This is a genomic window from Ruegeria sp. D3 (assembly GCF_056534465.1).
Map to the genome: position 1 here is coordinate 110,177 of NZ_JBQFPK010000011.1, position 48,270 is coordinate 158,446.

At 55.6% G+C, this 48,270-nt stretch carries 46 protein-coding genes (1 of these 46 running past the window's edge); 22 read left to right on the top strand and 24 right to left on the bottom strand.

What is annotated here, in order from left to right:
• On the bottom strand, window positions 1-35 hold the beginning of the coding sequence (locus ACR0DX_RS16545; protein WP_170356147.1) for a LacI family DNA-binding transcriptional regulator. It extends 991 nt beyond the left edge of the window; 35 of the gene's 1,026 nt are visible here — the first part of the coding sequence; it begins with the start codon at window positions 33-35; the stop codon falls past the left edge of the window.
• 138 nt (window positions 36-173) lie between these two features.
• Here ACR0DX_RS16545 and ACR0DX_RS16550 point away from each other — a divergent pair, with 138 nt between their 5' ends.
• The 11 genes from ACR0DX_RS16550 to ACR0DX_RS16600 all read left to right on the top strand — a co-directional run bounded on the left by ACR0DX_RS16550 (window position 174) and on the right by ACR0DX_RS16600 (window position 8,890).
• Window positions 174-359 (top strand): hypothetical protein, encoded by a 186-nt coding sequence (locus ACR0DX_RS16550; protein WP_170356148.1) that lies wholly within the window; start codon window positions 174-176, stop codon window positions 357-359.
• Window positions 360-383: 24 nt separating this feature from the next.
• Complete coding sequence (locus ACR0DX_RS16555; RefSeq protein ID WP_170356149.1) at window positions 384-1,529, top strand: TRAP transporter substrate-binding protein; 1,146 nt, start codon at window positions 384-386, stop codon at window positions 1,527-1,529.
• 112 nt (window positions 1,530-1,641) lie between these two features.
• Window positions 1,642-2,154, top strand: a complete 513-nt coding sequence (locus tag ACR0DX_RS16560) for a TRAP transporter small permease (RefSeq protein WP_170356150.1) — start codon at window positions 1,642-1,644, stop codon at window positions 2,152-2,154.
• Between the two features lie 11 nt (window positions 2,155-2,165).
• Window positions 2,166-3,494 (top strand): TRAP transporter large permease, encoded by a 1,329-nt coding sequence (locus ACR0DX_RS16565; RefSeq protein WP_170356151.1) that lies wholly within the window; start codon window positions 2,166-2,168, stop codon window positions 3,492-3,494.
• Between the two features lie 12 nt (window positions 3,495-3,506).
• Complete coding sequence (gene hisD / locus ACR0DX_RS16570; RefSeq protein ID WP_170356152.1) at window positions 3,507-4,814, top strand: histidinol dehydrogenase; 1,308 nt, start codon at window positions 3,507-3,509, stop codon at window positions 4,812-4,814.
• Entirely contained in the window at window positions 4,807-5,568 is a 762-nt protein-coding gene (locus tag ACR0DX_RS16575) for an SDR family oxidoreductase (RefSeq protein ID WP_170356205.1), read from the top strand. Before hisD ends, ACR0DX_RS16575 begins: the two co-directional genes overlap by 8 nt.
• Window positions 5,565-6,545 carry an alcohol dehydrogenase catalytic domain-containing protein gene (locus tag ACR0DX_RS16580; protein WP_170356153.1) on the top strand — a complete coding sequence of 327 codons (981 nt, stop codon included), beginning with the start codon at window positions 5,565-5,567 and terminating at the stop codon, window positions 6,543-6,545. The genes ACR0DX_RS16575 and ACR0DX_RS16580 overlap by 4 nt, the downstream gene beginning before the upstream one ends.
• A 22-nt stretch (window positions 6,546-6,567) precedes the next feature.
• Window positions 6,568-6,978 (top strand): universal stress protein, encoded by a 411-nt coding sequence (locus ACR0DX_RS16585; protein ID WP_170356154.1) that lies wholly within the window; start codon window positions 6,568-6,570, stop codon window positions 6,976-6,978.
• 48 nt (window positions 6,979-7,026) lie between these two features.
• Window positions 7,027-7,533 (top strand): sulfopyruvate decarboxylase subunit alpha, encoded by a 507-nt coding sequence (gene comD, locus ACR0DX_RS16590; protein WP_170356155.1) that lies wholly within the window; start codon window positions 7,027-7,029, stop codon window positions 7,531-7,533.
• Window positions 7,530-8,084 carry a sulfopyruvate decarboxylase subunit beta gene (gene comE / locus ACR0DX_RS16595; RefSeq protein WP_170356156.1) on the top strand — a complete coding sequence of 185 codons (555 nt, stop codon included), beginning with the start codon at window positions 7,530-7,532 and terminating at the stop codon, window positions 8,082-8,084. Before comD ends, comE begins: the two co-directional genes overlap by 4 nt.
• A 248-nt stretch (window positions 8,085-8,332) precedes the next feature.
• On the top strand, window positions 8,333-8,890 hold the full coding sequence (locus tag ACR0DX_RS16600) for a TetR/AcrR family transcriptional regulator (protein WP_170356157.1): 558 nt from the start codon (window positions 8,333-8,335) through the stop codon (window positions 8,888-8,890).
• 15 nt (window positions 8,891-8,905) lie between these two features.
• Here the strand turns inward: ACR0DX_RS16600 and ACR0DX_RS16605 are convergent, their stop codons facing one another.
• From ACR0DX_RS16605 to ACR0DX_RS16625, 5 genes are all read right to left on the bottom strand, one after another.
• Window positions 8,906-10,021 (bottom strand): ABC transporter permease, encoded by a 1,116-nt coding sequence (locus ACR0DX_RS16605; RefSeq protein ID WP_480846771.1) that lies wholly within the window; start codon window positions 10,019-10,021, stop codon window positions 8,906-8,908.
• A complete protein-coding gene (locus tag ACR0DX_RS16610) occupies window positions 10,021-11,124 on the bottom strand; it encodes an ABC transporter permease (RefSeq protein ID WP_170356159.1) in 1,104 nt (367 codons plus the stop codon). Before ACR0DX_RS16610 ends, ACR0DX_RS16605 begins: the two co-directional genes overlap by 1 nt.
• A gap of 87 nt (window positions 11,125-11,211) precedes the next feature.
• The gene (locus tag ACR0DX_RS16615; RefSeq protein WP_170356160.1) at window positions 11,212-12,189 is read right to left on the bottom strand and encodes an efflux RND transporter periplasmic adaptor subunit; all 978 of its coding nucleotides are present in this window, start codon (window positions 12,187-12,189) and stop codon (window positions 11,212-11,214) included.
• Window positions 12,190-12,239: 50 nt separating this feature from the next.
• Complete coding sequence (locus ACR0DX_RS16620) at window positions 12,240-15,359, bottom strand: efflux RND transporter permease subunit (protein WP_170724709.1); 3,120 nt, start codon at window positions 15,357-15,359, stop codon at window positions 12,240-12,242.
• 4 nt (window positions 15,360-15,363) lie between these two features.
• Window positions 15,364-16,473 (bottom strand): efflux RND transporter periplasmic adaptor subunit, encoded by a 1,110-nt coding sequence (locus tag ACR0DX_RS16625; RefSeq protein WP_170527453.1) that lies wholly within the window; start codon window positions 16,471-16,473, stop codon window positions 15,364-15,366.
• Between the two features lie 535 nt (window positions 16,474-17,008).
• Between ACR0DX_RS16625 and ACR0DX_RS16630 the strand changes: the two genes are divergently transcribed.
• Together ACR0DX_RS16630 and ACR0DX_RS16635 are read left to right on the top strand one after the other, a co-directional pair.
• A complete protein-coding gene (locus ACR0DX_RS16630; protein ID WP_480846775.1) occupies window positions 17,009-17,743 on the top strand; it encodes an MbnP family protein in 735 nt (244 codons plus the stop codon).
• A gap of 126 nt (window positions 17,744-17,869) precedes the next feature.
• Complete coding sequence (locus ACR0DX_RS16635; protein WP_480846777.1) at window positions 17,870-18,316, top strand: hypothetical protein; 447 nt, start codon at window positions 17,870-17,872, stop codon at window positions 18,314-18,316.
• A gap of 20 nt (window positions 18,317-18,336) precedes the next feature.
• Here the strand turns inward: ACR0DX_RS16635 and ACR0DX_RS16640 are convergent, their stop codons facing one another.
• Genes ACR0DX_RS16640 through ACR0DX_RS16650 form a run of 3 tightly spaced genes read right to left on the bottom strand, consistent with a single transcriptional unit; the run spans window position 18,337 to window position 22,072 of the window.
• The gene (locus ACR0DX_RS16640) at window positions 18,337-19,089 is read right to left on the bottom strand and encodes an outer membrane protein (protein ID WP_480846779.1); all 753 of its coding nucleotides are present in this window, start codon (window positions 19,087-19,089) and stop codon (window positions 18,337-18,339) included.
• Between the two features lie 38 nt (window positions 19,090-19,127).
• A complete protein-coding gene (locus ACR0DX_RS16645) occupies window positions 19,128-20,372 on the bottom strand; it encodes a DUF3179 domain-containing (seleno)protein (protein WP_480846781.1) in 1,245 nt (414 codons plus the stop codon).
• Between the two features lie 32 nt (window positions 20,373-20,404).
• A complete protein-coding gene (locus tag ACR0DX_RS16650; RefSeq protein WP_170356167.1) occupies window positions 20,405-22,072 on the bottom strand; it encodes a sulfatase-like hydrolase/transferase in 1,668 nt (555 codons plus the stop codon).
• 302 nt (window positions 22,073-22,374) lie between these two features.
• Between ACR0DX_RS16650 and ACR0DX_RS16655 the strand changes: the two genes are divergently transcribed.
• Window positions 22,375-22,569, top strand: coding sequence for a hypothetical protein (locus tag ACR0DX_RS16655; protein WP_170356168.1), 195 nt, complete (start codon window positions 22,375-22,377; stop codon window positions 22,567-22,569).
• A 121-nt stretch (window positions 22,570-22,690) separates the two neighbouring features.
• On the opposite strand, the gene ACR0DX_RS16660 is transcribed toward ACR0DX_RS16655, so the two are convergent.
• From ACR0DX_RS16660 to ACR0DX_RS16685, 6 genes are all read right to left on the bottom strand, one after another.
• Window positions 22,691-23,824, bottom strand: coding sequence for an oligopeptide/dipeptide ABC transporter ATP-binding protein (locus ACR0DX_RS16660; protein ID WP_170356169.1), 1,134 nt, complete (start codon window positions 23,822-23,824; stop codon window positions 22,691-22,693).
• Window positions 23,821-24,831, bottom strand: a complete 1,011-nt coding sequence (locus tag ACR0DX_RS16665; protein ID WP_480846784.1) for an ABC transporter ATP-binding protein — start codon at window positions 24,829-24,831, stop codon at window positions 23,821-23,823. Before ACR0DX_RS16665 ends, ACR0DX_RS16660 begins: the two co-directional genes overlap by 4 nt.
• Before the next feature lies 1 nt (window position 24,832).
• The gene (locus tag ACR0DX_RS16670) at window positions 24,833-25,975 is read right to left on the bottom strand and encodes an ABC transporter permease (protein ID WP_170356170.1); all 1,143 of its coding nucleotides are present in this window, start codon (window positions 25,973-25,975) and stop codon (window positions 24,833-24,835) included.
• 3 nt (window positions 25,976-25,978) lie between these two features.
• On the bottom strand, window positions 25,979-26,971 hold the full coding sequence (locus ACR0DX_RS16675; protein ID WP_348539074.1) for an ABC transporter permease: 993 nt from the start codon (window positions 26,969-26,971) through the stop codon (window positions 25,979-25,981).
• Window positions 26,972-27,062: 91 nt separating this feature from the next.
• Window positions 27,063-29,117, bottom strand: coding sequence for an ABC transporter substrate-binding protein (locus tag ACR0DX_RS16680; protein ID WP_170356171.1), 2,055 nt, complete (start codon window positions 29,115-29,117; stop codon window positions 27,063-27,065).
• Window positions 29,118-29,229: 112 nt separating this feature from the next.
• Window positions 29,230-30,111, bottom strand: a complete 882-nt coding sequence (locus tag ACR0DX_RS16685) for a LysR substrate-binding domain-containing protein (protein ID WP_170356172.1) — start codon at window positions 30,109-30,111, stop codon at window positions 29,230-29,232.
• A 271-nt stretch (window positions 30,112-30,382) separates the two neighbouring features.
• On the opposite strand from ACR0DX_RS16685, the gene ACR0DX_RS16690 reads away from it, so the two are divergent.
• The 4 genes from ACR0DX_RS16690 (at window position 30,383) to ACR0DX_RS16705 (ending at window position 34,054) form a co-directional block, all read left to right on the top strand.
• Window positions 30,383-30,709 carry a potassium channel family protein gene (locus ACR0DX_RS16690; protein WP_170356173.1) on the top strand — a complete coding sequence of 109 codons (327 nt, stop codon included), beginning with the start codon at window positions 30,383-30,385 and terminating at the stop codon, window positions 30,707-30,709.
• A gap of 180 nt (window positions 30,710-30,889) precedes the next feature.
• The gene (locus tag ACR0DX_RS16695) at window positions 30,890-31,969 is read left to right on the top strand and encodes an AI-2E family transporter (RefSeq protein WP_170356174.1); all 1,080 of its coding nucleotides are present in this window, start codon (window positions 30,890-30,892) and stop codon (window positions 31,967-31,969) included.
• The gene (locus ACR0DX_RS16700) at window positions 31,966-33,030 is read left to right on the top strand and encodes an HlyD family secretion protein (RefSeq protein ID WP_170356175.1); all 1,065 of its coding nucleotides are present in this window, start codon (window positions 31,966-31,968) and stop codon (window positions 33,028-33,030) included. The genes ACR0DX_RS16695 and ACR0DX_RS16700 overlap by 4 nt, the downstream gene beginning before the upstream one ends.
• A complete protein-coding gene (locus ACR0DX_RS16705) occupies window positions 33,020-34,054 on the top strand; it encodes a DUF2955 domain-containing protein (protein WP_170724706.1) in 1,035 nt (344 codons plus the stop codon). Before ACR0DX_RS16700 ends, ACR0DX_RS16705 begins: the two co-directional genes overlap by 11 nt.
• On the opposite strand, the gene ACR0DX_RS16710 is transcribed toward ACR0DX_RS16705, so the two are convergent.
• The 3 genes from ACR0DX_RS16710 to ACR0DX_RS16720 form a co-directional block, all read right to left on the bottom strand.
• A complete protein-coding gene (locus ACR0DX_RS16710; RefSeq protein WP_480846789.1) occupies window positions 34,041-34,898 on the bottom strand; it encodes a HupE/UreJ family protein in 858 nt (285 codons plus the stop codon). The genes ACR0DX_RS16705 and ACR0DX_RS16710 overlap by 14 nt on opposite strands.
• Before the next feature lie 140 nt (window positions 34,899-35,038).
• A complete protein-coding gene (locus ACR0DX_RS16715; RefSeq protein WP_170724705.1) occupies window positions 35,039-35,860 on the bottom strand; it encodes a peptidyl-prolyl cis-trans isomerase in 822 nt (273 codons plus the stop codon).
• A gap of 158 nt (window positions 35,861-36,018) precedes the next feature.
• Window positions 36,019-37,941, bottom strand: a complete 1,923-nt coding sequence (locus ACR0DX_RS16720; RefSeq protein WP_170356178.1) for a DUF3604 domain-containing protein — start codon at window positions 37,939-37,941, stop codon at window positions 36,019-36,021.
• 789 nt (window positions 37,942-38,730) lie between these two features.
• On the opposite strand from ACR0DX_RS16720, the gene ACR0DX_RS16725 reads away from it, so the two are divergent.
• From ACR0DX_RS16725 to ACR0DX_RS16735, 3 genes are all read left to right on the top strand, one after another.
• Window positions 38,731-39,216, top strand: a complete 486-nt coding sequence (locus ACR0DX_RS16725) for a GNAT family N-acetyltransferase (RefSeq protein ID WP_170356179.1) — start codon at window positions 38,731-38,733, stop codon at window positions 39,214-39,216.
• A gap of 331 nt (window positions 39,217-39,547) precedes the next feature.
• Window positions 39,548-40,939 carry an alpha/beta fold hydrolase gene (locus ACR0DX_RS16730; RefSeq protein ID WP_170356180.1) on the top strand — a complete coding sequence of 464 codons (1,392 nt, stop codon included), beginning with the start codon at window positions 39,548-39,550 and terminating at the stop codon, window positions 40,937-40,939.
• Window positions 40,902-41,246, top strand: coding sequence for a hypothetical protein (locus ACR0DX_RS16735; RefSeq protein WP_170356181.1), 345 nt, complete (start codon window positions 40,902-40,904; stop codon window positions 41,244-41,246). Before ACR0DX_RS16730 ends, ACR0DX_RS16735 begins: the two co-directional genes overlap by 38 nt.
• Here ACR0DX_RS16735 and ACR0DX_RS16740 read toward each other — a convergent pair.
• The 6 genes from ACR0DX_RS16740 to ACR0DX_RS16765 form a co-directional block, all read right to left on the bottom strand.
• Window positions 41,225-42,529, bottom strand: coding sequence for a DUF6538 domain-containing protein (locus ACR0DX_RS16740; protein WP_170356182.1), 1,305 nt, complete (start codon window positions 42,527-42,529; stop codon window positions 41,225-41,227). The genes ACR0DX_RS16735 and ACR0DX_RS16740 overlap by 22 nt on opposite strands.
• Window positions 42,530-42,565: 36 nt before the next feature.
• A complete protein-coding gene (locus tag ACR0DX_RS16745) occupies window positions 42,566-42,757 on the bottom strand; it encodes a hypothetical protein (protein WP_480846793.1) in 192 nt (63 codons plus the stop codon).
• The gene (locus ACR0DX_RS16750; RefSeq protein ID WP_170668168.1) at window positions 42,750-42,917 is read right to left on the bottom strand and encodes a hypothetical protein; all 168 of its coding nucleotides are present in this window, start codon (window positions 42,915-42,917) and stop codon (window positions 42,750-42,752) included. Before ACR0DX_RS16750 ends, ACR0DX_RS16745 begins: the two co-directional genes overlap by 8 nt.
• Before the next feature lie 964 nt (window positions 42,918-43,881).
• The gene (locus ACR0DX_RS16755; RefSeq protein WP_170355770.1) at window positions 43,882-44,613 is read right to left on the bottom strand and encodes an amino acid ABC transporter ATP-binding protein; all 732 of its coding nucleotides are present in this window, start codon (window positions 44,611-44,613) and stop codon (window positions 43,882-43,884) included.
• Window positions 44,610-45,470 (bottom strand): amino acid ABC transporter permease, encoded by an 861-nt coding sequence (locus ACR0DX_RS16760; protein WP_170355771.1) that lies wholly within the window; start codon window positions 45,468-45,470, stop codon window positions 44,610-44,612. The genes ACR0DX_RS16755 and ACR0DX_RS16760 overlap by 4 nt, the downstream gene beginning before the upstream one ends.
• On the bottom strand, window positions 45,471-46,295 hold the full coding sequence (locus ACR0DX_RS16765) for an ABC transporter substrate-binding protein (protein ID WP_480846796.1): 825 nt from the start codon (window positions 46,293-46,295) through the stop codon (window positions 45,471-45,473). It abuts the gene before it with no gap.
• A 292-nt stretch (window positions 46,296-46,587) separates the two neighbouring features.
• On the opposite strand from ACR0DX_RS16765, the gene ACR0DX_RS16770 reads away from it, so the two are divergent.
• Window positions 46,588-47,871: an adenylate/guanylate cyclase domain-containing protein gene (locus ACR0DX_RS16770; protein ID WP_480846798.1), complete on the top strand. Its 1,284-nt coding sequence runs from the start codon at window positions 46,588-46,590 to the stop codon at window positions 47,869-47,871.
• The last annotated feature ends 399 nt before the right edge of the window (window positions 47,872-48,270 follow it).

Here is a 48,270-nt window from a genome sequence, read left to right on the forward strand (position 1 = left end):
TCATCCAGCGTCGGGGCTGAGCGCGGTTTCGACATTTCCAAATCCGTAATTCACCTTTGTCAATGAGTGTACATCTATGGAGGTGATATGGAAAGCAGATATGTAAGCGCTTGCATTTTGTATGTAAGCGCTTACAAGTGAGGTTGAGCCGAATCCACCATGGGACCCGGAATATGTTTCTGTTTGCCTCTATCATCGTGTTCGTCATCTATTTCGCGAATGTTGCGATGGGCGCGTTTGCGAGCGGCGCATTCCTAGGAGACGTGGGCGAGATGTTGGTTCTATTCGCGGCGTCGATCCTGTTCGTTGTCGCAATTCTGAAAAAGGAGGCTGACCGCAACGCAGAACGCGACAGCTGACTTTTTTGCTTGGGAGGGCAATCAATGAACAAGGACAAACTGGAACTGGCGTCGGCCGAGCGCCGCAACTTCCTGAAACTCAGTGCCACGGGCGCATTCACTGCCGCGCTGGTCGCTGGGGCCGGTGGGGTGTTGTGGTCGACCGAAGCCGCGGCTCAGACTGCCAAGGAGGAAAGCGAGCGCGAAAAGGCAGCCGACCACGTGATGACCATCGCCACGGCCTATGTGCTGGGCGCATCGCGCAGCTATCCAATCATGCAACTGGACCTGAAGGAAAACATCCAGAACGCTACAAACGGCAAAGTCTATGTGAAACTGGCCCCCGGCGGGCAGTTGGGTGCGGGCGGATCGCTGGTTCAGAAGGTTCAGGGTGGTACAATTCAGGCCGCACAGCACTCGCTGTCGAACTTTGCACCGTTTGCCTCGACCGTTGACCTGATCAACATGCCGTATCTGTGCGGCTCGAACCAGAAGTTCACCAACCTTGTGACATCCGACACCTGGAAGAACGAAGTTCATCCCAAGGTCGAGGCGGCCGGTTTCAAGGCGCTGTTCTACGTTGTGATCGACCCGCGCGTGGTTGCGGTGCGTCAGGGTGGCAATGCGATAATTACGCCGGGCGACATGAGCGGTGTGAAATTCCGCGTTCCGGGCTCGAAGATGCTGCAGCAATATTACCGTATGGCGGGCGCGAACCCGACGCCGGTTGCTTGGGGTGAGACCCCCTCGGCCATCAAGCAGGGCGTAGCAGATGCGCTGGACCCGTCAGTGGGCGCGCTTTTCGTGTTCGGCTTCAAGGATATCCTCAGCCATGTAACCTTCACGCAGGCGGTGCCGGACAGTCAGGTCTATTCTTGCAATCTGGAATGGTTCAACTCGATGCCGCCTGACGTACAGGAAGGCATCATGTGGGGTGCGGAAATGACCGCGCATCAGAACCTGGCCAAAGTGCCCTCGGCCCGCGCCTATGCCATGGCCGAGCTGAACAAGGCGGGAGTCGAGTTCCACTCGCTCAGTTCCGATCAATTGGCCGAATGGGAAAGCGTCGGCGGCTATCAGAACGCCGAATGGGACCCCTTCAAGACCGAGCTTGCCGGGTCGATGGACGCGTTCGAAAAGCTGGTCGAGGCCGCAGGCACGCAGGGCAAATACTACGTCCACGACGCTTAACAGACAGGCGGCGGGCGCAGCGAGTGAGCCCGCGATCTTCCAAAGCAGCCGGACCTGAAGCAGGCCCGCCAAAGAAGGCTATGGCCCGGTTGCTCTTTTGCCGAGGGAACAGATGACCCTACTTCAAAACATAGACCGCAACGCCGAGCGCTGGCTGCTGCTGGTGTTCTACGTGATGCTGGTCATCACCATGGCCATCGAGGTTCTTCGGCGTGAGATTTTCGCTTTCTCGTCGATCTGGGGCGAAGAGATCGTCCGCTATTCTTTCATCTACCTTGCGTGGATCGGTGCGGCAGCAGCCGTAAAGGAACGCGCCCATATCCGCATCGACGTGATCATGCACTACCTCGGGCCGCGTCCCAAGGCGCTGCTGTATATCTTTGGCGATCTAGTGATGTTCGGCGTGGCGATCATCGCGCTCTACTGGTCGTATGAGGCGGTGCATGTTTCGGCCAAGTTCGGTTCGGTGACGGACGGGCTGCGGGTATCGAAGGTGTGGTTCCTGATGGCCGTGCCCACCGGTTTTGCGCTGATGATCTGGCGTCTGATCCAGTCACTGATGCGCGATTTAAAATGCCTGAGGGACGGCACGCCCGTCTTCGAAGGCGACAAGCTGTTTGACTGAGGGGACACGCGATGCTTTGGGGTTCTCTCAATCAAACTGTTGAACTTGGGTGGGATTTCTACCTGCCTGTGATCCTGTTCGTTGGTCTGATTGCCTTGGCTGTGCCCGTCTGGGCGGCTATCGGCACCGCCGCCATCGTAATGCTGGTCATGTCCGGTGACCTACCGCTGAGCCTTGTAGGCGAAAGCTTGTTCACCGGCATCGACGCCTTTGCTCTGACCGCCGTACCGCTGTTCATCCTAACCGGGGACGTGCTGGTGCGTACCGGGTTGTCGCGAAAGTTTCTGGACGTGGCCGAGGCGTTGACCTGTTTTGCCAAGGGTGGCTTTGGCTCGGCCACCGTTCTGGTCTGCGGCATGTTCGCTGCCATCTCGGGCTCGGACGCGGCGGGCGCTGCTGCGGTGGGCCGAATGACGATCAACCGGCTGGTCGAAAGCGGCTATCCCCGGCCCTATGCCTGCGCGCTGGTAGCCGCCGGGGCCTGTACCGGCATCCTGATCCCACCCTCGATCGCCTATATCATCATCGGTCTGGTTCTGGGCATATCCGCGTCCACGTTGTTTCTGGCCGCACTTATCCCCGGTCTGGCCATTCTGGTCTCGATCCTTGTGACCAACATCATCATGAACCGCATCTACGCCTACGAGGGTGGCGGCATGATGACCATGGGCGAGTGGCTGGCCAATCTGGGCAAGGCGCTGAAATCCGGCTGGTATGCGTTCATCGTGCCGGGGATCATCTTCTACGGCATCTTCTCGGGCCGCCTGACGCCCACCGAGGCGGGCGCGACCGCTGTTGTCGTCACCATCATCATGGGCTTCATCCTGCGCACTCTGACGTTGGCTGATTTCCCGTCGATGCTGGTCAGTTCCGCAAAAGTGAACGGGGTGATCCTGCCGATCATCGCTTTCTCCGCCCCTCTGGCCGAAGCGCTGGCGATCATGGGCGTTCCACAGGGGTTCGTGACGGCCGTGACCTCGCTGACCGATGATCCGTATCTGTTGATCCTGCTGATGATCGGTATCCTCATCGCGGCAGGCTGTGTGATGGAGACGACGCCGAATATCGTGATCCTCGCCCCGATCCTGAAACCGCTGGCGGACAATATCGGCATGAACGAGATCCAGTTCTGCATCATGATGATCACCGCCTTGGGTGTGGGCTTTATCACCCCGCCGTTGGGTCTGAACCTGTTCGTTGTTTCCGGGATAACCGGAGAGTCAATTCTAAAAATTGCGGCGCGTGCCGTGCCCTTTGTTCTGACCATGCTGATCGTGGTAATCCTGATCGCCTATGTACCGGCGGTTTCGACCACCTTGCTTCCTGAAATCTACCAATAGGACCTGCTGACCATGCCCCGTGACTATTTGAAAAAGGCAACGTTGACGGCGCAATCTCATGCGTCCGAAGTGCACGACACGGTCAAGACAATCCTGGCCGATATCGAGGCGGGCGGGGATGCCAAAGCGATGGAGTACGCGGCCAAGTTCGACAAGTTCGACGGCAATGTACTGATGACGCAGGCCGAGATTGATGCGGCCATCGCGTTGGTGCCCAAAAAGCTGAAGGCTGATATCCGCTTTGCCCATGATAATGTGCGCCGCTTTGCCGAAGCGCAGAAAGCGACCGTATCAGATGTCGAGGTCGAGATCGTGCCGGGCGTCATCGCCGGGCAAAAAGCGATCCCGGTGGACGCGGCGGGGTGTTATGTGCCGGGCGGGCGGTATAGCCATATCGCCAGCGCGATCATGACCGTGACCACGGCCAAAGTGGCGGGTTGTCGTCATATCACAGCCTGTTCGCCACCGCGCCCCGGTGAAGGCGTGGCGCCAGCCATTGTCTATGCCGCGCATATCTGTGGGGCAGACAGCATTCTGGCCATGGGCGGTGTGCAAGGCGTGGCGGCGATGACCTATGGCCTGTTCGGCCTGCCGCGCGCGAATATCCTTGTGGGCCCTGGCAATCAGTTCGTAGCCGAGGCCAAGCGCATCCTCTATGGCAAGGTCGGCATCGACATGATCGCGGGTCCCACAGACAGTCTGATCCTTGCCGACAGCAGCGCTGACGCGCATGTGGTCGCGACCGATTTGGTCAGTCAGGCCGAGCACGGATACAATTCACCCGTTTGGCTGGTGACGGATGATCGACCATTGGCCGAGAAAGTGATGCAACTGGTTCCTTCACTGATCGAAGACCTTCCGGAACTGAACCGCGAAAACGCCTCGGCCGCGTGGCGCGACTATGCCGAGGTGATCCTGTGCGCCGATCGCGAAGAAATGGCCGCCTGTTCTGACGCCTATGCGCCTGAACACCTGACTGTGCAGGCCGAGGATTTGGATTGGTGGCTGGACCGGCTGACCTGCTATGGGTCTTTGTTTCTGGGCGAAGAGACGACAGTGTCTTATGGCGACAAGGCTACTGGCACCAATCACGTCCTGCCGACGTCCGGCGCGGCCAGTTATACTGGGGGGTTGAGTGTCCACAAATACATGAAGATCGTCACGTGGCAACGCGCAACGCGCGAGGGATCGAAGCCCATCGCCATCGCGACCGCCCGCATTTCCCGGCTGGAAGGGATGGAGGGCCACGCCCGCGCGGCCGATGTGCGGTTGGCGAAGTATTTCCCCGATGAGCAATTTGACCTGTCCGCAGATGGATGACCCGCGCGCGTTGTTTGACCTGACCGGGCGGGTGGCTTGCGTCACCGGAGCAAGCTCGGGCCTGGGCCGACGGGCGGCGCAGGCTCTGGCCGCCGCTGGGGCACGGGTAGTGGGCGTCGCGCGCCGGGCCGAGGCGTTGGCAGGACTGAAAGGCGAACTTGGCGACAAGGGCGCGACTGTGACAGCGGATGTGGCCGACCGCGCGGGGCTTGGAAGGCTGGTTGAACAGATCAGCTTGGCATTCGGCGCGCCTGACATCGTCATCCATGCTGCCGGGATCAACACCCGCGAGGTGGCGGATGAAGTCACGCCCGATGGTTGGGACGCGACGCTGGCGCTGAACCTGAGCGCGCCGTTTTTCCTAAGCCAGGCATTGGTACCCGCCATGAAGGCGAAAGGCTGGGGGCGCGTTATCAACTTTGCTTCACTACAGACCACGCGGGCCTTTCCAGGGGGGATTGCTTATGGGGCCTCAAAGGCCGGGATCGGGCAATTGACCCGTGCCATGGCCGAGGCATGGTCGCCACATGGCATCACCGCCAACGCCATCGGACCGGGGTTCTTTCCGACCGAGCTGACTCAGGCCGTGTTCGACGACCCTGACCGCGCCGCGCGCAACGCCGCGCAGACCTGTATCGGACGTAATGGGCGGGTAGAGGATATCGACGGGCCGATCTTGTTCTTGTGCTCAGAAGCGTCCAGCTACGTCACCGGGCAGGTGCTGATGGTCGATGGGGGGTTTACTGCGAAATGAAAGCTCTGGTTTATGAAGGGGTTGAACACCTGGAATTCCGGGATGTTCCGGACACAGTTCCCGGACCAGAGGAACAGCTGATCCGTGTCGAAGCCGTGGGTATTTGCGGATCGGACATGCATGCCTATCTGGGACATGATGCCAGACGTCCCGCGCCGCTGATCCTGGGGCATGAGGCGGCAGGCGTGATCGTTGGAGGACCACGCGACGGGGCGCGGGTGACAGTCAACCCTCTGGTCACTTGCGGCAATTGCGCGGTCTGCGAAGCGGGGCGGGAAAACCTGTGTCAAAACCGCCAGATCATTTCAATGCCGCCACGAGAGGGCGCATTTGCCCAATTTATCTCAATGCCCGAACGCAATTTGGTCGATGTGCCAGATGATATTCCTTTGTCGCGCGCGGCTTTGGCCGAGCCGTTGGCGGTTAGTTGGCATGCCGTGCGGCTGGGGTTGGAAGCCTTGCACCCAGCGATGGAGCGTCGCGCTCTTGTTGTGGGCGGGGGGGCGATCGGACTGGCCGCAGCTTTGGCCCTGCAGGCGATGGGCGTGCAGGATGTCGTTATAGTTGAACCGAACGCGCTGCGACGGGCATATTTGCTGAATTTGCGGGCATTCGACGTAGTCTCTGAAACGTCAGAAACTTTCCCTCTGGTGATCGATGCAGTGGGGTTTGCGGCGACGCGCGCTACTGCGTCGGCGTTGACGCAACCTGGTGGGGTCATGATTCATGTCGGACTTGGCGAGGGTGCCGGAGGTTTGGATATTCGCCGCATGACCTTGCAGGAGATCACATTTATCGGCACCTATACCTATACGGCTGAGGATTTTCGCCAAACGGCTGCAGCTATTTTCGATGGACGGTTGGGTGCTTTGGACTGGGTTGAGGAGCGGCCGATGTCAGAGGGGGGGCGGGCGTTTCGGGATCTGCGTCGGGGAATGGTCGCCGCGCCGAAAATCATCCTCGCACCGGAGCACTGACCGCGCCAGAAAGAGAGGTAATATGTATCGCAAAATTCTTGTACCCATGGCTTTGGACCACGGCATATCGCCACATACGCTGGAAGTCGCGCGGGCCTTGTCAGCGGAAGGCGCCGAGATAGTCGCGCTACACGTCTATGAAATGCCGCAGGGATCGGTCAGCGCATATCTCGACAAAGATATGGTCGCCGAAGGGTTTCGCTCCGCCCGTAATTTGTTGCGTGACAAGGTTTCGGGGCTGGACGGGGTCAAGCCCGAGATCATCAAAGGGCATACGGCCCGAACCATCATCGATTTCGCCAAGGATAACGACGTTGATTGCATCGTCATCGGGTCGCACAAGCCTGGCCTAAGTGACTATTTTTTGGGATCGACCGCGTCTCGGGTCGTTCGTCATGCTGGCTGCGCGGTCCACGTGCACCGCAGGCCATAACACTTCGAACTGCGCCTTGTGCGCCAAAACAGGACTGACTGACAGGATATGAATATAGACAAGAAGATCACGGACGATCTGGTGGCCAACGATATCTCGTTCGTCACTACCGTTCCTTGCAAACAGCTGGCCGGCGTTATTGCCGAGATCGACGAACGCGAGGGTATTTATCACATCCCTTCGAACAAAGAGGACGAAGGAATGGGCCTGTGCGCGGGTGCCTGGATGGGTGGCAAACGCCCCGCGATTATCATGCAGAACACGGCGATCGGTGTGACGATCAATACACTGGCCACGCTGATCCAGTATTACAGAATGCCATTGCCCATGCTGATTTCGTACCGGGGTGAGCTGCGCGAACCGATCGCCTGTCAAGTCGAAATGGCCGTTCACACAAAGGCACTGCTGGCGCAGCTGAATATCCCGACCTATCACTTTCATCACAAGTCGGACGTAGAAGAGCTGGACGCGATCCTGAAATACACGTTCATGTGCAACAAGCCGGTCGCCATCCTGACCGACGCCAATTTTTGGGGAGGCTATGGCGACCAATGATCCGTTCTGAAATCCTGAAAGAAATCGCCCCGATTCTGCGTGATCAGCTGGTTGTCTGCAATATTGGCATCCCCAGTCAGGAACTGCATGCCATCGATGACCAGCCCTCTAATTTCTACATGCTGGGGACCATGGGGTTGGCGTCGTCCATAGGTCTTGGCCTGGCGCTGTCACAACCCAAACCGGTCATCGTGATTGACGGGGATGGGTCGGTTCTGACCAATCTGGGTACGCTGCCAACAATCGCAAACAACGTGGCCGACAACTATATTCTGCTGATCGTTGATAACGGATCATATGGTTCTACCGGCGACCAGCCTACTTACGCAGGACAGAAAACCTCTCTTGCGAAAATGGCAGAAGCGGCCGGTTGCGACAGGGTGATCGAGTGTCAGGCCGAAGACACCGGTCGGGTTGTGCAAGAGGCGTTGGAGGCGCGAAAGATGACCATCATCGTTGCCAAATGCCAAAGCGGAAACGCTAAAATGCCGCCGATTACCATGGATCCAGTCGTCATCCGGGACCGTTTCATGAAGGCAGTGCAAGCCTGACTTTGCGGTTTAGATATGTGACCTCGCACGCGCGCCGCCCCGACCAATGGGGCGGCGCTTTTGAGTCGGTTGTAGCGAAAATTTCGCGACGTTTTGTGATCACGGTCAGTTGACATTAAGTATTAATACTGTAAACATGATGCAAAACATGGGGTATGTCCTCCTGGCAGGAACGGGTTGGACAAGCGGTATCTGGCGATGGGGAAACAGTGCCGGATGTGGTTTGCAAAACCTCAGAAAGGTGAAAAATGGTAACGGCTTACACAATCTCTGGCGTCAATCCTCGCGATGTCATGACGGCCTTTGCCCAATACGGTTTCCGCAAAACTTCGATGGAAGATATCGCCCGGGCGGTCGGGTTGTCGCGGCAGTCGATTTACAAGAAGTTCGGTTCAAAAGACGCGTGCTATTCGTGGTCATTGGTCACGTATATGCAGGCGTTGTACCAAAACGTCTTTGGAATTCTGGATGAGGCAAATGGCGACCCTATCGACGTTCTGGCCACGGTTTTAACCTCGGTGGTCGGAGACTCGGTCGAGCTGGCCAAAACACGACATGGGTCAGAGCTTTTGGAAGATGCCCTGAAACTGTCGGCAGACCAGCCGGAAAACTGGCCCAAGGTCTACGTCGAAAACCTTGCCCGGTTCATGTCAGAAAATGGTTTGGCGGCGACGCCGGACAGGGCGCTCGATTTGGCGCATTTGCTGGTCACATCAACCCGAGGAGCCTTGGTTGTTTCGACTTCTCGTGACGAGTTTTCAGACGACATCCACCGCATTCTGCGGACTGTGTTCTTGGACTCGTAAGCAGCGCGCCGAGGCTCAGCTGCTGTTCGGAAATCGCCAATTGTGCAGCGCGTACGCTATGGCTGCATAACCAACAGCAAGCGCAAGCTGCAGCTTCACGATTGGTATGATCATTGAAAGCGACGCGCCCATTTGGTCGACGCGGATGATGGCGGACATAGCCGAAGTTGAGGGCACTGCCATCGCCAGCCAGCGAATTGGATCTGGCACACTTTCGATCGGCCATGAGACGCCGGTTATGAAGAACAGCGGCAATCCCTGCACGACAAGAAAGAAGATGATTCCTTCCCGGGTAGGGATCACCTGAACAAGCGCAAAACCCATTGCGGTCACGGCCATTAGAAACGGCACCGCAATGGCAAACAGCGTTATCGGGTGACCGACCTGCGGCAGCCCATAAATCACTGGCAGCAGCAACTGTGTTACCGCGACCCAGAATGTATACACAAGAATGTAGGCGGTGGGTGTTGCCACCCTCGCTATGCCCGGTCTAGCCGGTTTGCCTGCGTGCATTATTCCTATTCCGATCAGCAGCGTTTGCTGGATTATCAGGACAAACGCGGCTGGAACTGCGAAACTGGCATATCCTCCGTTCGGGTTGAACTGAGGAACCGAAGTAATCACCACCGGCGAAACAAGAGCTGCAGCCGTTCCTGCGTCAACGCCCAGAGCGGTCAGACGGCTTACACGGATTTCGGCCCCAAGACTGTTCGCAGCAGATGACACAGCCGAGGAAATCGCTCCGTAAAGAAGGAAATAACTGCCGTCTCCGAAGGCTGCGATTGGGGATTGGCGCCCGTGCAAAAGATCTTGTTCGAAATCAGGCGGTATGATCAGGACACCATAGACCTTTCGCGCGTTGAACATCTCTTGCGCGGCTGGCAGTCCGTCGGTGTGCGCGACCACTGCGACCTGATCCGAATTGTCGACACGTCGGCGCAGTTCTCGACTGGCGGTTGATCCGTCCTGGTCAATTACGACGATAGGGACATCCCGAACCACTTCGCCTGTATAGGGTTGGGGGTAGAGAAACGCATAGATCAGGATCGAAACGACCATCGTCATGCGCGCACCCTTGTCGGCAAACAGCCTGAAGATCGAGTCCAAAACAGCGTCGAGAAAGCGTTTCATTATGCAGTGCTCGCCTGTTTAGCTGGCATTTGCGCCGAGCGGGCCACCAAAAACACCAGAACTGAACCGTAAAGCAGTATCTGCCCCAGCAACCATCCAAAGGCAGGCAGAGATACTTCAATCGGCGCGCCGCGCAGTACCTGATCCGTGCGAAGTTGCAGATAGGCGGTCAGCGGCAGCAATCCACCCCAAATCCATGCAAAAGTGTTCATTGTTATGCGCGGAAAACTGATGCCGGCAAAGCCGAAGGCTGGGCCGGTCAGCACGCCGGTCAAGCCTAGCGCGCCCACGGTTTCTCCGGCGATCATCGCGAGCATCCCGCCCAGACACAGGCAAGCTAAAACAAAGCCTGCCGAGTAAGCTCCATGCAGCCAAATGTTTCCGTTGAACGGAGCATCAAATGCCCCAAAAATGATCACGTCTGCAAAGATAAGTGTCAGCAAATAGGCTAACCCGTAGGGTGCCAGTTTTCCCGCGATACCCGTGATCGACGAGCCGCCAATCCGGGTCAGCCGTGCCATGCCATTGGGGTGCTGGACGTCGCTGCCGATGGTCAGTGCAGCGCTGGCTGTTATGAAGATTTGCAATACAGTGGGCATAAGGGCGGCAAGCAGGAACTGGACATAGTCCAGAGCCGGATTGAACAGAGGACTGCGCTGAACCGGGATCGGTACGACCGCTTCAACTGCGGCCTCGGGGACAGCCCCGTTTGCGACCAGAGCCTGGGTTGCAACACCTGCCGAAAAGGTCCCCATTGCCTGCCTGCTAGCCCTTGAAACGATGCCTCCGACGGTCAGGAATTGGTTGTTATAGAAGGTAACAAGCTCGGGCCGGTTGCCTTGCAGCAAGTCGCGCCCCATTGACTGGGGTATGAAAATAACGGCGTACACCGCGCCCGAGACGAGAGCGTCCTGCGCCTCGGCCAGAGACGTCGCGCGGACAGTGACCGCAAGGTCCGCAGTGGCGTCGATCATGCGAACAGCCTGGCGCGACAGGGTTGTCCCATCCTGATCGACAACGGCTACGGGCAGGCTCGAAGGAAGCCCGGGCGCGAAGACCGCAGAAAGCAACAGCATCAGGATCAAAGGAAATGGCCCCAGCATAAATGCTAGGCGAGGTTGATGGGCAATCCGGCGCAGCTCTCGACGAAAGGAGCGCCGAAAACCGGCTGGTAGCGGACGCGACATGGCCTAGCGTGCCGCCCAATCCACCAAAGCGCTCATACCCGGCCGCAGGGCCGCATCGCGCGTGACCGGCTCAGCCCTGATCGAGAATGTGCGCAGGTCGAAATCACCCGTGGCTTTCGTGGCGCGCCAATTGGCATAGCTGCCTTCGGCATTGATGGCAGTAACGCGAGCAGGGATCACCAGATCACCCAGGGCCGGTACGCGCACATTCAGTTCCTGCCCAATTTCCAGCCCGTTCAGCAAGTCTTCACGCAGGTTGAACGTGAACCAGGCGTTATCAATATCCACTATGGATAACAAAATAGCCCCGGCCGAGAAAAGCTCGCCAGGTTCTGCAAGCCGGGCGGTGACCTGACCGCTGATAGGTGCTGCAATTTGCAGCTCTTCAAGATCAGTTTGCGTGCGTAGCAAAGCGGCCTTGGCTTCTTGGACCTGAGCCTGAGCAACGGCTTTTTGTTCTATGCTGTTGCCGTTTTCGGCGAGTTCGAGATTGGCCTGCGCCGCGTCGACCCCACGTTGGGCGGCCGCCAAAGTGTTCGAGGCCTCGTCAAGCCTTTGTAGCGAAGCAAACGAGGTTTCGCTGAGTTTTTCGATCCGGTCATAAGTCTTTTGCGCCAGGTCCTGATCGGCTTTGGCGCGCGCAAGCTCGGCCCGGCGCGCGTCGATGACCTCGGGTCGGGTTGCGAAAACCAGATCACGATTGGCAATCGCCACGTCGACAGCGGCTTGTGCCGTCTTCAGACCCGCTTGCAATTGCGGGCTGCCCAAGGACACGACCATATCGCCTATCTGCACGGTGTCCCCGAAATCGACATTCACAGCGGCGACACGGCCGCCGATTTTTGCGGCCAGGTCAATGCGGGTCGCCTCGACTTCGCCTTGAACCACCAGCGGTTTTGGCACTGTTGCGATCCAGGCCAGGGCGCCACCCGCGACCATTGCACTTGCAATGATCGCAGCGAACAACTTGGGTTTTGACATGGCTCGCTCCGTTTCAGTTGATAGCCAGAGTTGCGCTTCAGCTCTTGCACTTAGGTGTCTTTGGTTTCTGGAGGTCGGATGCCGTGGAAAAGGGCGTAGTAGACCGGAACCATCAGCATAGTTACGACTGTTCCCACGGTCAGACCGGCAGCGATTGTGGTCGCCATGGCCACCCAGAAGATGTCCTGCAGCAGTGGCAATACACCAAGGATTGTCGTGGCTGCCCCAAGGAATACGGGATTCAGACGCGAGACTGTTGCCTCGACCAGCGCATCATAAGGCTTCATACCTTCTTCCAGATTGACGCTGACCTGATCCAGCAACACGACCGCGTTCTTGATCATCAGGCCGACAAGGCTCATCGCGCCCAACAGGGCCATAAACGAGAAGGGTTGATTGAATAGCAGCAGGCCACCAGTGATCCCAATCATCGCAAAGGGAACGACCGTAAAGACAACCAGCGCCGGACGGAAAGCGTTGAACAGCGCAACCACCAGGAAGACCATGATCACCAGCGCTGGGCCGGACCCGGGTTTCAGCGAATCCTGGGCATCTGCTGTGCTGAAGGTCTCACCTCTCCATTCGATCCGATATCCGGGGGGCAGCTCGATTGCCTCGATGTCAGCGCGGACCTCATCAACCAAAGAGGGTAGGGTAACGCCTTTCGAGCTGGCCTGAACCGTAACCGCGCGCTGGCGTTGCCAACGGACGATAGTCGGATCCTCCAATTCGATCTCAACCCCTTGCGTTACAGAAGACAATGGCAGCGACTTAGTCGAGAAGGCCGGCTGGATCTGGATTTGCTCAAAGTCACGCCCGACGGTCTGCCGTTCGTCTTCGGTCCGACGTAAGATGATGGGCAGCAGATCCTCATTCTCACGATAGAGACCAACCGGCAGCCCGTCGTAGGCAAAGCGCGCGGCGCTGGCTATGTCGTTGCGGGACGTACCCGTCCAGATGCCGGTTGTCTGATCATACTCCGGAACCAGTTTGGCGACGCGGTTTCGCATATCGCTTCGAATGTCCTTGGCATGGGGGGAAGCGCGTAAGACATCCATCGTCTGTTCCGCCAGGTTGCGCAGTACTTGCGGGTCAGCATTGGCCGGACCGCTAAAGCGAACCTCGAACGGCCATGTATTGCCAGGCCCAGCCGTGTATTTGCGCACCCGCGTCATCGCCTCGGGGATTGCGCCTTCGATCCATGCGTCCAGTTCTGCGACAAGGTCGTTCACGACCTCAAGGCTTTCAGTATTGACCACAAGCTGCGCGTAGCTGGCATAAGGAAGCTCGGGGTCGACCGGCAGATAGAACCGGGGACCGCCTGCGCCCATGAAGGTCGATACGCCTTTCACACGCGGATCGCCATTCAGTTTGTCCTCGACTCTACGTGCCAATTCCGAGGTCTGGTCGATCGTACTGCCTTCTTCGGCCCAGACATCGACCATGAATTGCTGCCGTGTGGCGTCGGTAAAGAACAGGCGGTCGACATAGCTGAAGCCGTAGATCGCGCCGCCCAGTAAGGCCAGAAACACCATCGCGGTGATGCCACGATGACGCAGGCAACGCCTCAATACAGCACGGAACCCCGAGGTAAAGGCGCTTTCGGTATGCGTCGTCTCGACCTTGGGGGTGGGCAACATGTCAATGCACATCAGCGGCGTAATCGTCATGGCAATGATCCAGCTGATCAGCAGCGAAACGGCCACAACAACAAACAAAGATCCCGCGTATTCCCCGGCGGCTGCCGACGAGGCGTAGATAGGAAAAAAGGCCATCACTGCTACAATCGTGGCCCCCAGCAAAGCCATGCTGGGCTGGCCCGCGGCTTCGATCGCGGCTTCGATCTTGCCCATGCCCTTTTTCATGCGCGCGGCCATTCCATCGGCTACGACAATGGCGTTGTCCACCATCATCCCCAGCGCGATCACCAACGCACCCAAAGAGACCCGCTGCAGGTCGATCTTGAGAACGACCATTACCATGAACGTGGCCAAAATGGTCAGAAGTAGTGCACTGCCTATGATCAGGCCCATACGCCATCCCATGAATACAGCAACGACAATCAAGACGACCAATACGGCCTCGAGAAGGTTGACCATGAACGAGTTGATCGACTCGGTTACCAGATCGCTTTGCCAGGCAACTCGGTGCATTTCGATGCCGACGGGGAGGCGGGACGAGATTTCTTCGAGCGCCGCATCGAGGTTGCGCCCGGTATCCACGATATTTCCTCCGGATACGTTTGCAATCGACAAGCCGATTGCAGGCTGTCCGTCATAGCGCATTTGGGTCAGGGCAGGTTCCAGATATCCTTGCCGGATGTCCACGATATCTTGCAGTCGGATCACATCGGAATCGCGTGACACAGGTAGTTGGACAGGTATGTCGGCCCCCTCTGCCACATCCAAAACCCGGTCTGTCAGGCCGGGGCGTAGTTGCAGGTTGCCGATATCCTCAGGTGATTGAAATTCCCCTGTCGGCGCGATCCGCAGCCTGCGATCTCCGATTGTGAGCGCGCCGGAGTCGACCACCTGGTTCTGCAAGTTCAGGGTTAACAGAAAGTCCTGCGCAGACACGCCAAGATCCAGCAGTCGCTGCTCGGAGGCATCCAGATAGATCACCTTGGGCTGCAGGCCCCAGGTCTCGACACGGGATACGCCTTGGACCAGGCTCAGTTCCTTGCGGATGGCTTTTACGTGTTCCTCGAGCTCTGCATAGGTGAACCCATCTCCGGTCACGGCCAGAACGAACCCGTAGACAAAACTAAAGTCGTCGATAACGTTCGGTGCACCAGCGCCGGGCGGTAGGCTGCCTTGCAAATCGCCTACTTTGTTTCGCATTTTGTCCCAGACCTGGGGTAGGCGGTCAGCCCAATATTCCTGCTGAATTTCGACTTTTACGATGGACAGACCTGCATGAGAATACGAGGTTAGGAAGCGCAGTTCCGGCAGTTCTTGAATGGTAGTTTCGATCTTGTCAGTAACTTCCAGTTCGACCTCGGTCGGGCTGGCGCCGGGATATTGGGTTACGACCAGCGCCGTTTTAACCGTAAACTCAGGGTCTTCCAGCTGACCCAGTCGAAAATAGCTGAGCGTTCCGATCACGAGGATCAGCGCCAGCGCAAAATAGGTGACCGTGCGGTTCTTGACCGCGACCGAAGCGAGCGACATCAACTTATTCTCCGCCTGTGGTCAGAGTGACTTTCTGACCGTCCTTCAGAGTGTTCGCGCCGGCAGTCGCGATCCGCATACCGGCCTCAAGGCCGCTGACCAAAAATCCCCGGTCGTTGAATGCGTTAACGGTTACGGGTGTGGCGGATACGGTCAGGTCTTCGGGGTCGATGACCCAGACAAATGTTTCGTCCGGCGATTTCTGGTTGGGTGAAAACACGGCGCTTGAAGGGACGTGAATGCCCTGATCGCTCCAGCTATCCGGCAGATGTACCTTGGCTGTGGCGCGACCGGCCATTCCGGGTTGAATTACGCCACCCTCTGGCTGTTCCATGATGATCGTCACCGGATAAGTCCGGGTCGCTGAAGACGCTTCGTTCCCTACATGTGCGACTTGAGCAGGTATCTTCAGGCCAGGCAGGCTTGAGAATTCAACTTCGATACCTTCGACAAAGGGCTCGAGGTTGATGAAGTTCTCAGGGACTGCAACCTCCATTTCGATGCGCGAGGTGTCGAGCACCCGAACAATGGGCTGGCCGGCGATGGTGTTTTGGAATTGTTCCACATAGGTTGCGGATATCGCGCCGTCAAAAGGGGCGACCAGTGTCGTATAGCCAAGGTTAAGCCGTGCTTCATCCAATTGGCCTTGGGTGGCTTCGATATTGGCTTCGGTCGCCTTGACGAGAGCGATCTGATCGTCAACGCGTGCCTGGGCAATATGATTGTTTTTCACCAGCTGCTCGCGCCGCTCCAACTCGATCTTCGCATTTGTCAGATTGGCTTTCAGCGCGTCGCGCTGTCCTTCCAATGCGCGCACACGCGCTGCGTAAGGGTCTGAGTCCAAAGTGGCCAAAACATCACCGGCCTCGACCTGCGATCCCACATCGACGGGACGTGCAAGAACCTTTCCGGGAACTTCGAAAGCGATGTTGACCTCGCGTACAGCTTTGGCCCGACCCGGATAGCTAGCTAACCGAACCGCATCCACATCCGCAACGACCGTTGACAGAACTGGTCTGACTTGGATCTGCGTTGTCTGTTCTTCTTTGCATCCTGCGACAACGATCATCGCTGTCAGGGTGAACATGGTAACTGGGAGCTTTGCTGTCAGCATCTTTGGTGGCCTTTTCGAACTGAAGCCCAATGGAAATCACACGAGGCGGTATTTACAACTTTAGTATATTTTGTCAACTTTAAGTTTGCTGTCTTTGAAAATGTGACCCAACGGCACACATTTGGCGTTTCCCTGCCAGTATTGATGATAGTCGTGTGAAATTTCATTAAACTCTTCTTGAAGCGGGGATGTCTTTGCCTCAGGTGAAGCCGCCGACCGCGGATCAGCTCTCCAAGCGTGACAAGTCACAAGGCTTACCATCGGCATTGAAAACTGAGGTGACGTAAGGTAAAGCGCGTATTACACTAGGGTTTTTTGCGAGCATGTCACACCGGGGAAATGAAATGCGATCCAAATACACAGACCAGCTCGGTTGTTTCAGCGACGGTTTGGTCGGCGCATGCCATTGCATCTCGGGGGTTCGCACAATGCATGCGAAACTGCGAATGAGCCTCCGGTCAGTAAATCTCTGCTGTGTGAACAGAAGCGGTGACGATTGCAGAAGCTTCCGATTTACTTTGGGGGCTATTTAATAATGCAGCGACCCCAGATCATGACGGGACTTGCCGGGCTGTTGGTCCTGATCATAGGCGTCTGGGCAATCCTGGCCTCGCGGGATGTCCGGGACAAAACGGTGACGTTGACCTTTCAAGCGCAAATGGGCGGTGAGCCTTTGGTCTACGACCAGTTCATCTACGACAACCCCGGCGGGGAAGGGGTGTTTGAAATTCACGACTTCAAGTTCTTCATCAGTAACCTGAGCCTGTCGCAGGGCGGCGAAACGTATGTCGTGCCTGACAGTTACCATTTGTTGCGTTTCGACAACGACTCATTGTCGCACTCGATCACTTTGACAGATGTGCCACTGCGCGACGTTGAGTATCTGCGTTTTCTGGTGGGATTGGATGCGCAAGCCAATACGTCGCTGGAAATGCGGGATAAGCTTGACCCCGAAGGCCAGATGGCTTGGAGTCGAGAAGGCGGCTACAAGTTTGTAGTTTTCGAAGGTGCGCTTCGGATTGGCGAAACTGTGTCGCTATTGACCTATCATGTAGGCTTTTCGGAAAATACGAGAGAGATTTCTGTGTCTTTGCCTGCACAGCACGACACAGGCGGCAAGACTGAAATTGCACTGACAGTAGATCTGTCCAAAATGTTTGCCGGGTCCTACGAAGTAGACATGGGGGCATTGCCTTCGGTCGATTTCGATCGCGATGGCGCAAGGATGTTGGCGGACAACTACGCGTCAATGGTCTCGTTCGGGTTTTGACGGACGTCCCGGCCGAAATTCGGTTCGCATTCGCCCACAAAGTCAAATTTCCGCCCTTTTTTCGTCAGACCAACCGCAAATTCAACACCCAGAAAGGTTCTTGGCATTGGGCAGAGGGTCTTTGTGGTGAAGCGGATCTTTACACATTTCGAGCAGCAAAAGCGCAGGCTTTACTCTATCGCTTTTCTCGCCTTCTCTGCTGGTTACGTTCTATATTCGCATATTGACGTGATGCGGTATGGAATGCCGTTGCCGGTGTTGACCGGGTTGATCTATATGTGCGCTATTGTTTGCGCCACTGTGGTGACCACTTACTTTCTTCCGGGCTTAACCAAAGTGACCGACGCCGTTGCAGTGACGCGGCTTGGCTTTGCGCTTTGGATCGCCGCCACGCAAAGTCATGAACTGGCGGCATCGCCTGTACTTGGCGCGACCATCGTGGTCGGCGGTGCGATTGTGTTGTTGCAGGTTTCGACATGGGCAAAGGCAGTGTCACAAGTACTGTCAACCGATATGCCGGGCCCGCTTTGGACATCCCCAACGCCGCAACCTGTCGCTGTGCGCAGCGCCTGATTATCTAAACGGTTCGTATTTCAGAATCGGTAGGTTGCTCCAATCAGGGGGCCGGACTGATCGAATTTGAATTCATTCCCATCTATGTTGTGCTCAAACGAAATGTAGCGATAACCGCCGCGGATCATCCATCGGTCGTTTATCTCATAATCTGCGGTCAGAAGTACCTGCCATGTTTCACTGCCGCTTCTGAACCCACCGTAGTCGAAAAATGCTGCTCCCGACCATCGGTCAGCTAAGTCGAACCGAGCCCTGATCCCGATAACAGGATCCGTCCAGCTTTCGTTGACATTCACGGAGCGACCGGGGGCCGCACCCGGCAGAACCGTCAGATCGGTTTCCGTCTTGAACCAACGAAACCCGGCAGCAAGATCCACGGTGGACTTTTCTGTGCTCAAAACCCGGTACCCCAAAAAGCCGCTTAGAAACTGCGTCGTCAACGACGTCTCCAACCCTGAGCTGTTGGGAGTCGGGGCGCTGTTGCTGAACGACAAGTCCGTATAGTTGTAATCCCCCAATATGGACCATTGGCCGTTGGTCGCCGCGAATGTACCCATAAAGGCCAATTCAAGGTTCTCCAGCGCGTCCGAAAACGAGAGTGTCCCTTCTAAAGTACCAATTACCGTTTCAGTCGATACGTTTGTTTCTGGCGTAAACAGGTAGATCGTCGCCTGATATGACCAATCCGACTGTTGCGCCAGCGCAGAGATCGGAGCGCAGGCGGCAAACATCAAGCCTACGGTTGCGTCCCTTAATCTTTTAATCCGGCTCATTTGTCTCCTCCTGTCGTTCAAACACTAGTCGATGTGCTTTAAGCTGCGGTGCTGGTATCCTGCTTCTGTCCGAGGCTGACGCGGTTGATATCAGTGCTTGGAAAGAACTCGGCCCAGACATGCCAAAAGACACCTGCGCGCAGCGTCTCGACACGTCGTAGCCTGCCCTGATCCGACATGCCCCAGAAATCGCACCGGGTTATAGGTACGCCACTGTCGTTGTACCAAATCCCCAGGCTTTCATACTTGGGGTCCAAGCTCACGACCACATCGCGCCCGCCGACATTCGCATTCACGATCCAGTTGTTGTCGATCACAAAGTCATCGGTCCAGCAGGCGGCGTCCTTACCGATCGTAATTCCCCAGACATAGGTTTTATTTGGCAAACGCTCGTCCGTGCGGTCCATGTTGTCCATGACGGGCGCGTCCTCTTGGTGTTGGCGTCCGATTCCCCATCCGAAAGTGATCTCGGTGACCATGTCCAGCAGCCGAAGCACGGGATTGGGCGAGGGTTTGTTCAGAAAAACCTCTCCGGCTGGGAATGCCTTTTGAAAGCCGCGAAAGGTCATTCTGTAGGTTGGCCAGGGCGTCATCTGTGCCTCGGGGCGCACAGGGCAGGCTGGGCCTTCGGCGTATTTGTCGTGATCGGCTTCGCGAAACCCATAGATATGCTGGATTGGCTCACCAGATTCGTTATCCCGCAGGATCAGGTTGTTGCCGTGCTGGGCCAAAACCTCGAGGTTCAGCCGTTTGCCTTCGATCCTTGGGATGTAACCCTGCCCAAGGTTGGCCATCGCGCAATAGGTCATCACGATATCCTCGCCCCCTAGACCGTCTGTATTACCTGCAAGATGCGGCCGCATGATCTGTGCGTCCGGGTGCGCGCGGGCAAAGCCGTTATTTTCGATCACGATGACAGGAGCGGTTGGACCGACATATTTACGGGCTTCGTCAATCGGGAAATAGGCGGCGTCGTTTAGTTGGTTCCTTAGTCCCAAATGCACCCACACATAGGGAAAGCCATAAAGGAAAACCGTCAGCAATGCTGCAATCACCCACAGCCAGAACGGTCCGCTGCCCGTAATGAAATGCGCCAGAGTGGCGACCACGAAACCGCCAAGGCCAACTGCGATCAACCGATATTCATGTCGGATAAATCGTATCATGTTCTTGCGTTTTACGGTCAGCACCATCTGGGATACGTCGCCCAGATCGCGAAAATAGACAAAGCCGATGCCCAGCGAAATGACTAAGCCAAGCGCAAATAGAATGCTTCCGACCATCTGCTTCTCCTGAATTGAAACCAGTTACCGAGTTATTGCTGAGGTGACGCGCGTTTGATCAAGAACGCGTCGACGGCTTTCTGAGTTTCGGGGCGAATGTTCTCAATCCCCTCATACGGCGCGCCATACGCGGGTGGGGTGTCGGGGAACTTTTCCTTGCGGGCCATGTGACGCCCCAAAATCCGCGCGAATTCCTGCCCGCCCCAGGCACCCACCTCGGTCGAAACCGAATATTCTTCACGTGTGTCGCGGTAGAGATCGAAGAACTTTGCCAGAATCGCGCTTTCACCCGGGCCAGGAAGTTTTAGTTTTAGCTGATCTTTTACTACCGCCTCAGGTTTGTTGACCGAATAGATAATGACGTGGTCGCGGCGCGCCTTGGTTTCATCAGCAAGCAGCAAAGCAGCAGACTGATCGACCCCGTCCACCAGCCGATCCCGAGGGATGTACTGATCGGCCCCTGCAAAACGCGATAGTGTCGTATAGAGGTCTGAAACATGGATTATGCTGTTCAGCAGACCGTCAGCTTCGATCATGCCGGGCCAGCGGATAAAGGCATCGACGCGGACACCGCCTTCGGTCGTATCGCCTTTCCCTCCTGCGTAGATCAGCGGCGTGAACCCGGATTGCGGCGCGTATTTGGTGAAATGACCGTTGTCGCCCATGACGACTACGACAGTGTTTTCGGACACGCCCAAATCATCCATTCGCGTGAACAGCTCGCCCAGCCACTGGTCCAGCAACTGCATCTTATCAACGTAGAGGCCACCGTTCACACTTTCGGGGCCTGATCGTCCGGCGCGGGTATTGTCCAGCGGTATCATTGGCCAGTACTGCAGAAAAAACGGCTCGTCGCCTTCAGCGAGGCGCTCGAGTTCTTCCAGAGTCTTGTCCTGAAATGCCTGGTTCATTTCATCATATTTTTCTGCGTTCCACCTTTCGCCGGGCTGCATTCGGATCTCGCGGATCGGCCCGCCGGCTTCGCCCTCGATCACGGTCATCATCGCAGCGGCATCAGGGCGGAACCAACCGTCCAGAGTGTACTTGTCATCAAAGTCCCGGATCGCGACAGAGACCTGTTCCTTTATCGCGTCGTCATTGAAGATTGTAAGCTGGCCCTGTTGGTGGATCGCGTGTTGGGCGTAGTCGAACCCCTGGTTCATAGCCCAGCTTTCAGCGATGTCGCCCATGTGCCATTTCCCAACATGGCTAGTGGCGTATCCCGCTTGCTTCAGAACTTCGGCGAGCGTGACTTCACCATCAGGCAGCCCGAACCCGGCAATGTCGACGGTTGTGTCGCCCATACCCATTCGCACTGGCAATCGTCCTGTCATTTGCGCCACGCGGGTTGGGGTGCATGATGGCTCGGTATACATCCGGACCATCCGTAGGGCCTGATCCGAAAAATCGTTGATATTCGGCGTTTCATAACCACGAACTGCGTTCAGTTCGGGGATTCCCATGTCACCAAACCCCATGTCGTCGATCAATACGCTGACGATATTCGGGGGTTTACCACCGTTTTGGTCCTGAAAGGCTGCCAATGCCGCATCGACCACCGAGTCGTCCTGCGCCCATTGATCGGCGTGTTGGGCGTGAAGAATATAGTATTCAGCATCGTGTTGAATCGCTTCGTTTTGCGCAGAGGCGAATGAAGCGCTCAAACTTGCTGCCAGAACAAGAAGGCAGGACAATCTCATTAGTTTCCCCTTGTTTTTAAAAGAATCTCCGGGTGATAAAGGCAATCGTATATCACATTGAAACATCAGAATGTGACGCAGGCAAGAGAAATGCCTTAGACGGAACGGCCCTCAGACACTGGGGATCTGAGATCGGTAAGGTGGCTGTTCGTTCAGAAATTGTGAACAACGACCATAAGGCGTCGGAATTATCTTCGGCCAAGCGCCAAAAAAAAGGGTGATTTTGGCATAAAATGCCCAGTTAATATTGGGTTAAAGTTGCACGGGTAATTTGTATTCGTGGTTAAAGTAACGAGTAGAATATGTTTAAATCAATGATGAGAGAGCCGTTCCCGGCACACTGGAAAACTGCCATCGCCACGCGTCTGGGGAACGGCTCTTCTAAGCAGAACAGAGAAATGCTTGAACTGGCACTGCCAGCCGCCGCATGCGTATGCCTGCTGCTGTACTGGCTGAAAAGCGCCTCCGTCGAAAGCTATGTTTCGGTCCTGATGTAAGTCGGGTTGCTACAACCTTGGTATTGCTTTGAGTCCTCGGTTTCAGACCGCAGCAGTGGTAAGAAATTCTGATGCATGTCGGCAGCGCTTTGAGTAAGCTGAAGAGCACCTCATACGAGCCTTAAACTGCACCCTTAGGGCCGGACTGCGACGCTTTCTGGTGCCTGTCAAAATTGAAGTCTTCCGCAAAATGACAGGCTACGAAATGGTCTGTATCCAGTTCTCGCCACGCCGGAGCTTCGGTTTTGCAACGATCTTTTGCAAACGGGCATCGGGTGTGAAACCGGCACCCTGACGGCGCAGCCAGCGGGTTCGGTATTTCCCCCTTCAAACGGATCGGGTCAAAATCTGCGTCGGGGTCCGCTGTGGGAATCGCGCTAAGCAGCGCGTGTGTGTAGGGATGTTTTGGCGCGAAAAACAGCTTTTCAGTCGGGGCATATTCCACGAATTTCCCGACATACAACACCGCCACGCGGTGCGACATCTGTGCGACGACACTCAGATCATGGGCGATAAACAGGAACGAGACACCCATCTCATCCTGTAGATCTTTTAGCAGATTCACGATTTCTGCCTGAATCGAGACATCCAGGGCCGAGACGCTTTCGTCGCAAACGACAAACTTTGGCTTGGACACCAAAGCCCGTGCGATACAGATTCGTTGCCGTTGCCCGCCGGAAAAAGCATGAGGAAAACGGCGCAGGTGTTCGAGGTTCAGTTTGCATCGCGCGGCTATTTCACGAACGCGGGCGTCGATTTTGGCTCGGTCTTTGAACTTGCCTGACGCCACCAACGGTTCGGCAATGATATCGCGGACTGTCATGCGTGGGTTTAAAGACGAGTAGGGGTCCTGAAACACGAGGCTCATTTCCGGTCGAAAGGCGCGCAGAAGGTCGCCAGCAAGGTTGTGGACGTTGATCCCTCCTTCTCGGAAGGCCATGTTCATTTTCGACCTTACCTTGCGCAGCTCAGCCTCGGATGCGTGGGCCAGATCGATTTCACCCTTGTTTTTGCGGTGAAAAATCACCTCGCCATCCGTCGGATCAATCGCGCGCAGGATCGCGCGGCCAACGGTTGTTTTACCCGATCCGGACTCTCCGACCAGTCCGACAGTCTCGCCACGTTTGATATCGAAACTAACACCGTCCACTGCACGCAGCATCTGCACTTCGGTTCTGAACAGCTTGCGCGTTTTGATCGGGAAATGGACCGAAAGGTCTTTCACCTCGATCAGAGTATCGTGTTTCGGGGTCATGCGGCGTTCCGATCTTTGTCGCTGTGCAACCAGCAGCGTACTGCGCGGCCGGGAATGGTTGAGACCTCGGTCGGCGCTGTCACGTCGCAGGTCCCCGCTATCGCTTGGGCGCATCGGGTATGAAATGGACAGCCCGTTGGGCGCGCGGTCGGGCTGGGGATATCTCCCGGCACCGGTTTCAGGCGGTCGTGCAGGTGTTCGACGCTGGGGATCGCGTCCAACAAACCCTGAGTATAGGGATGCTGCGGATTTCTGATCACGTCCCGGGCGGGGCCGCGCTCGACGATAGTTCCCAGATACATCACGGCAACGTCGTCGGCGATCTGGGCGATCACGCCAAGGTCATGGGTGATGAAAATCATGCCCATGCCAAAATCGCGTTGCAGATCGCGCATCAGGTCCAACACCTGAGCCTGAATAGTCACGTCCAGCGCCGTAGTCGGTTCATCTGCGATCAACAGGGCAGGGCCGGCAGACAGCGTTAGTGCGATCATGGCGCGCTGTCGCATCCCGCCAGACAATTCGTGCGGGTACTGGTCAACCCGTGCAGAGGCATTCGATATGCCGACTTTGTTCAGCATCTCGATTGCATATTCCCGCGCGGCACGCTTTTTCAGCCCGCGATGCAGCATGATGGCTTCCATCATCTGATTGCCGATCGTGTAGACAGGCGAGAAACTGGCCATTGGTTCCTGAAAAATCATCCCGATCTCGCCGCCTCGAATGCGGCGCAGTTCCTTGCTGCCGGTTTTCAAGCGGCCAAGTGCGATCTCTTTCCCGGCCTTGTCTGTGTAAGTCATCCGGGTTTCACCGCTCAACGAGGCGTTGCCGGGCAAAAGCTGCATCAGGGCCATGGTCGAAATCGACTTACCCGATCCGGACTCCCCCACCAAGCCCAGCGTTCTGCCCGCCTCGACCCCAAAGGTGACGTCGTGCACCGGGGTGATGACACCTTCGCTGGTGCGAAACGAAATCGACAGGTTTTCTACAGTCAGCATTTTCGGCATTTCAGTGCGCCTCCGAGTACGGGTCGGCGGCATCGCGCAGCCCGTCGCCAATCACGGTAAAGGCCAGTACGGCAACTACGACAAAGATCGCGGGGATGAACAGCCAGGGCGTCTGTTCGATTGCCCGCACCGATTGCGCTTGCTGCAACAGCACCCCCCACGAGACCGAGGGTGGACGCAGACCCAGCCCAACAAAGGAGAGCGCCGTTTCCGACAGGATCATGTAAGGAAAGCTGATCACCAGATCGACGATGATGAAACTGGTAAAGCTGGGCAGCATGTGTTGCGCGATAATCCGACCGGGCCGCGCACCTGCCAACCGCGCCGCGATCACATAATCCTCGTTCCGGATCGACAATAGCTGCGACCGTATCCGCCGCGCCAGCGTCGGCCAGCCAAACAGGCCCAGGATTAGCGTCATGGCGAAATACACCTGCGTGGTCGACCATTCCTTGGGCATGGCGGCAGCCAAGCCCATGTAAAGCGGGATGATGGGGACCACGCGGATCACCTCTGTCACGCGCTGGATGATGTTGTCGATCACGCCCGCGAAGTACCCCGCAATGCCGCCGATGATCAGCGCCAGAACAAAAGAGATCATCACACCTATCACCCCGATCGACAACGAGGTTCGGGTGGCATAGATCGTCCGGCTGAACACGTCGCGACCCAGATCGTCAGTGCCCCAGAAATGGATTTTCTGGTCAACATCGGGGTTTAGCCCCACCAGATGCCGGTCCGTCGGAATAAGGCCCAACAGCTTGACTGGTTCACCTTTGACAAAGACATGCAGATAGTGCCGCACTTCGGGATCAGGGACCGAGATGGCACGCAGGGTGACCGGATCACGCTCGGTCTTGGTGCCGTTTACAAAGGGAAAAACGGAACAGCCCCCCGCATCGCAGAAACGCGGTACCTGCGGTGCGCCTTCGATATAGTTGGTATCCCGCGTCACTGGTCCGTAGGGGGCAACAAACTCGGCGAAAATCCCGGCCAGAAACATCAGACCCAGCACCGAGGCTGCCATCATGGCGGCGCGGTGACGGCGGAACCGCCACCAGATCAGGGTCCATTGCGAGGCCGAGTAATATCTGAGCCGCGCTTCCTCGGCGGTAGTATCTGTTTGATGTGTTGCATCGGTCATGGATCAGGCCCCCAGTTTGATGCGCGGGTCAAGCCACGCCAGCAACAGATCGGACACGAAATTCATGAACACGATGGTGAAGGTCAGCATCAGCAGGATGGCCCCCGCCACGTTCATGTCCAGATCCAGATAAGCGCGCAGCAACAGCTCGCCCAGCTCGGTCAGGCCCAGCACCACGGCAACGATGGGTAATTCGGAAAAGATGCGGTTCACGTCGAACCCGATGGTCGAGACCACGGGGTTGATCGCCAGCCGCGCCGGGTATTTGATCAGCAGCCGTAACTCGGGCACGCCGCGCGCGCGGGCGGCTGTGACGGACAGCTTGTTCAGTTCGTCCGACATGGTGGCCCGCACGGTCTGTATCTGGATCGCCACCGCCGACCAGGCCAGTACGACCGCGGGCAGCCACAAATGCTTGATCAAATCCCAGACTTTGCCAACCGACCAGGGCGCATCGCGATACTGGTCGGAAAACAACCCTCCGATATCGGCGCCGAACCAGCGGTTTGCGAAATACAGCATCACCAGGGCAAGCAGGAAGTTTGGCAGCGCCAGGCCCAGGTAGGAGAACACTGTCAAACCATAATCGACCGCTGACCCACGTCGCACCGCAGCAAAGATGCCGATGGGGATCGACACGATGTAGGTCAGCAGCAGGGTTGAGAACAGGATACCGGCTGTCAGCCAGACCTTGTCCCCAATCACTTTGGTCACCGAAGTTTCAAACGCAAAAGCCTGCCCGAAATCGCCGCGCAGAACGATTCCTCCGATCCAGTCGAAGTATCGCAGCAGCATGGGCTTATCCAAACCCAGATCGCGGCGGATCGCCTCGATATCTGCCTCGGTGACGTTGACGCCGGTGCCCGAATATTTGCGGAACGCATAACGGTCAGCATAGTCGCCAGGCGGCAGTTCCATGATCAGAAAGACCATCACCGATACCAGCAGCATCGTGATGACCATCCCGACGAGACGTTCCAGAGTGAATCTCAGCACTTAAAAATCCCCTATCCGGCCCCACAAGAGGGGCCAAAACCGGAGCGCAGTCATCCCGCGCTCCGGTCCGGTTTTCAGACTGTGGTCTGTGTTACTGCTCCAGCCACCACTGCGAGGGGCGGTAAGGATAGGTCCAGTAGAAGTCGTAGGTTTTCGACTTGATCGGCTTCACGTTCTGCAGGTCGTTGCGATACAGGAACGGGGCGACGATGTCGCCGACAGTGCCGATTTTCAACATGTTGTCGGTGTGGATCTTGACGATCTCTTCGCCCAACTGGTTGCTTTCGTCGGTGCCCATTTCGACCTGAATGAACTTTTCGCTCAGATCCCATAGTTTCTGGATATCCGCCGGCGGCTCGATACCTTCGCTGCCATTGCTGGTTTTCCAGGCGGCCCAGCCGAAACCCGTGCCAGGGTTGAAGAAGTCACCGAACGGCGGGACAAAAACCGTGACGTCCTGGCTGATGGTCGGGCCGGCATTGCCGTCATATTTCCAAACTGTCAGGTCCAGGTCGTTGTTGTTGCCCGAGGCGCGGTATTCGTCCGAGGTGACCTCTTTCAGGTCAACCCGCACGCCCACGGCCGACCAGTAGTCGCGCACCAGTTCCTGCATCTTTACCGGCGCACCCTGCGAGGAATACACCAGACGCACGACCAGCGGCTTGCCGTCAGGGCGTTCCACGGTGCCGTCGCCATCTGCATCGGTCAGGCCCATTTCGGCCAGCAGCGCTTTGGCAGCCTCGGGGTCATATCCGATGTCGCGGTTCAGCACATCGTCCGAGACGAAGGACACGGTTTTGGGCTCGGCAGGCACGCCCTGCATCGGGGTGCCCTGACCCAGATAGACGATCTCGTTGATCTCATCGCGGTTCATCGCCAGCGACATGGCGCGGTTGAAACGAACGTCCGAGAAGATGTCGCGCAGGACCGGGTCCTGATGGGTGCGGTTGAACGAGTAGAACACGTTCTCGCCAAAGGTCGGGGCAAAGTTGATGGTGTACCCACCATTGGCTTCGTTTTCCTTCAGCAGCGGGAAATCTTCCAAGAAGACCGCCTGCTGTTTCCAGACCACATCCCCATTCATGATCTTGAGGTTCTGGACTTCTTTGTCGCCCACATATGTCTCAACGATTTCGTTGATATAGGGCAGCTGGTTGCCTGCGGTATCGACCTGGTGGAAATAGGGGTTGGCCACCAGTTTACGGCCCTCGGCGGTCTCTTCGACAACAATATAGCTTTCCAGCGTCGGCACCACGGCACGACCGATCTTGGCAGCCTTGTCAGCATCTTTCAGCAGAGGGCTGGGCACGTCTTTCCAGTCGGAACCGCCGTAATAGAAGTCAACGGCAGCAGCAGCATTTTCAAAACCGTATTCCTGCGCCAGTGCTTCGGCGTTTTCGTTATGCTTGGGCATGAACTGGCCCAGGAAATGCTTGGGTTGGAACGGCTGGCCGTAGTCCACGGCAAAGCGGTTCAGAATGCCAGGGGTCGGCACCGGGAAGGTGAATTTAACGGTGGTGTCGCCAACGGCCTCGACCTGAGCCTGTTCACCTGCGAACAACCACCGATCCGGTGTCTTATCGTACACGTCGGGATTATAGATGATATCATTCATCCAGAACTCGACGTCCTTGGCAGTAAACGGCGCGCCGTCAGACCATTTGTGCCCGGCGCGCAACGTGATGGTCAGCTGGGTATAATCGTCATTCCACGACCACGCTTTTGCGATATTGGGAACCACGGTCTGCAGATCATCGGCGTAGCGCACAAAATTCACATGGCGCACCGACAGCAGGTCCGAAGTGCCGGACTCGGTCGCTTTGGACAGGCCGGTGATGGCTCCACCATACTGACCGATTGAGTCGCAGGGCATAACGACCAAAGGCTCGACTGGCAGACGGTCTGCCACTGGCCCAAGATCAGCGTTTCCCAAAATCCGGGCGTTCAAATCGGCGATCGCCGGGTTTTGTGCAAAACCCAGCTCGCATGAGGCGGCGGCCTGCAGCTCGACCAGTTCCAGCTGCTGCGGGAATACGGGTTCCAGACCCATCGGGTCGGCTACGGTTGCAACGGGGCAGTTGGCCAGAACCGGGGTTCCCAATGTGGCCAATGCGGTGAATGAAAGGAGAGAGGTGCGAAGCTTCATAGCCATCCCTGCGTTTGTGTGACGCCAGAGCGCTAGAGATGAAAGTTAACAAATTTATGATGGTTTGGTGGGTATAGTGAAAAGCTATGTCGGATCAGTTGACATGAGATCGTTATAAATGACGCTTTCCTTCGGCAATCCGAAAAAAGTTTGATACCGCAGATGTATGGCGCATAGCTGGCAGGCAGGCCAGAAAGTGGCGCGCCGTCAGGTTCTTGTCTGCAACCGGAACGAAAGCGACCCCAGGTTCATTTTGGCATTCCTGCGCAAAAGCGACGCCTACGCCTACGCCTGTGGTTACGAGTGTTCGGATGGATCCCCATGATCCCAGGCCCAAAATCGTGGTCAGTTTAACCCGTGCAACCTGGGCGGCGGCATCAAAAATTTGCCGTGTCGAAGAACTGGGTTCACGTTGAATCAGCTTCAATGGGGCGACCTCGGCCCAAGAAACGGGTCCGTTGTCTGCCAGCGCATGATCTTTGGGAACAACCAGCCCGATTCTGGTTTCAGATATCTCTTTGCCCGACAGATCTGGTGGCAATTCCTTGGCAGTGATTAAACCCACGTCGAATTCGCCGGTGTAGAGTAGGGGAAGCAGGTCATGCGAGGCCAAAGCGCGGGCTGTCACGTCGACCGCTGGGAAGGCACGGACGAACTCGGATATAAAGGGCATCGCTATCTGGTACGTGGAGTAGCCTATCTGGAAGGTTCCAGAGTGCAAATTCCGAGCCTCCGTCAATCGATCGTCAATGTCATTTCGCAAGGCGATCAGCGCTTTGATGTCACCTCGTATGCTGTTCAACAAAGGTGTTGAACTGATAACCGACCCTGACCTGTCTAGCAGTCGGCACTGATAGTGTTGTTCCAACGAATTGACGAGGTTTGAAACCGTAGGCTGGGACACCCCAAGCTCTTTTGCCGCCAGGGTAAAGCTGCCCAGCCGCACGACGGATTCCAGTGCTTGTAACTGTTTTAGGCTGATCTTTGACTTCATTCGACAGTGTCGTCCTATACATCTGACAGGCGACCCAAAGTTGGATCACCAATTCTGACCATTCGTGGGTCAGCGGAAACAGCTGAGATCCAATCGCCGACTCTGGCATGTGAGTAGCATAGTGGAATTGAGTATTCCAAAAGCAACTCGGACAAAAGCTGCTTACAACTCTCACTCGATTTGCAAGGCGCGAGTGCTACAGATTTTTGTAGACGCACAAAAAAATTCAATAAACACTATGTATTCATGAAACACTTGATACTGTAGTAATATGAATTCACTAACCAGAATAACGCGAGGTGTCCGCGTTGCCTTTAAAGATGGCAGGGTGAAGGGCCTTCTTGCCTTTACAGCCGGTATGATCCTATGGGCGTCGGTGTTTTACCGCTATGTCGAAAGTTGGAGCTGGTTAGATTCTATCTATTTTTCTGTGGTGACAATTTCGACTGTGGGGTACGGCGACTTTTCTCCTGAAACCGCGGCAGGGAAAATCTTTACTATGTTCTACATCATTGTGGGGCTCGGTATTTTCGTAACCGCAGCGACCACTGTCGCGGATACAATTCTTTCCCAGGATGACAAGAACGAGGACAACTAGGTTTTTGTCTCGTTGAGCCGATGTGATTTGCTGCGCAGGCCATAATATGACCGGCTAGCCCCTCTGAATTCTGAATTTACGAGAGATTTCAAATTTCTGCAGAGCTACTCGAAATTTTTAAAATTTATATATTAAGTTTTTTGAGTATAATGATCAAAAAACAAATGTTGGAGGGATGGTATGGAAAAGACTCAGGATGCGAGGATCGTCGATCTCGCAATTAGGTTACTATTTCTAGGGCTATTCCTTTATAGCGCTTTGGCGATGGTGGCCCCATTGGCGAGCGTGGTCATCTGGGCTACGATTCTATGCGTAGCGCTGTACCCAGTTTTCGATTGGTTGCAGTCCAAGTTGGGCGGGCGGAAGAAACTTGCCACGACTATACTGGTATTGTTGGGTCTCGTTCTGACTTTGGGGCCGGTCGCTACTGCTGTATCCGGAGCGGCGGAACTTGGGTCTGAATTTGCGGAACAAGCAGACAAAGGCGAGCTTAAAGTCCCACCGGCACCCGATGGCCTACGAGAGCTTCCGCTGGTTGGAAACAAGATTGCTGAAGTCTGGGGCTTGTTTGAACGAAACCTCGATGGCGCACTTGCAAAATACGGCGCGCAGATTCTTGAGATTACCAAATCACTGTTCGGAAGGGTGTTAAGCATCGGGCTTGGGCTCTTGGCGCTGGCCCTGTCCGTTTTGATCATGGGGGCCTTGTTCAGCCCCGGTCCAAGCCTGGTACAAGGCCTTCAGCGTTTTGCCAACCGTATCTTTGCGCCTCGCGGTGGCGAGTTCGTGACACTGGCCGGCGCGACAATCCGCAATGTGACAAAGGGTGTGATTGGCGTTGCTGCGATTCAGGCGGTCGTTGTTTGGGTATTGTTGGCGCTGTTCGGGATTGGCTCGGCCGCAACGCTGGCGTTCATTTGCCTGATCCTCTCGATTATCCAGATCGGCCCCGGCTTGGTTCTGCTTCCAGTAGTCATCTACGCCTGGAGCACCATGTCCGGTGGCACAGCGTTGATCTTCACCGTACTGGCCGTTCCCGTGGCGATAATGGACAGCTTCTTGAGACCTGTATTCATCTCAAAGGGCCTCGAAACTCCCATGCTGGTTATCCTTATTGGTGTTCTCGGTGGCATGATGGCGTATGGCTTGATCGGTATTTTTATGGGCCCTGTTCTGTTCGCCGTTTTCTATGAACTGTTCAAGGTCTGGATCGATGCGCCCGAAAAAGCCGAAAGCGCGGCTGAAGGAGCGGCGGAATGAGAAAGACGATTTGGACCACCTTGGCCGTCATTCTTGTTTTCCTTGTCTGGTACCTTGTCGCTGACCGAAAAACGCCGTTTACCGGTAATGCCAGAGTAAAGGCCATTGCGACCCAGATCGTTCCACAGGTCACCGGTACAGTGACCGAAGTTCTTGTTGAGAATGGACAGGTCGTCTCGGCAGGTGATGTTCTGGTTCGGATTGACCCCAGGCCCTATGAAATCCAACGCGACAAGGCGGAAGCTGATCTAGAAGCGGCTACGCAGGAGGTGGGCGCCTCCTCGGCAGAGGTGAGGGCCGCGCAAGCTAAATTGGCGCGGGCCCAGAGCGATCTTGATACGATGCGTCTTCAAACAGAGCGTGTGTTTGCGTTGGAAAAAAAAGGCTTGATCGCCGTTTCAAAAGCCGATGATGCCCGAGGTCAACTGACAGAGTCAGAGGCCAATTATGAGAATGCCAGAGCGGATTTGGAAAAAGCAAAGCAGAGGTTGGGCGAAGACGGAATAGAAAACCCAAAAATTCAGCGCGCATTGGCAGCCTTGGCAGATGCAGAGCTAAACATCGAATGGACTGAACTGCGTGCCCCGGCGACGGGTGTAATATCCAATCTATTGATCGCCCCTGGTACATATGCACGGTCCGGTCAGGATCTTTTGACGTTCCTAGATGCAACCGACGTTTGGATCGAGGCGTATTTTACTGAAAACAACTTAGGTCGGGCAGAGTTGGGTTCACCTGTTGATGTCGTATTGGATATGCACCCCGGTCAAATCATTCCAGGTGTCATTGAGAGCTTTAGCGCGGCTGTATCTTTGAGCGGCGGCGATGAGCCTGGCCAATTGGCAAGCCCGCCTAGTACCAAAGGGTTTCTGCGTGAACCAGAAAGATTCCCCGTTCGGATCGTGTTGCCGGGTTATGAGGCCGGAAGCGCCGAAGACGATCTGCGCTTTCAGCTCAACGGGCAGGCCGACGTGATTATGTATCTCAGCGACAATGGGTTCCTGAACCTCGTGGGTCGAACCTACATCCGCGTGGTTTCCATTCTGTCCTATGCGTACTGACGACCGCCAAGCCGTTCTTCGCCTTGCGCTGGGCGTAACCGGTGTTTTTTCGATGGGTTTACTTCTGGGGTGGCCGCTTGCTGTGGTGGGGGCGGTGTTCACAGCTCTGTTTTTGCAAGCCCCTGCTGCGTTGCCCTTGGCAGCCTTTGGCAAGCTGTTCGTGTTCTCGATTGGGCTGATGTTCCTATCGTTTCTGCTGTCGTCAGTTTTTGCCCCTTATCCTGTTGTGTTTCTGATCCTCGTGGCCATTGGAATCATTCTGTCGTTCACTTGGTCCGTTTCCGGTGCTGGGGTTTTGCCCGGTGTTATTGCCCTAATGGGAGCATTGATGATCCCAAACCTTGTGCTTCAGTCACAGGATCTGGCATTGGTCTTGGTGTTTTGGATTCCTCTGAACCTGCTGTTCGCCGGGTTTGCAGCAACTATGATGTTTGTGCTCATACCTGCTGAACCACCGACAGCTGCCCAGCAAAAAGCAGCAGTGGCTCAGGATTTCGATCCCCATCGGCGGATTGTCCGCATGTCACTTGTCACCGTTCCATTCGCCTTGGTTTTCTTTGTGTGGGGTGCTTCAGCGCTGCTTGTCCTGTTCTTTGTCGCACTTCTCAGCCAACAACTTGCTGCAATGCCTGCTGCGGGCAAAGCCGTAGCCAAGGCGATGTTGACGGCCAACCTGCTGGGCGCGGCGGTGTCGATCGTTTGTTATGAAGCGAATGTCATCGCACCGGTCATTTTGACACCCATATTGCTGTGCTTTTTCTTTTGCCTGACCCTTGGGGCGCTTGGCAAAACCCAAACGCCTTTGGCCGCAGCTGCCGGATCTGCTATTACAACGACCCTGATTGTCTATGGCGGATCAATCGCACCTTTTTCGGACGAGGCAGATGTCAAAAGCATTGTCCGTGTTTTGCAAGTAGCCAGCGCGGCATTCTTTGTGATCGCTGCATATATCGTGGTGGATGAGTTCTGGCCCGAAAAGAAACGTCAAAATGCCCCGCAAATTCCAGGTGTCAAAAGCCACTGATGCGTTCGACAAGCCAATAGACTGACACCGCGCCGATCACGTAGCCGGTGGTTGGCGTCGCTATCATGTGGAGGCGCGAACTTGCCGCCGGAGCCAACATTCGCCAGATAAACACCGCTAAGGATAGTGCCGCAATAAACGCCAGCTGGCCTCCTTCGACACCAAGATTAAACGCAAGCAGCGCCGCCGGAATATCCTGAGCGGGCAACCCAATTTCGGACAGAGCGCCAGCAAAGCCCAGACCGTGTAACAGGCCAAAGCAGAAGCTGACGATCCATGGGTATTGTTCCGCCAATCTGATCTTCCCTTCTTTGCGTTTGAGTATTTCAAGGGCCAAAAAAACGATGGATAGCGCGATTATCGCTTCGACAGGCCCAGAAGGGACCCGCAGAACCCCCAGGGTTGCCATCGCCAGCGTCAGAGAATGAGCTACGGTGAAAGCCGTTATTGCCCCCACCAATCGCCACGGGTCGCGCACGAGTATGAACAAGGCAAAGACAAACAAAAGGTGGTCGACGCCTTCCAGGATGTGTTGAAAACCTAACCAGAAATAGGCGCTCATAGTCGACCAGGTGGAGGGGCTTTCCGGGATCGTCAGTGCCGTTGTGTCGGGCGTGAACCGCATGGTTTTGGGTGCACCGTTCAAAGGTTGTATGCGTAACAGAACATCATTTCGCTGTCGGCCTAACCCCTCGATAGAAACGACCTGACCCGCCAACGGTACATCGCATTCGGTAACCCAAGTGGACACCCAAGCTACATTGTCTGCGGTCAGACCGGTACTGCTCGCCGGAGAGCATTGTCCGGGTAAAACAGCATCAATTTCCATGGGCTGACCATTCACATCCGGAACGCGCCAGAGGATTTGCCATGTTTCCGGACCTAATTGGCGAAGGTCCAGAAACCCCGGGTCAAGCGCGTGTGCGTTTCCGCGCTGCGGTACACAGCAAAGCCAGAGTGCGAACAAGATGTACAGGCACAGCTTCACTGACCAGCCTCGTGGTCAGGTGGCATTTCCACTTGGTATCCAGCGGCAAAGCTCTCGTATTGGGCTTGTGTCAGTTTTTCACCAGTTTCGCGGCGCCACTCCCGCAACACAGCATCGCGTATTGCTTCGAGAGGCGGTACCTGGCCGGCCTCAGACGCGGTAACCCGGACAAAATGCAGCCCATACCCCGATTGTACCGGACCGGACCAAACCATTGGCTCCAAATCTTGGATAACGGCAGAAAACCCGCGGCCAAAGGTGGCGTCTACCACATTCATTGCTGACAACGGCATCGTACTGAGCAAAAGAGAAGAGATGCCAAGGCTTGACCAATCCTCTTTGGCATTCAACGCAGACAGGGTCTGGGCGATCTGGCTCTGTTCAGGGGATTCACCCAAAAAAACCTGATCGAACGCGATCATGGAAGGGGTTTCGAAGCGGGTCGAATTATCCGCGAGATAGGATAGCAGTACGGCGTCTTCTGGCGTCACAGACGACGCTATGGCCCCGGTCAGGAAGTCCATCTTTTGCACAAGCCGCGCCCGGATCACCTGATCGCCACGATCCAATCCAAGCTTTCTTGCTTCGCGCACAAGCACCTCTTCCCGGACCAAAGCGCCTATCAACACCTGTAGTTCGGCGTCGTCGGGTGCCCGTTTTCGCCTTTGTTCAAATCGTGTGGCCAGTAGGGCGACGTCTTCCGCGCCAATCGTGATCGTTTCGACGTCCTCGGCTGTTTCCTCTTCCGGAGACACCCAATAAAACCAGCCAAAGATAGCTATTCCAATCAGAATGAAATGGAATAGAGGCTCTCTCATTACCCGCATAGGCAACCTTACTTAAACTGTTGTCCGGCACCGGTTAGGCGACCCTTACAAATGGGCTTGGCAACCGCGCCGCTGCCCATTCCAAGCGTCAAAAATGCTTGTGGTGCAGAAATTTCTGCCCTTGATACAAGAAACTTAGCCAAACTTGGTCATTCGCTAGGTGTGTACCAGATTGGTGAAGAATACGCCCGCTCCTGATGGGTCAACTGGGCGTTTTCTGGCAGATCAGTTCCAAAGCGAACTTTATCATACAACACCCAGCGTGGCGTCGGAATTTCGATGGCGCGAACATAGTAGAATGACCGAACATCCGGGTCGAAGTCCGGATCAGTCCAGACAGTTACCAGTTCAGCTGATCCGATCGTGTTAGTCCAGCTTGCCGTGTCGATATCCACCGTGTTTCCAACGGCAGGTATCTTGCCGCTGTCATCTGCGGTCCGGTCATCCGACCATACGACATCATAGACTTTCTCGTGCAGCTCTCCTTCGGAATCCAGCCAACCCTTGATTACCTGGGCCCGGTCCAGATTGGCGCCGATTGGATCGCGCAGTGCTGCAATCAGGAAAGAGGGCGCCGTGTCGCCTTCGCGCGGTCTAAGGTCCGACCCCATCGGAACACCCTTGGTATAGCCGACATCAGCAAGGAAGCGGGTTTCGATATCGGAATCGTCGAACGCCCATCCGCCAAAGAACCGCAGGCCGATCCGAGGGCCGGTGGTGGCATAGGTCTCGCGCCGCTTGAATGCATCGAAGATCGCTGCGCGCGTGTTTTCAGTGGCCCAGACGGCTGTATATCCCGAGGCCACAAGAAGATCACCGGGAATTTCGCCCAAATCATTGGCTATAAAGGGATGCTTGATCCGTTCCGCTGACGGTTCGACACTGACGGATTTACCGAAAAAATTGTCCTCTTCGGCGGTCGCTAGTGAAGTATGGCTGTCGGTGGCTCCACCCATTCCGAACTTATAGGGGTTCACGCCGAACTTCTCTTCCAGCAACAAGCCGCGCTTCAGCGCCTCTCTGGCGTATTCACCGGCCAGCATATCGTCTGTTTTTAGTTCGGTGATATCCAGATTTCCGACGTCCCAGTTCTCATAATCGGCGAACTCATCATCCGGGCTTAGGAACGGGTGCGCTTCACCGTCGCCTTTGATCTGGGTGACTTCATAGTGGGGCTCCCATTTTGCGCGAGCCTTCACGTATTCCTCATCAACCTTGCCGCCGTGATAGGTGTCTTCGGTTGGGAACATCCAGCCATTGGACAAATTTCCGTTGTGGGCAAAGGCGACAGCGCGGCCGCCAGTTTTCGCCTGATACTCCTCTAACCACGAATAGAGCGCTTTTGGGTCGGTATTCCCATAAGGCGGCTGCGTCACTGGTGGCACCATTTGAAGCGCCCGAATTGGCCCGTCGCGCAGCATGACATTCCGATGTAGATTGAACCCCTTGGGTACCGAGGTCCATTCAAACCCAATAAAGGCTGTAAAGGTGCCGGGATCATTATGTCTTTCTGCCGCCAGAACGATGTTCTCCCAGGTAAATGCAAATGCGTCAGCGCCGGGGCTGTACGACTCTAGGAGGATTTCGGGCAGGGTCATCTGCGAGAAATTGGTGATGATGTCGAAGGCGGTTTTTCCGGCTTCTTCTCCTCCGGCTTTGTATCCTTCGTACCATTCCAGTCCTTTCGGATCGGAAATCACGCCGGGCTTTCCGGCCTGCAGGTCGGGCGCAAATCCCATCAGATCGGTATGATCAGTCAGAACCATCCAATCTAGTGGCCGTGCCAACCTTACCGGCTGACCTGTCGAAGAAATGACTTGTTCACCCTTTGCAAACCGCCAAGCTTCATCAGGCAGCAGTGTATTTCCAAAGGCACCTGCATCTAGCGACAGGCCGGTGTGCAAATGCGTATCCCCCCAAAGTGGCCGTTCAGGGAACGAGCGGTTGGCATATGGGGAAAACGGTCGTTCCGCAAAGGTCCCTTCGGCGGCCTCTTTCGTGGGTATGGCGTCGGCCCATGCACTCAGCGGAACACCTAACAAAGTCAGCAAACAAGCATAGCGCCCAAGCATATGAACCTCCCAATTCAAGATTATCGAACACGCAAGAAGTGTTGTGTTAATAAATATTCACGTTTTACTATATCATTTTGCAGATACACTCTGTCAAAAATTTTCTCAATTGCGTCCTGATGCAGCGACGAAAAACGCGAATTGCCACTTAGGATAAAAACCAGTTTCAGTTCGTCGGGACGCTTTTTAGCCTGACAGTATCGCTTGAACCTACGGCGAAACTATGGATGCGCCCGAAGGGTAACAAATTTCCGATCACTAACAGGTCTCTTGGCTTGGTGCTGCCTTGCCCTTGTTGGCAAGGATTGAGCCGGAGGATTTATCGGGCTTTGCCGACAACAAAAGGTGGCGCTTCTGGAAGGATTCAGCTCCCCAGTGCCTGTCGTCGTTCCATGTTCTGATGAATTGGCTGGGGTGGTAGGAATCCTTGCCGCCCGATGATCGTTATAGGCTTTTCAGCGAAGCTCGAGAAACTGGGGCGGTTGCAGGGGCATTTCGAGGGTAAGCACGGGGCATTTTGGCTGCTAGAGAGGCCGTCAACGTGTGCTAACAAGACCGCTGACCCGTCCACCGGCGCTGAGACGACCGCTGACGATCGATTCCGGGTGCTGAAGGCTGGTTGCTGGTGCTGGCGGGTTGGTGGGGTGGACGTTCAAGGCGTGATGCAGCGAGGGACTGGTCTGAGGCCAAAGCGGACACCAATTCTTGCGGCAAGATGCTCGTTATTCTGATACGAGACAGCCTTGGATCTTTTGGGTTAGTCTTCCCCGCGACATGGGGGAAAATCGCATGAAAAAGTTTAGAAATGCCCAACTTTCCGATGCGGATCGCTGCTTCGAAATTGAAACCTCGGCTTATGAGGGAGACGAAGCAGCAACCCATGCTAAAATCTGTAAACGGATCGAGACCCATCCCGAGGGTTTTTTGATCCTTGAAGTGGACGGTGAAGTTGTTGGCTTCATCAATTGCGGATGCGCTCATGAGGTCGAGATGTCTGACGAGGACTTCAAAGAGCTTATTGGCCACGACCCTGACGCCCCGAATGTGGTCATCATGTCCGTTGTCGTTGATCCCAAGAGACAAAGAAAAGGCTATTCAAGGTCGCTGATGGACGAGTTTGTAAAACGCATGCAACGGATGGATAAAGAAATGATCTATCTGATGTGCAAAGAACATCACGTGCCGCTCTACGAAAAGCTCGGCTATAGCTATCTGAAACCGTCGACCTCCGACCACGGCGGAATGACATGGCACGAAATGAGCATGAGACTTTGAACCAATACTAGTCGTTTCTACTTCAATCGGTTGTTCAACCGAATTGAACGCGTCGCTGCGCAACCAACAGGCGCCTTTATGTCTAGGTATGGGCCTCTTAGTGGCGTCGGTATCCAAATTTGAAAGGTTCTGGTAGTTTGCCTCTGCATCTGGGGAGGAACGCTTGATGGAATACTATAAACTCGGGAACTACTCTCGAAAGATCACTACATCTTCATTCTGGTGAGAGAGCAATAACTCAATGGGGATGAAGTACACGGCTTAACGAATATGACGTCTGGGGTGCACAATTAAGTGCCTTGCTGCCGGGAAAGCTCTTTGGGAGACTACGATGGAACAACGACTTTCAGCCATTCTTGCGTCTGATATGGTTGGCTATTCTCGATTGATGGAAGCGGATGAGTTGGGTGTTTTGTCGCGTCAAAAGACGTACCGAAAAGACTTGATTGACCCGGAAATCGCTCGAAACCGAGGGAAAATTGTAAAGACGACTGGAGATGGCCTATTGGCAACATTTCCTTCTGTTCAGAACGCTGTACGCTGCGCGTTGGAAATCCAGAAAGAGATGGGGCGGAAAGAGTTGGACTTGGTCGAAGATCGGCGGATCCGATTCAGAGTGGGTATCAACCTTGGCGATGTAATCTTTGACGACGACGATATCTTTGGCGACGGTGTGAATGTTGCCGCGCGACTAGAGGGCCTGGCGGAACCGGGTGGCATCTGTGTTTCGGACATTGTGCATCAATCTGTTCTGGACAAGATCGATGAACCATTTCGAGACATGGGCGGGCAGCGCGTGAAAAACATCACACGACCAATACGTGTGTGGCAATGGACGCCTAGTGTGGTGCAGGAACGAAAAGCGCCGGAAATCTCCTATCAGCAGCGCGTGAAATTCTGCAAATCCGCTGATGGGATTAATTTGGCTTGGGCTTCAACGGGAACCGGAACACCTGTTCTTAAGGCTCCCAACTGGCTGAACCACATCGAATATGAGTGGACCAGTCCTGTATGGGGGGATTTCTTATCTGAGTTTTCCAAACTCTGCCGGCTGGTTCGGTTCGATCAACGCGGCAACGGACTTTCTGACTGGGACGTCGACGACATCTCCGAGGACAGAATGATAGATGATATGGTTGCCGTCGCTGATGCATCTGGCTTGGATCGTTTTGGTCTGTTTGGAATAAGCCAGGGCTCAGCGTTCTGCGTTCGATTTGCCGCGAGATACCCAGAGAAGGTCAAATTCCTGATCCTTCTAGGCGGATATGTCCGTGGAAGAATGATGCGAGGAAATCCTGAGGCTGAACAGTTTTATGAGGCGTCCCGTGCAATGGTTTCAGCGGGCTGGGGGTCGCCTAATCCTATTTATCGACAGTTCTTTACGTCCAGCTATATGCCAGACGCAACTCCAGCGGAGAGTGCCAGCTTTGATGAAATGCAGCGAATTTCTGCGAGCCCGGAAACTGCTTTAAGGATTATGGCCATGAACTCAAAAGTTGATGCGCGAGCAGACGCCCGAAAGTTAAATGTGCCTACACTTGTGCTACACGTGCAGGGGGACATGGCGGCTCCCATCAGTGAAGGTCGTGAAACAGCGCGTGAAATAGCCACCGCAGAGTTCGTTGAACTTCCCGGTGCTAACCATTGCATGATCCGCGGTCATGCAGGATTTGATGAATTCTTTCATGAAATTGGCCCATTCCTTGCGGAACAACAGGATTGACCGCTTTGTCCGCATCGCGGTCATTCAGCCAGCCCTCAACCAAAGTCCGCTTCCGCAAAAAGAAAGCAAAGCGAAGGCCCCCGGCAACCCGCTAAGGGCCGCCGAGGGTTGGTATTCAGGGTGGTATTCGGTTAACGACATAGTCAGCCAGCCACCGCCAGTAGGCTTCAGCATCCCGGAACCCTTGAGCCTGAGCAGCCAGATCTTCCGCCGCTCTACGGGTGCAACCGCCATCGAACTCAGCGATAGCAGCTCGCTCCTCGAACGCATCAATGTCTGGGAAAGTCATACCGGGAGTTTGATCTGATCGACGATCGACCGACGCTGCTCGTCACTGATGCCAGCCGAGTAAATCCCGTAGGTGATCCCGTTCTCCGACCGCGCCGATTGGTGACCGACCAGAGAAGCAGTGAAGTGCTCAGGAACCCCTGTTCGCTCGCACTGGGTGATGAACCACTTGCGGGTCGAGTGAAACACCAGTCCCGGTCGCTCCAAGTCCAGCCGCCTTCGTAGCCTTGCAAACCCCTTGGTGACATGTGCCACCGTTAGATCAGGAAACAGAGGACCATGGCAGGGTAACTGACGGAATGTCTCATCTAGCATCGGGTGAACCGGAACCAGTCGCTCCGCAGCATCGGTCTTCAGCAGTCTCAACTCATTGGGTTGAACATGGACAAAGCAACCGAGGTTGCCTTTGGTCACGAGGTCGTCCCGGAGTAGCCCGACCGCTTCCCCCGCTCGCATTCCCGTCAACAGACAGGTTAGCAGAACCGGATGTAACTCCCGGTCTTTGGCCCCTAGCAATCGCACGACTTCATCGTCCGTTGGAACTGCATAGGGTTGAGGACGCACCTTGCGATCGAAGAGAACAGTGCGGAACGGGTTAACCTCCAGATGTCCCTCATAGACCACCCAGTCGAGGAAGTGATTGACCTGAGACCAGATCCGCCGCTGGGTTCTCGCAGTTATTGTCACCGACCCACGAGACGAGTACGCGACCAACTGGTCCAGGGTTAGCCCACGGGTCCGTTCCGACTTGCCGATCATTGGAGTCAGTTGGGCTATAGAACTCAGAAACTCCCGCCCGTCGGCCCGTGTCAGACTGCACACCGACTGGTCACCGTATCGACTAGTGAACAACCCGACAGAGTATCGGACCGATTTGAACCCGCTGGGTCGTAGCTCGTTACTGCGCTTGTTCAGGTAAGCACGGCTCAGATCACGGACCGGCACCCTTACCGGTGCAGTTGGCCTGATGAACTTAGACCGCTCCAGATTGCATCCAGAGTCCTCCAGAGTGGCCCGGAGACGGACGAGAGACGACTCTGGTTGGTCAACCCAATCAGGAACGTTAGTGGTGCTCTCCGGTGCAGACAGGGTCTCCTCTGCCTGCGACCGAACCTGTTCCACCAGTGTCTCGAACCGCGCATTGACTTCAGCGGCTCGGACGCGGGCGGTGTTACGGTCGCTGGTCTTGAGGCTCTGCTTCAGGGCCTGAGCGCCCAGCGCGAGAGCCACTTCAACGGGATAGTTACGTCTATAGAGCCACGTATGGCCCTTCAGATAGGCATAGCGAATGTGAGCAGACATGGGCCTCCTCCTTTTCTGTTTTGATTTTTTGGGGTGTTAGTCGTTAGGGACGATCCGCAGGATCATCTCACGTGCTGGTTCGCCGTAGGTTCCAGCCAGAGGGCCAGTCACAGCAAAGCCGGTCACGCAGTCTTCGAAAACCTCTTCCACGCGGAAGTGATGCTCAGGGACGTCATCGAAGGCGCGGACGACCACGACGTCACCGGGGTTCAGTTCCAGTTCAGTCATCGTCGGACCTCCACGTCCAGAGAACCACCAGCAGAACCAGCGCCGAAACAGCGGGATGGGACCGCGCAACCACCCAGAGCATCGTCGTCAGGACAGCCTTGGGCGGTGGGTGCAAAAGAAAACCCCCGACGAGAACGCCGAGGGCAGACAGGTACTTCATGGATCAAACTCCTGCAGTTGCTTCTTTATTTAGATGCAGGAGGTTCCTCGGTTTTCTGGGGGGCAGGAGTGAGTAATGCCCGCTGGCTTGTATGCGCCCGACACCTGCGTTAGCCTGAGTCTCCCAAGGCGAATACTGGGTGAGGCCAGAGCAGGTCCATTGCACAGGGTTGAGTTGTCAACGATTTCGCGGGGTATGAAAATGGCCGATACTGAATGCAACTATCAACGGATAGTCTCGGTTGAGGAAGTCAGGTGTGCTCTTGAAGAGGCGCAGTGCCAGCAATGTGGCATCACCACCAAAGAGTTAATGTGGCGCGGGGAGTTGCTCGAGATCTGCGGTGAGGAACTTTGCTCCGACATCTCAACGGGCAAGAAAACTTTCATCGCGATTGCACTATGCCCAAGCTGTCATGCACGGGCTCATCAGGACGCCGAGAACAAGCATAACCCCTGCCAGATAAAGGCTCGGTGGAGTCGAGAGGGCCTAGCGTAGCGGGTTGCCGGGCACCCGCCTCTCGCTTTGTTTTCTTACTTTCTTCAAAGCGGACGTTGGTTGAAGGCGGGCTGAATGACAGCTCTGCGGACTTAGCTGCCATCAGTATTTGCCCGAAGCCAATTTTTTGAAGTTGCAACACTTGCTCAAGGCGAACATCTGTGCTGCCTACAATGCACGAATGAATTTTTTCAAGATTTCTTGGATTCGCTGGAGCAACACCTCAAACTTATTTGGTGCAGGCTACCAGAACAACTCGGTCCGCCTCGCATTTGTTTCTCTTGGTGCAATCGCCTTCAGAATTTCTACCGCTCTCATAGACATATATTGGTGGATTTGTTGACCAACCCTCCGGCGTTGCTACACTCCACCGCTGTGGCTGCCGCACCGTTGGTGGCTGAAACTGCCACAGCAAGGAAGACAGTTCCTGCCGATAGTTTTGCCATATATTCAGGAACTAAAAGAAACGTCAGAGTACGCGCGCAAGGAATGCCTTGGTGCGCGCTTCTTGCGGTGAGGCGAAGAGCTCCTCGGGTGGCCCCTGCTCCAAGATTCGGCCAGCATCAAGAAAACACACCTTATCTGCCAGTTCCCGGGCAAAGCCCATCTCATGCGTGGCAAGCACCATCGTCATACCCTGCTGCCGCAGATCACGTAATACGTCGAGAACCTCGCCCACCAGTTCAGGATCAAGTGCGCTTGTGATCTCGTCAAAGAGCATGATCTGAGGGTCCATTGCCAGCGCTCGGATGATCGCCACGCGTTGCTGTTGCCCACCTGACAGTTGGTCGGGATAATGCTCCATCCGGTCGCTAAGCCCAAAGCGTGAGAAAAGCTGTGCTACCCTGGGGCGCAAATCCTCTCGGCTCAGGCCTCGCACGCGGCGCGGGGCGAGCATGACGTTCTCTGCCGCAGTCATGTGGGGAAAGAGGTTGTAGCTTTGGAAGACAATGCCGATCTCTTGGCGCACTGGCTGTGGGTCTAAGCCCGGCTCGGATATGTCCCTCCCATCCAGCCAGATCGTCCCATCATCGATAGGTTCCAACAGATTCATGCAGCGCAAAAGGGTGGACTTGCCCGAGCCCGAAGCGCCGATCAGACACACCATCTCGCCCTCGGCCACATCGAGATCAATGCCCTTGCAAACTTCGTGATCATCGAAACGCTTGCGGATACCCCGTAACGACAACTTCGGCTTCATCTGCGTGCCCGGTTCTGCTTGTTCATCAAGTAATCCGCATATCGCGTCGCGGGAACGGTCAGCGCCAGGAAGATGAGTGCCGCACCTACATAAGGCGTAAAGTTCGCGTAAAGTGACTTGTAGACTCCAGCCTGACGGAAAATCTCTACCGGACCGATGAAAGACAAAAGTGCCACATCCTTCTGCAAGGCGATGAACAAGTTCATATTGGCGGGCACCACGTTTCGAATGGCTTGCGGCAACACAACAAATCGCATTGTGTCTTGATCGCTCAGACCCAATGAGACGGCGGCGGAACGCTGCGACTGGTGGATCGAATCGATGCCAGAGCGAATAACCTCAGCGACATAGGCTGAGTAGACCAATACCAGCGCCAAGGTCCCCCAGATATAGGGGCTGTTCCAAGGCCTTGGCAGGCCCAGCCCGGGCACGCCGAACCCGATGATGTAGATGACAAGAACCACCGGCAGGCCACGAAAGATGTCTGTGTAGGCAATCCCAAACAGGCGAAGTGGAAAAAGCGCGGGTGCACGGGTGTCCCTGCAGAGTGCGATAGCGAGGCCGGTGATTGCGATGAGCGGGGCCGACCACGCAAAAATCATCACGTTCAACAGAAATGCATCAAGCAGCCCAGGAAACGTCGCTACAAAGACACGGCCATTGAAAAAGGCACGCTGCACAGCATCCCAACCGGGTGAGAGCGGAACTAGAACGACAATAGCCAGCACCACGCTAATGGTAGAGATCAGCGCGATGCGGTTCGAGCGTCGACGCACTCCGGCTTCATAGACCTCGCGGCGCGTTGGCGCTGCGGCAGACCGCCTGGCCGGTCTGTTCTGCACCGATGTTTCGTCCATTTATTTAATGACCGGAACACCTGTGGCCTCTGCCAGCCACTGGGTCTCGATCGCGGCAAGTTCACCGCTTTCGGTCAGTTCCGAGATAGCAGCGTCGACACACTCCTTAAGCGGGTTGCCCTCTTCCATCAGAAGGCCGAATTGGTCGGGGCTATCTGATTGCTCCGGCGGGAATTGGCCCAGCAGCACACCGCCTTCTACAACCACTGCCGACAGATAGAGTGCAGTAGGTAAATCATAAAGAGCAGCGTCGATCTGACCGGCCATGATTGCAGCATTCACGTCGGCATTGTCGTTATAAAGTAACGGGTCACTCGCTGGCTGAATCACATCGTTGAGAATTGGAAGCGCAGTGGTGGTGGCCACGGCCCCCCAATTCAATCCCTTGAGACTATCCAGCGTCGCCTCGGCCCCAGCATCGACCACATTTTGGGTTGTCAACACCGCCATGGCAGAGCTGTAGTATGGCAGACTGAAATCAACCATTTCCTCCCGTTCGGGGGTAATAGAGTACTGCTGGATGTTAAAGTCAAAGTTCTTTGCACCAGGTTGTATCGCTTCATCAAAGCTCGTGCGTACCCAAGTGACATTGTCCGAACTGAATCCCATTTTATCAGCGATGGCATAGGCTACCGCAGCTTCGAACCCCTCGCCGTTTTCGGGCGCGTCGTCCATTACCCACGGATAGTAGGCTGGGTTGCCTGTGGCGATGGTCAGAGTTCCTTCTACAAGGGTCTTGTCCGCCGCGCAGGCCCCATGGCCCGCGGCGTGTGCTATCGTCGCAGAGACAATCAAGGCCAGAGCTGTGCTGGAAAGCAGTTTCATCAAAGCGTCTCCCTGTTTTCTGATTGGCGACAGGTTCCTACGGGTGAAGAGATTTGTCTAGTGTGAGGATAAGTTGGATAGCCATCCAAAAAGCCATGACCGCTCATCGACGCCAAAGTAACAGAGATCTCCCGACTGCTTTGGGCTCGAAGCAGAAATTCGTCGTAGGTCCCTCGAACGACCACTATGCGGACAAAGCTGCCTCCGCCTGGCGTCCGCTCTGCAATTCTCTGGTCTCGCAAGCCCTGTGTGATATCCATGTTGAAATGTGATCAGGAACCGAGGGCAAATTGTGCCGGACTCACAGGACAACGCCTATAAACAAACCCTTCGAGCCGAACTTGTTCGAGCGCGTGACCGTGAGGCCGCGACGCGGGAAATCCTGAGTGTCATAAGCCAAAGCCGCGACGATGAGACGCCAGTTTTTCAGACAATCGTAAAAAACGCAGCGCGGTTGTGTAGTGCTCCGATGACCTTTGTGGTTTTGATCAATGAGGACCATACCGAATGGAAAATAGCTGCTGCCACGGGGGAAGCGACTACTATGATGAAGGTCGGCAACGTCTTTCAAGTCGGCCGAGAATTTGCACCTTACAAAAGCGTCAAAACGCGTCGGATCGTCGAAGAACCTGATATACGCGAGACGGAGTTCTACAAATCCAGGCATGCGGATGCGATAAAATTGGTGGACGTCGATGGTATCCTGTCGCGTGTGTTCGTCCCGCTTGTTTCGCAGGGGAAATCTCTTGGCAATCTGGTTCTGCTGCGACGAGAGGTCGGCAAATTCGCACCTGACGACCTGCTTTTGGTCGAGAACTTTGCCACTGAAGCCGTCATCGCCATCGAAAACGCGCGACAGTTTAGAGCCTTGGAAAAGCTGAATGCAGAACTTGGAGACCGCGTCGAGGAACAGGTAGGCGAGATTGAGCGAATGAGCCGCCTTAAACGCTTTCTTCCCAACGCTGTCGCCGACACGGTGATCTCCTCAGGCTCTGAGGCCTTGTTGAAAAGCCATCGCTCCCTTTTGGGTGTTATTTTTTGTGACATTCGTGGGTTCACGGCATTTTGCGAAACTGCGGAACCCGAAGAAACCATCGAGGTGTTGCAGACCTATCACGAGGAAATGGGGAAGCTGATCAACGCGCATGGAGCGGGCGTAGACCATCGTATGGGCGATGGAATCATGGTGCTGTTCAACGATCCGTTGCCCTGCGAAGACCCTGCCAGAGACGCGGTTCGGCTCGCGGTTGCGATGCGCGCGAAAATGGTTGCGTTGTCCAAGAAATGGAAGCGGCTTGGTCATAGACTTGGGTTTGGCGTGGGCGTGTCACTCGGATATGCGACCGTAGGCATGGTCGGGTATGAAGATCGATCAGACTACACCGCCTCGGGCACTGCGATCAATTTAGCGGCTCGTCTCTGCGATATGGCTGAGGACGGCGAGATACTACTCAGCACCCGCGCAGCGATCGCTGTGGAAAACGAATTCCCGTCGGTCTCAGCAGGAGAGGTCACGCTCAAGGGCATCCGCGAACCGGTTGAGGTTTTTCGAATGACCAAGGACAATGCAGAGTAGAATAACACGCATTGGCGACGGTTGCTCTGAAGGCTGCTTCGGGCTCAGACCAGTCCTTCGCAGCACTAGCCTCGAACGTCAGGAGCCCCACCAATCCGCCAGCACCAGCGACCAGTCTTCAGCGCCCCGGAACCGATCGTCAGCGGTTGTCTCAGCGCCGGTGGACGGGTCAGCGGTCTAGTTGGCACCCGCTAACGACCTCTCTAGCGGTTAAAATGCCCCGTGCTTACCCTCCAAATGCCCCCGCAACCGCCCCACTTCAGGTCACCGGTTGAAAAAGCCGATAACAATCATCGGTGGGCAAGGATTCCTACCACCCCAGCCAGTTCATCAGAACATGGAACGAGACTAGGCACTTGGTTCAGTTATACCCGAGAAATGCCCCCGTTTATGCCCCAG

Coding starts and splice junctions, on each gene's coding strand:
- ACR0DX_RS16725 (WP_170356179.1), top strand. CDS start 38,731: ATGAAAAAGTTTAGAAATGCCCAACTTTCCGATGCGGATCGCTGCTTC.
- ACR0DX_RS16690 (WP_170356173.1), top strand. CDS start 30,383: ATGAATTCACTAACCAGAATAACGCGAGGTGTCCGCGTTGCCTTTAAA.
- ACR0DX_RS16580 (WP_170356153.1), top strand. CDS start 5,565: ATGAAAGCTCTGGTTTATGAAGGGGTTGAACACCTGGAATTCCGGGAT.
- ACR0DX_RS16610 (WP_170356159.1), bottom strand. CDS start 11,124: ATGCTGGGGCCATTTCCTTTGATCCTGATGCTGTTGCTTTCTGCGGTC.
- ACR0DX_RS16705 (WP_170724706.1), top strand. CDS start 33,020: ATGCGTACTGACGACCGCCAAGCCGTTCTTCGCCTTGCGCTGGGCGTA.
- ACR0DX_RS16650 (WP_170356167.1), bottom strand. CDS start 22,072: ATGAGATTGTCCTGCCTTCTTGTTCTGGCAGCAAGTTTGAGCGCTTCA.
- ACR0DX_RS16600 (WP_170356157.1), top strand. CDS start 8,333: ATGGTAACGGCTTACACAATCTCTGGCGTCAATCCTCGCGATGTCATG.
- ACR0DX_RS16555 (WP_170356149.1), top strand. CDS start 384: ATGAACAAGGACAAACTGGAACTGGCGTCGGCCGAGCGCCGCAACTTC.
- hisD (WP_170356152.1), top strand. CDS start 3,507: ATGCCCCGTGACTATTTGAAAAAGGCAACGTTGACGGCGCAATCTCAT.
- ACR0DX_RS16655 (WP_170356168.1), top strand. CDS start 22,375: ATGTTTAAATCAATGATGAGAGAGCCGTTCCCGGCACACTGGAAAACT.
- ACR0DX_RS16560 (WP_170356150.1), top strand. CDS start 1,642: ATGACCCTACTTCAAAACATAGACCGCAACGCCGAGCGCTGGCTGCTG.
- ACR0DX_RS16565 (WP_170356151.1), top strand. CDS start 2,166: ATGCTTTGGGGTTCTCTCAATCAAACTGTTGAACTTGGGTGGGATTTC.
- ACR0DX_RS16640 (WP_480846779.1), bottom strand. CDS start 19,089: ATGAGCCGGATTAAAAGATTAAGGGACGCAACCGTAGGCTTGATGTTT.
- ACR0DX_RS16625 (WP_170527453.1), bottom strand. CDS start 16,473: ATGCTGACAGCAAAGCTCCCAGTTACCATGTTCACCCTGACAGCGATG.
- ACR0DX_RS16665 (WP_480846784.1), bottom strand. CDS start 24,831: ATGCCGAAAATGCTGACTGTAGAAAACCTGTCGATTTCGTTTCGCACC.
- comE (WP_170356156.1), top strand. CDS start 7,530: ATGATCCGTTCTGAAATCCTGAAAGAAATCGCCCCGATTCTGCGTGAT.
- ACR0DX_RS16585 (WP_170356154.1), top strand. CDS start 6,568: ATGTATCGCAAAATTCTTGTACCCATGGCTTTGGACCACGGCATATCG.
- ACR0DX_RS16715 (WP_170724705.1), bottom strand. CDS start 35,860: ATGAGAGAGCCTCTATTCCATTTCATTCTGATTGGAATAGCTATCTTT.
- ACR0DX_RS16605 (WP_480846771.1), bottom strand. CDS start 10,021: ATGAAACGCTTTCTCGACGCTGTTTTGGACTCGATCTTCAGGCTGTTT.
- ACR0DX_RS16700 (WP_170356175.1), top strand. CDS start 31,966: ATGAGAAAGACGATTTGGACCACCTTGGCCGTCATTCTTGTTTTCCTT.
- ACR0DX_RS16695 (WP_170356174.1), top strand. CDS start 30,890: ATGGAAAAGACTCAGGATGCGAGGATCGTCGATCTCGCAATTAGGTTA.
- ACR0DX_RS16670 (WP_170356170.1), bottom strand. CDS start 25,975: ATGACCGATGCAACACATCAAACAGATACTACCGCCGAGGAAGCGCGG.
- ACR0DX_RS16630 (WP_480846775.1), top strand. CDS start 17,009: ATGCAGCGACCCCAGATCATGACGGGACTTGCCGGGCTGTTGGTCCTG.
- ACR0DX_RS16760 (WP_170355771.1), bottom strand. CDS start 45,470: ATGGACGAAACATCGGTGCAGAACAGACCGGCCAGGCGGTCTGCCGCA.
- ACR0DX_RS16750 (WP_170668168.1), bottom strand. CDS start 42,917: ATGAAGTACCTGTCTGCCCTCGGCGTTCTCGTCGGGGGTTTTCTTTTG.
- ACR0DX_RS16680 (WP_170356171.1), bottom strand. CDS start 29,117: ATGAAGCTTCGCACCTCTCTCCTTTCATTCACCGCATTGGCCACATTG.
- ACR0DX_RS16730 (WP_170356180.1), top strand. CDS start 39,548: ATGGAACAACGACTTTCAGCCATTCTTGCGTCTGATATGGTTGGCTAT.
- ACR0DX_RS16755 (WP_170355770.1), bottom strand. CDS start 44,613: ATGAAGCCGAAGTTGTCGTTACGGGGTATCCGCAAGCGTTTCGATGAT.
- ACR0DX_RS16740 (WP_170356182.1), bottom strand. CDS start 42,529: ATGTCTGCTCACATTCGCTATGCCTATCTGAAGGGCCATACGTGGCTC.
- ACR0DX_RS16735 (WP_170356181.1), top strand. CDS start 40,902: ATGAAATTGGCCCATTCCTTGCGGAACAACAGGATTGACCGCTTTGTC.
- comD (WP_170356155.1), top strand. CDS start 7,027: ATGAATATAGACAAGAAGATCACGGACGATCTGGTGGCCAACGATATC.
- ACR0DX_RS16685 (WP_170356172.1), bottom strand. CDS start 30,111: ATGAAGTCAAAGATCAGCCTAAAACAGTTACAAGCACTGGAATCCGTC.
- ACR0DX_RS16645 (WP_480846781.1), bottom strand. CDS start 20,372: ATGGTCGGAAGCATTCTATTTGCGCTTGGCTTAGTCATTTCGCTGGGC.
- ACR0DX_RS16765 (WP_480846796.1), bottom strand. CDS start 46,295: ATGAAACTGCTTTCCAGCACAGCTCTGGCCTTGATTGTCTCTGCGACG.
- ACR0DX_RS16745 (WP_480846793.1), bottom strand. CDS start 42,757: ATGACTGAACTGGAACTGAACCCCGGTGACGTCGTGGTCGTCCGCGCC.
- ACR0DX_RS16550 (WP_170356148.1), top strand. CDS start 174: ATGTTTCTGTTTGCCTCTATCATCGTGTTCGTCATCTATTTCGCGAAT.
- ACR0DX_RS16575 (WP_170356205.1), top strand. CDS start 4,807: ATGGATGACCCGCGCGCGTTGTTTGACCTGACCGGGCGGGTGGCTTGC.
- ACR0DX_RS16660 (WP_170356169.1), bottom strand. CDS start 23,824: ATGACCCCGAAACACGATACTCTGATCGAGGTGAAAGACCTTTCGGTC.
- ACR0DX_RS16720 (WP_170356178.1), bottom strand. CDS start 37,941: ATGCTTGGGCGCTATGCTTGTTTGCTGACTTTGTTAGGTGTTCCGCTG.
- ACR0DX_RS16620 (WP_170724709.1), bottom strand. CDS start 15,359: ATGTCGCTCGCTTCGGTCGCGGTCAAGAACCGCACGGTCACCTATTTT.
- ACR0DX_RS16615 (WP_170356160.1), bottom strand. CDS start 12,189: ATGTCAAAACCCAAGTTGTTCGCTGCGATCATTGCAAGTGCAATGGTC.